The following is a 56,586-nucleotide window of genomic DNA, read 5'->3' on the forward strand; positions in this document are numbered from 1 at the left end:
ATCGAAGATTGATTTTTGGATAAAAATATCTATGAACAAAGTTGTGTTTTTTTATAGATTTCATTTTCGAAAAATATACCTTCTAAAATTTGAAGGTAATTAATTTTAATTTCATTGCTTTTTTCAGCTTCGCTCACTCCATTTCAATAAAAAAAGCGACCTTCGTTATCGAAGCATCACTTTTGTAATGTATATTCTCCAGCTCTTAAATTTATCTGGAGCTCAAATTTGTTTGCTGGTTAGATCCTTTCGGCGAAATACGCTTAAGACTATACCAATTAAAATAGCATTTAGCAGCGTGGGCATTAATCCATAGCTAATAAATGGCAAGGACATTGAAATTAATGGGAATATACCTAGTGTCATTCCAATATTAGTAGCTAGCTGTACGGTATATAGAGCAACAGCACCGATGAGAAGAAGTCTCCCATACGAATCTTTTATCCTACTTGTGATGGCAATAATTCTTGCCCCAAATAGGAAAAGAATCAAAACTAGTGCAATAGCAAAAAGCCAGCCGTAATAGTAGGTAAAGCTAACAAGGACCAAATTGGTATGGGCCTCGGGAATAAATTCATTGTTCATGGAGTTACCAAACCAACCTGCTTTAGACAGGAGTTCCTTCACACGCAAAATCATAAATCCTGGTCCATCCGAATATTTTTCCGGGTTTAGATAGGCCAACAATCGATCTTTTTGATAAAAACTTAAAAACATCCAAGAAATAAAGCTCACCAACAAGAAAAAACTAACGGATACTCCCCAGATCCAAAGAACCATTTTCCGACTAAACTTGCTCCACCAAAGCATCGTAAATACCATGATGGTATATATGTAAGTTGTTGACATACTTGGTACCGTGGAAAATAAAATGATTGGCAGGAGGAACAATACACTAAATTGCCAGACCTTCAATCTCTCATAACTGAATAAGGAAGCCCAGGCAAGGAAGAAGAATGGCAAAGACATTATCGTTTCAATTGTTAACGGTCCAATCCTAAGGAATGGAAGTCCATTTATCATGGTGTTCGAAAATAGTCTTAACACCAATAGAATGAATACTCCAATTAAATAAAATAACCATCCTTGTTTTTTTAACTTCCTATAATCAATGAGCATAATCCCTAAAGTGGCCGCACAGCCGATTAAGGTAATTACTACTTTAGAGGTTAATAAATATTCACCCATACCGCCGATTGAAAACATCGGTAAAAATCCGAGACCGAAGATAGTCAATAATAGAATCACAAGGATCCAATCTACCTTTGGCCGATGGAGCTTATTCAGCTGTTGACCTAATATAACCGGGCTTCCCATCTGCTTTATCGCTTTTTCCTCAGCCTCTGTTTCTAATAGTCCCTTCTCTATCCATTCGTTTTTAGCTTCCTTTAAGTGATAACTCAATTCATCCGCAACATATTTCTTTGCTTCCTTCGATTTGATTTGAGAGAGAACTTCATGTAAAAAGACGTGTTTTTTGTTCACTACTGCCTCACCTCTCAAATAATTCTTTCCATACAATTTGCCCTTTTGATTGTCTTTTTTCAGCCTTCCGCAACACCTTTCTTCCTTTATCGGTTAACTGATAATACTTCGCTTCAGCTTTCATCCAGCTTGATTGGATACATTCGGAATGTTCTAATCGATGTAAAAGGGTGTATACAGATCCTTCGTTGTCTTCAAATTTTTGAATACCTCTTCCCCGCAATAGCTTTGTTAATTCGAAGCCTGTTTTTTCCTGAACAAGTAGTTGCATAACGGCTAGCAGAATGTCCTCGTCCTTTTCGGCTTGTTGATTAATTTTTCCACGAATGTTTCTGCGATGCTTTTCTGTAAAATTCAATTCAGTAAATGCCCGTTGATCCATGGCCTTTTTTAGGTTCTTCAAACGGTTCTCCATCACATTTCCTCCAATCGTTCTTTCAAAAGTTCCTTTGCACGTCTAAGTCTGGTTTTCACTGTGTTCGTGCCCACTTCCGTTAATACGGCAATTTCTTTAATGGGCAATTCCTCATAATAAAAGAGATAAATAACTTCTCGATATTTAATTGGCAGCATCATAATCGCTGAAATCAATTGATCATCCTCTTGTCTTTGGATGACAGTCTGCTCGACCATTTCCTTTTTCGTCGTGTTGTGTAAAGGTTCGTCTTCTGTTATGACCACGTTCTTGTTGTACCAACTTTTCAGAAAATCCTTGCAATGATTGATGGCGATGCTCCACAACCAAGTTCGCAACTTCGATTTACCACGATATGTATGTAGACTCTTATAACACTTAACAAATATATCCTGAGTTAAGTCTTCTGCTATGGAACGATTATTTACATATGAAAAAACAAGCTGGAGAATTTCCTGGCCATACCTGTTCATTATTTCATCTATCATGACGTCCTTATCTTCTGAAATTAATACTTCCAAAGTTAATTCTTCCAAGTTCATCCCTCCTTCATAAAAAATAGACGATGTACTCCTGATAAAGTTTTCATGAAAAGAAAAAAACATGAGCCATTCCTTTAAAGATAACTCCGAAAAACATCCATATAAATAAAAAAATAAAAACAGTTGAGATTAGACCAGAGATCGCACTGCTTTTAGTATTTTATTAGGAAAAATATGTTAATATTATTTTATTAAACTTCATTAAAGTAAGCAGGTTCTTAAATCTGAGATCATTATTATTTAGGGGGACTATAAATGAAAAAAACTATCATAAGTGTGCTATCAATCTTAGTTTTAAGTCTTTTAGTTTGTAATGTCTTTGCTGAAGCAAAAACACGAACAGGTGGGACTAGAGGAACGAGTCCTAGCTTTACCAAGCCGTCTACGACTTCACCGACGCCAAAACCGAGATCAAGCAGTACAACAAACAATACATCAAAACCGGCATCTTATTCCTCCCTTACGGCAAAATATCCAAAATCTACACGTTATTTTTCTGGCGATATATTATCAAATACACTTATTTTTGGAACGATTTTATTAATGTTAAACGATACAAACGATGGTGAACCTACATATGTGGATGAGGAAGGGAACGTTTATACGCTTGCTGATTTAGAAGAGATGGAGGTGCAGATACCTGAAGATGAACCAGTAGAAGATGATTTATACTCTGAAACTGTTAGTTTTGATGAAAATGAAACCACAACGGTAGTGCCAGAAGAAATAGAAACAGCATCTTCTTATGAAAATTTTGAAGACGAAACATATTACGAAGAAGAAAATCACTCATTTAATTGGCTCTGGCTTATCCTCCCTTTGACTATCGTAGTGATTGCACGATCTTTTTTTCGGAGAACTAAGAAATAAAAACCGCCATTTCGGCATTTTTTATACTCCTAACAAGGGAGTTCTTCTTGTAAAGTATGGAGGAAAATAAGGCTTTATTTTCAAGTTATGAGGAAAATAAAGCCTTATGTAATCTTGATAGAATGGTGATTCATTTATTACGTTTTGTTGTTAGGTTCCACATTTATGACGACATTTCCCTTCTTGTGTCCTTTCTCGACATATCTATGAGCTTCGACAATCTCTTCAAACTCATAGGATCTGTCAATGACCACCTTTAACTTCTCTGTTTCTACAAGTTCTTTAAGGAAGTTTAGTGCCTCGGAAGTTTCAGGTGAATTTCGACTCAATATTAATTTCTTGCTGCTTGTCAATTTAGTCCATAGCATTGGAACACTTGGCAGCGGTTCAGTGATATTTATATAGGTACCGTCCTTCTTTAACAAATTCATACAATCTGCAAAGGAACTCTTGTTTACCGCTTCAAAAATCACATCATATCTCTCTTCTGTCCTAGAAAAATCTTCTGATGTATAATCAATGACCTTGTCGGCACCAAGAGATTTTACCAATTCCACATTCGTGGTACTGCAGACCCCTGTAACGTTCGCTCCGAAATACTTGGCAATCTGAATGGCATAACTTCCTACACTTCCTGAAGCACCATAAACTAGAACCCTTTGACCACTCTGAATATTAGCTTTTCTAAGAAAATATAATGCTGTGCGTGCTCCAATTGGAATGGCAGCGGCTTCCGCATAAGTTATATTCGATGGTTTAATCGATACTGGCCCTTCTTCCGGCAGACACTTATACTCGGCATAAGCACCAAAGCCCGCAAGAGATGCTGCAAAAACCTTGTCACCTTCTTTAAACCTTTTGATATCTTTCCCAACTGACTCCACTTCTCCAGCTAACTCCATCCCTAGGATCTCTTTTTTAGGTTGTCTGAAACCAAGTGTTATTCGGGCAGGCAGCCAAAAAGCGGGAGGAACGGTAAAACTCCGTGACCGAATATCTGCTACTGTAACGGTTGTCGCTTTTATTTTTACCAATATTTCATTTTCTTTCGGAATAGGTTTTTCTACCTCTTTCAGTTGAAGAACGTCGGGGGGACCGTACTTTGTGTACACAATTGCTTTCATTTATCCTCCTCCAATTCGTTATATTCATTTATATCTACGAATGTCTAGGAATAAATAGAACGATGGCTCATTCTTCAATAGCTGTTTTTAACCTATCCTGTATTGGTTAAAGAATGGTTCCTGGTGTATTTGGTATTTTAATAATGTTTTGTTTTTTTCATAAAGGCTGTGTTATACAAGTATGTTGATTTGCGCTCCAGGCGCTTCGCTTTCCGCGGGCGTTGCGGGGAGCCTCCTCGGCGCTTAGCGCCTGCGGGGTCTCCCCAGCCCCGTACTCCCACAGGAGTCTCGCGCCTTCCGCTCCAATCAACATTGCTAACATATCAACAATAACCTTTAACACCAACTTTCATAAAAAAAAGGCTTTATATACAAGTAATTCCTAACATCTTGTATATGAAGCCTTCATTACTTTTTACTTATTGTGATCGCCAGCATCCAATAGTAGAAGAAAATTACATACTTGTTTCTTTTTCTACTATTCTTTGTTTATGCTCAAGATACCCGCTAATTTTTACTGGTTTATTTTTATAAATAGAACGCAAATTCATATCAATCAGTGACCCGGCAATTAACCCTAAAAAAACAATGGAAATCGAAAAGACATCCGATCTTAATGCAAAAAACAGAGCCACCACACATAAGGTTATACTAAAGAAAAATTCACTTACTAAAAAATGTATTTTTTCCAAATTAGCACACTCCTTAATATTTTAATAAATTATAAGTTCTTTGATAAAAGTCCGTTTCCTGCTTTTTTTTAATTTATCCTACTCCTTTTTAATAAAATAAGTCTTTTCTCCTTGTTGGAGAAAAGCACCCGTTCAAAAAACTGATCTTCTTATACTAACTCGTTTATTCTAAGGGGGAAAAATGGTTTTTTATGGGACGGAGTGAATGTCCCGATAACTATAACTGGAATTTTTTGAAATACTTTTTGATATTAATTTAGAGTAAATGTAGTTAAAATTGGTTTTATAAGATTCTGCGTAAAGAAGGAGAATAAATTGACTGTAGAGAACAATAAGTACCAAGATCAATCATTGTTTAGCATCACGTGGCCTCTATTTATCGAAATATCGCTTCATATGGGTATGGGGATCGTTGCTACGTTAATATTAAGCGGATATTCAGACAACGCTGTTGCAGGAGTTGGAGTAGCCAATCAAATTATTAATATTTTTATTTTAGTATTTAACGTCACTGCCATCGGAGCGACCATCCTTATCGGTCAAAATTTAGGAGCAAACCAATTGAATCGGGCACGTCGCCTTGCAAGATCTGCCTTTGGAGTGAACTTCTGGATTGGAGTTATCATGACCGTCGTTGTGGTTGCTTTTGGCGGCTTGTTTTTAAAATTTTACGGACTTAGCGGTGAAGTTTACGATTTTGCCTACACCTTCCTTACCATCACAGGTCTATCTCTTTTCCTTGAAGCCATCTCTTTAGCTTTAAGTGCTGTTTTACGCAGTTACGGACTTACCAAAGAAACCATGGTCGTGACTGTTATCATGAATGTAATCAATATTATTGGTTCCTTTATTGCCATTAAAGGATGGTTCGGCCTTCCTGTAACAGGTGTTGCTGGGGTAGCCTATTCCATGTTTGTTGCCCGGATATTTATCATTGCAGCTCTTTTTTACTTTGTATATAAACAGCTAGCTTTAAAGTTTCATATAAAAGATATCTTCAAAATCAATAAAACGGATGTTAAGGAGCTTCTTTCCATCGGGGTTCCATCTGCTGGAGAAAATCTTTCTTACCAATTTTCACAAGTTGTTATTACCAGCTTTGTAGCACTTACTGGAGCTGCGGCATTAGCAGCTCGGGTGTATATTTTAAATATATCGATGCTTTGCTTCCTGTTTACAGTCGCCATTGCCCAAGGGACACAACTTTTGATTGCCCGTTATATCGGGGCTAAGCAATATGACAAGGCCCTGAAGCGGGGGCTAAAGACATTAAAAATTGCCGTAATGGTTTCAGCTGCTGTTTCTCTTGCTGTTGCCTTAATTGGCGAACCAATCTTAACTATGTTTACCACCGATACTAACATTATTGCTATTGCTCTACCAGTATTATGGGCGATTGTATTTATTGAGCCTGGCCGTGCTATGAATATCGTTCTAATGGGTTCTTTAAAATCAGCAGGTGATGTCCGATTTCCTGTTATCATTGGTGTCATCAGCATGTGGGGAATTGCCGTAGTATTTAGTTACTTTTTCGGAATTACACTTGGTTTAGGACTATTAGGAGTTTGGCTGGCCCAAGGACTTGATGAGTGTGTCCGAGGATTTTTCGCCTTGAAACGCTGGGTCTCCAAACCTTGGTTAAAGACAAAAGCTGCCAAACAAAAGCTATCGACAAACGTGTCTTAGTTAAGATTATTGAACCAATAATAATAGAACAACTAACAGGTAAGCTTGTTGAATAGGAAATATCTATAGGTACTCATATTTTAATCTGAAATGAAAATGAACACTGTAGCCTAAGCCCGTGTTCATTTTTGTTTCTCATCTAATATCCATAAATAGAATCAATGAATTATTTTATATTTGCAAAATCGTTTAGATCATCTCGATGACCAATCACTACTAACTTATCACCTTTTTGAATTATCTGGTCAGGAGAAGGAGATATGATTAAATGTTCATTACTCAAGATTGCAATGGCAGTTACATTATATTTCGCTCGTAAATCAAGCTCCCGTAAGCTTTTTCTTGTCATACTTGGTGGAATCATCACTTCTTCTATATTGTATTCATTTGACAACTCTATATAATTCAACACGTTGGGCGAGAGAAGCTGATGTGCAACACGCTCTCCCATATCTCTTTCAGGATGGATTACCCAATCAGCTCCAACTTTTGTTAATACTTGTCCATGGCGTTTATTAAGAGCTTTTGCAATTACCTGTTTTACTCCCATTTCTTTTAAAAGCAAGACGGTTAAGATACTAGCTTGCATATCATTACCGATTGCGACAATTACATAATCAAAATTACGAATCCCCACTGATTTAAGTGATTCTTCTTCTGTAGAATCAAGTGCGACAGCATGAGTAACCAATAATTTCCCATCATCTACGCGTTCATTGTCTAAATCAATTCCCATTACTTCTTGTCCAGCTTCATATAATTTAGCCGCTATACTCGACCCAAAACGACCTAACCCAATAACTGCATAACTTTGCTTAATCATCGTTCATCATTCACCCCAAAAATCCTAATTATTTCAATCAATAATCCTTAGCCGATTAATATTTTTTCTTCTGCATATCTTACCTTTGCTTCTTTTCGAGTATTCAAAAGTGCAAAAGCCATGGTTAAAGGTCCAAGCCTTCCAATAAACATCATAATGGTAATCAATATTCTTCCAAAAGGCGAAAGTTCGGGTGAAAAATTTGCAGACAAACCAACTGTTCCAAAGGCGGAAATGGTTTCAAAAAGAAGTTTACTCATATCCGCTTTTTCGGTAAACGTTAATAAAAAAAAGATGAGGAAGATAAAAAAGATGCCTGCCACAACAATAGATAATGATTTATTTACCAGTTCCCACGAAATTCTTCGTTTAAAAATATTCAAATCATCCCGATTTGTAACCACAGCCCAGAAGGCTAAAATAATAATAGCAAAGGTGGTTACTTTAATCCCCCCTCCAGTAGATCCTGGAGAAGCACCAATAAACATCAATGCCATCATAATAACAAGGGAAGATAGGTTCATGGAACCAATATCAATTGTATTAAAACCAGCCGTCCTTGTTACAACCCCTTGAAAGTAGGAAGCCCAAAGCTTATCTTCTAACGGCAGATTACCCATAGTAGCCGGATTACTATATTCTGAAATCAAAATAATTATTGGTCCTACAATGTTAAGTATTAGTGTCATAAGCAGCGCGACTTTAGAATGAAGGGATAATTTACGAAGGGATCTTTTATGAAATAGATCAAGAATAACAGTGAAACCGATACCTCCAGTGATGAAAAGAAGGGTAACCATTATATTAACAGTTGGATCACCTACCCATTTGCTCAGATTATCAGGTTCAAGACCAAACCCAGCATTATTAAAAGCTGAAATCGAGTGGAATATCCCATAATAAATGGCTTTTTCCAACGGCATTTCAAATGACCAACGAATGGCTAAGATTGTAGCACCAATTAGTTCAACAATAAAAGTAATGAGGATAATCTTTTTTACTAGGTTAACAACACCTGAAAGAGAAAATACATTTAACGAATCTTGTAATAATAAGCGTTCCTTTAGACCAATTTTTTTTCCTAAGATAATAAACATAAATATTCCTGTGGTCATAAATCCCCAACCGCCAATTTGAATCAAACAGAGAAGTACAATTTCACCAAATAAAGTAAAGGTAGTTCCCGTGTCAACAACTGCCAAGCCTGTAACACAGACTGCAGAAGTTGCTTCAAATAAAGCATCAATGAAGCTAAGTCCACGTCCCTTTTCGTACGTAGCTATAGGCAGCATGAAAAGAAGGGTCCCCAATAGTATTAGACTACCGAAACCTAATACAAGGATCTGGGCAGGATGCAAACTAACTAAATTCCCTTTTCTTTTAAACAATTCCACAATATTGACTCCCCTACATTTTCATAATAAATGCATCCTTTGTACCAAAAGAGCTCTTGAGGAAGCAAAATCTCTAAATAGTGTTTTAGAAAAGATTCCGCTAAAAAATAATACATAGAAATTCTCTTTTATGGTTCGCCCTTTTGTCATTGATTATGAATTCATTTTTTTAAACTTATGTGGTTAACAAGATAGAAAAAGGTGATTCTACATTATTCTATTTTTACTTACCATTAATGTATAGAGTCTTTTTTCTTTATTTGAGATAATCTTCTAATTATGTGTCTATACTTCCATTCTCTACGTCCTCAGTTACTTCACTAGAGATAACATCTAAAAGTGGATGGTATATTTTTAGGTGAATTGGATGGTTATTAATTGTTCTAGTTGAGATATTATTAAAACTATTAGTAACAAATAAATGCCTTAACGGAGATGATGACAATGACATGGGCTGTGATTTCGATTATTCTCATAAGTATTGTGAAAATATTAATGACCTGTCTTCCAACAGGTCCAGTGGAATGGCTTATAAAGAAATTTGAAGTTCATTCCAAACTTACTGAAACGAATTGTACCGTAACAATGGACGGAAAACCTTTAGAAGATGAAGACAAATTTCAAGTGATTCATGACTTTAACGAAGCTACATTTTTAGAGCATCATTATATATATCCAGGGACCGAGGACTTATATTTACATCCAGAGAGCAGTAAGACTCCATTAGTTATTGAAACGAAAAAAGACAAAAATGATGTTCGGTTATTTGTTTTTAGTTACAACGATCGCATTGATGTAGTTAAACAGTACAAGAAGAAAGTATTTGCGTATAGTCTGCTTTCAGATCGTCTCCAAAAAAGTTCTTTGAAAATGGACACGGGGGCCTGATTAATACGAGATTTTAATAACACTCATAGAAATATTTTTTCCTTACTACAAGGTAAGGATTTTTTTATGGGATGGTCCCGATGCTGATCTGCGATAGTCGCTGACTATTCTTCACCATTAAATAGTGTTTAAGCATCTCAAAATTAGTGTGACGAATACGTTCAATTTCAATAGAATGACTTAATTCTTATATTAATCTAAGAAAAGATATAATTTCTATTTCATTTTTTCTTAAGCTTTTATAGCAGTTTTTTCTTAGAAACTAAATATCCAAAACCAATAACAAAAACTGTAATTGCTACAGGAACCAATGAATGTAAATCACGAGAGAGAAAAGGCTCAAATTTAGGTTCTCCAACGATCATTTCACCTGCCGTCCATGCTAAGATTCCAGCACCTGCATAGGAGATAATAGGGTACTTGTCCATTGCTTTTAATATTAACTGGCTTCCAAAAACAACGATAGGAATACTAACAATAATTCCGATCATTATACCAACTAAATTTCCTTCAACGGCACCAGCAATCGCTAGGACATTATCAAGGGACATTACTGCATCCGCAATAATGATTGTTTTCACAGCGGAAATGAAACTTGATTCACCTTCTCTGATATTTTCCTCATCATCACCAATGAGTAGTTTAATAGCTATATAGACTAGAAGAAGTCCACCTATAAAAGTTACGAAAGGGACGTCTAATAGGTAAACAATTGCGATTGCAAATAGTAACCGTAAAATAATGGCTCCAAATGTTCCCCAAAAGATCGCTTTTTTTTGTTGTTTCTTTGGAACATTACGTGATGCCATAGCGATAACAACTGCGTTATCACCACTTAATACAATATTGATTAAAATAATTTTCAAAAGAACCGCAAATGACAAACCAAAAATCTCCAAAATATTCACCTCTGGAAAAAGTTAACTTTGTCATTTATATTAATTTGATGTAAAAAAAAGAACTGATTTCATAGAGATTGGTTGCTATGATGGACATACTTTAAAATAGAATAATTGATGAATAATGGGAAATTCGTGGGTTGATATTTACCTTGACATACCAGACCTTTCACCAAAGGAACATAGGTTACCTGCTGCCATTAACCATAAAGAAATAGACTGCCTTTTTTCTTCCAGACCTTTAAAGAGAGCACCCTTTCGTTGAAAAGTTTATTACAACGCTTTCTTATGCAAGAAAAAAACCTATTCATACGTTGAATAGGTCATTTTTAGTCATTTACTTTTTACGGAATGCAAGTACAAGTGCGATTAATGAAAGTAAAGCGGCACCTGCCGATATGATTAGTGGAAGTGACGAATCCGATTTATCAGCGTCTGTTGTTTTAGAAACTTCTGTTTTTGTTGCTTCTTTTTTAGTTTCTTCCATTTTAGCTTTATCATCATGACCATCGGGTGATGTTCCAGCAACAATGTCGGTAATGGAATGAGGACTATCCGCACCTTCATCTCCTGTCCATTCTACGATACTTCCATCTTTATAGTATTGAAAAGCATCCCAAGCGGCTTTTGTTGCATCATCAGGGTTTTTTCCAACAAACGTAAATTGTTGAAATTGACCTGGTAATATCCCTTCTCCAGTTGCTTCGAATGTAAATGATTTAACTATTCCATTCGCATCTTTTTCATCAGAATATTTCCATCCAGGAACTGGCTGATAAGACATAATTTCAACACCAGCTGGTGCTTTTATCGTGACCTTCGTCGTTGCTACATCCTTTTCAACTGGAACCTTAACCGTATACGTTTCCCATGCACCTGTTGTAGAGGTTTTCGGAACTACTGTAACATGGGCACTTGCCACACTCGAAAATAAAAACAAACCTAAAAGCGTTGGTAAAAACAGTTTGGAAATCTTTTTGACTGTACGTTTCATCATTATTGCTCCTCTATTTGTATTATCGTTTCATCAAACTGTATCGAAACTCTCTGAGGCGGGTGAGTTAGTATCTCTTTTTCAGACGGAAACGATTTTATCATATAAGCATGAGCGGAAGGGAAAGAAGGATAACAAAAAAGAAACACAAATAACACTGCAATTAGTAGAAGCAGGTTTCTTCTTATTAGCATTCCACCAATACCTCTCATTTTTTACACCCACAGCCCATTTGACCGTTCATTCTTTTATGTATTTCTTCGATGGCCTCGTTGAATCGAAGGACAATTCCACCAAAGCCCTTTTGAAATTGCTCAGCATGTTTTAATGAATCAAAAGCTAATACTTGCGGCTGGCAGCAATTCAAATTAAAATCTGCGTCCATTAAAAAGTAAGCCATTTTAGCACTAATGGTCGTATTTTGTAGGAAATCCCGACAAATGATTTGAGATACATCTTTTTCAATGTCCCTGTATCGTAATAACCCACAGTGAGGGCAGCATAATTGTTCAACCCTTAAATCATGGGTAATAATTTGAACAGGGTGCCGATTATTTGATTCCTTGAAGCAATATGTACAAGCTGTTGAAGAAACATTCGTTACTTGTGCTAAACAGATTCCACCTGAAGTTTTAATGATCTTTTTTTCCTCTATTAATGGTTTTATATCTCGATAAACAGTCATTTCAGAAACATTTAAACGATTACTTATCTCTGTTATCGAGAGGGTCCCTTCCTTCTCTAACCATGTTAACATTTGCTCCCGACGTTCAATTGGTAACATTTTTGCACCTCCTTCATGTTTTGTTCAAAATACCTTGATATAAATAGATTAAGATACCTTTAAATCATAAACAAGATATAAATGTGAATATCCTGTGAAATTTTATCAACACAATCACATTTTCTAACATAACTTAACATGTACTAATAGTATGCAAGTTTGAATTATTTATATAAACTTGATAAAAAATACCAAGAACTTATTCCACACTCTATTATTTGTTTAATAAACAAATAAATAATTGATTTATGTGATATTATTAATTAATAATTGTTTAATAGAATTAATCGTTCTTTTGTTGAATTATTTTGGTTTTATTTAGATAACCATTTTATTTAAGGGGGAAAAAAATGGAGATAAGTTTCCTATCCATTCTAGCTCTAGGATTTGTTCTTGGTATCAAGCACGCAATTGAACCGGACCATGTGATCGCCGTGTCTACTATTGCCAGCCAAAGTAAAAAATTATTTCGCTCGTCTTTAGCAGGAGTATTCTGGGGAATAGGTCACACAGCTACATTATTTATTATGGGAATTATTCTTATTTTTATGAAAGGTGAAATACCGGAAGAATGGGCTATGTCATTAGAGTTTTTAGTGGGTATTATGCTAGTTTATCTTGGCGCTTCAACTCTCCTTTCATTTAAGAATATCCACGTACATCAGCATGAACACGATGGGGAAAATCATAAACATGTTCACTCTCATACAAATAGTGGACAACATGTGCATAAACACAAACATAAAAATGTTTCATATTTGAGATCCTTAGTGATTGGCTTAGTTCATGGTCTTGCTGGAAGTGGAGCAATGGTTCTATTAACAATGAGTACAGTTAAAAGTGTTTGGGAAGCGGCTGTTTATATCCTTATATTCGGTGTAGGGACAATTATTGGAATGCTTTTCTTTACTACAATTATTGGAATTCCATTCGTGTTTAGTGCCAAAAAATTAAGGCTGAATCAAACACTTACCCAAATAACAGGCGCGATTAGTATAGTGTTTGGGATATTATATATGTACAACTTAGGGGTCACTGAAGGATTATTTAAACTTTGGGTACAGTAACTATTTAAAAACTCACCTTAAAAAACCATGATCAAAATAGGAACCCTGTTTATCAGAGTTCGCATTTAATCACTAAAAATAAATTAATTAAACGTTTGGTTAGTTTTTTTTGCCCTTACATTTCTACGATTCAACGATCTAATCAAACGTTTAATTAGTCTTTTTACTATGAGGGAGATAGATTTAAAAGAAATCAAAAAAGGATGATTTCATTGCTGGGACCTTTTTTTCAAAAAGTTCAATCTCAGTCTTGGAACCTTTCAAGTAATCCATTTCATAAAGCTCCATCGGTCTTTTATAACCAAATAGAATCGCAGAAAGGGAATTGATATTTAAGCGAATTCCTTTTTTAGGAGGGTGAACACAGTGACCACCAGTTTTTTCTTTAAATACCTTGATTTCACCGTTTCCGAGTAAATAGCTCCCATTATTCCAAGGTGCATGTGAATCTTCAAGATGCAGGAATAGGGACTCATTTTCATGAATGAATGGAAATCTCCGCAAACATTCCTCTGCATCAACGACCCTCGCCATAAAATAAGGATATAATTCTGTTTCCACCTTGGGCTGCGGCAGAAAATAAGGAAAAGGATCCTGACTTGTAAGATTCATCGTCACTGTTTCAACCATCGAGTCGTGCTGGCAAATAAAATTCCATAGCCCTATTCTTGCTTCATGGTTAAGTGCAACCAGCTCCTTCACATCCATTTTCCTATCCTTCACTCGGTATAGAATATAGCCGCTAGCCTCGCTCTCGGAATGGTAATAGACAGCAATCTGCGAGTCTTCATGATATACGTGTGTTTTCCACCAATTTGTCTCGCGTTTCAGCATGCCTGTATATTGTGAGCAAAATTGTTGGTAAACTTTTTCTATCTCTTCATTATGGGTCTCTTTTGAAAATCTTCTTATTAAACCTTGCTGCGGATCGAGGAACTTTAGATCCATTTTTTCAATCGTGACTTTTTTCTTTTCACTTAATACTTCCCACCCATATTTTCGATAAAAAGAAATATCAAATGGATGTAAAAGCGATACAATTTGATCGCAATCCCGCATGTGTTTTAAGGAATCAACGATGAGTGTTTTTACATAACCGTTCCTCCGATATTCTGGGTAGGTTGCGACTCCTGCGATTCCACCCATTTTCCACTCAGACTCTTTCATAAAAATGTTTAGCGGGATAATATGCAATTTGGCAGCCAGAATGTCTTTATCCCATATTCCTAAAATTTTATGGTTTTTTACTCCTTCCTTTCTAGCTGGTATTTCAGATTCCGGAACTTTATATTGAAAGGCGTACATTGACAGTTTCATTGAATCTAAGTAGTCATTTTCTGTAAGTTCATTAACCAACATTTTAGTCCAATCCCCTTTTTACTAATTGCTTTTCTTAGCGATTATTTATTTGAGAAGAAAACTTCCTGATATTAAAATAGTTCACTATCAGTTTAGCTATTTCCTTATATGAATTTAAAATGACAAACATTCATGTTTCTTACATTTCTTATATTGTTTAAGCAGGGTTAAACTATCATCTTGTTTTGTTCCTCTCAAAAAAGGGGGGAATACTGAAAACAGATTCCCCCTTAGTATGAAAACTACTGATAAAAATAGTATAAAATTGTAATATTGTATTGCGTTTGCATCTATTGTCTTCTAGAAGTACGGAGTCCTTTGGTTTCTAAACAAGCTGGAAAAAAGTCACTGAAGACAACTTTTTAAAATGCCCAGTTCCCATTTCGGAAAATGGGTTCGACACTTCCGTCAGGCAGCATCCCGTCAATATCCATTTCACTCGATCCAACCATAAAATCTACATGTGTCAAGCTTTCATTCAAACCGATTTCCGCAAGTTCTTCTTTAGACAACGTTTTTCCTTCTTTTAAACAAAACGGAAATCCTTCGCCAATTGCTAAGTGATTGGACGCATTTTCGTCAAAAAGCGTATTATAAAAAATGGTGTTTGACTTTGAAATGGGCGACTGGTTCGGAACGAGGGCTATTTCCCCAAGATACCGACTGCCTTCATCTGTTTCAATTAATTGTTTAAGTGTGTCGTACCCGTTTTCACAGGTAAAATCTACGATTTTGCCTTTCTTAAATGTTAAGGTAAAGTTCTCGATAAGTTTTCCTGCGTAACTTAACGGTTTTGTACTAGAAACCTTGCCATTTACACCGTATTTATTAGGAACCGTGAACACTTCTTCTGTAGGCATATTCGCAATGAATAAGGTCCCTTTTTCATTATGATTTCCTGCACTAACCCATATATGTTTTTCTGGCAGTTCCACGGTTAAATCGGTACCTGAGGCGCGATAATGCAGTGATTTGTATTTACGTTTAGTTAAATAATTTGCTTTCCTATCAAGAGCAGCTATATGTTCTTTCCATGCACCAATTGTATCCTCTTGATCAATTCTTGTTGCAGAGAAAATTGCATCCCAAAGTGCATTGATTCGATCTGTTTTGTCAATATTCGGGAACACTTTATCTGCCCAAGTCTGACAAGGGTAGGCGACAATTGTCCAGGCAATTTTATCATTCAACATATAAGTTCGAAACTTAGTAAGTGCAGTACCTGATGCTTTATTAAAATTTGAGATTCGCTCTGGTTTAATTCCATTTAATAGATCTGGGTTTCTTGAATCGATCACTAAAAATGCAGCATTCTTTTCAGCTAGCTCTTCACGCTGCATTACCCGGTAGGTTGGGAAGACGTTAAAAACTTCATCGGATGCCGATTCATACTTCATTCGGGTTAAAGCGTCATCATTCCATTCATAAATTACTTCGCTTGCTCCGATTTCATATGCTCATTTTTTTATTAATTTAACAAACTCGTAACTTTCAATAGAAGCTGATATAAATAAAATTTGCCCCTTTTGAACGTTTACTCCGATTTCAACTGCAAGTGAAGCATATTTTTCTAATTTATCTTGGAAAGTTCTCATATCATTTCCCCTTTGATATAATATAGATAATTTTACCATTTTTCAACCTCACATAACATACATACAACTAGAATATTTTCAATGTAGGTTTTGAAATATAATTCCTTCTTAAATTAAACTCGAATTTATTCGACTTTTAAGTCATACTTGGAACGTTTTCTGAAAATTATTTAGTAAATTCAATCATCCTTAAATATTTGCTTAACTTGGGCAAACTAACAAAACATACTATTTGATAATTAAACTATTAAACATGATTAAAACCCCTATTAAGGAGAGCATTTATTATTAAAACAGGCATAACGATGTTATGCCTGTTTTCTGTGTATTTAGCCATCATTTTGCTTGAATTTTGAAAAATAAAAAACGACGGAAGAATTTCCGTCGCTATAAGTGATAATTATATATCTTACTCTTTTGGAGCCGAGTAGCTCTTTGGCAGTTCAAAACCGTGCTGCTCCATAACTAAACGCAAACGATCAGGGTAGTCGGTGATGATTCCATCTACACCGTCGTCGATCAGCTTGTTCATAGTTGGCTCGTCATCTACTGTCCATGGGATAACCTTCATGCCGTACTTACGGGCTTCCTGGACCATTGCCTTGGTCACATATGGCTGGTAGTTCTCATCAGTAATTTTGCCGTTTTGAGGGAAACCGTGTACAGGGGAGATGGCGTCCGCTCCAAAAGAATGGGCTGCCGCTACCATGTCACCCCCAAAATCATCGATATCGATTCCACCTAACCAAGGTGAAGCTCCTGGCTGACCAGGCTGGAGGAATTGCGGACCGTTAGTCAGCGCCACGAGTGGCAGGCGTGGTTCAACCTCGTGCATTCGCATGAGCGAACCCCAGTCAAAGCTTTGGATTGATACCCGGTGCAGCATTCCTGCCTCCCGAACCTGGCGTGCAACAATCTGTACAAACTCTTCACGGGGAGCCGTTTCTTCTGGTGCTCCGGCCTCTACCTTTGTCTCAATGTTCATCCACACCTTATTAGCGTGATACCTTTTAACAAGGTCAAACACTTCAGTCAAAAGCGGCATACGTGCACCAGGACTTAGCTTTTGCTCTGGAAATTGCGATAACTTTAGCGAACCGCAGTCCAGAGTGCGCACCTGGGCAAGGGTAAGATCTTTAATATACTTGCCGACGTAGGGATACTCAGGGTCACCCGCGAAAGCAGGTGCAGTGTCTTGGCACTTCGCACCCGAGATCTTACGGTCGTGTGTGATAACAGCCTGGTGGTCCTCAGTAATCTGCACGTCCAACTCAAGTGTGCTCACACCGAGTTCGAGAGCGTGAGAAAATGACGCGATCGTAGATTCAGAGGTAAGCCCGAGTCCCCCCCTGTGTGCCTGAAGGTCGAAACCTTTGGGTCCGTAGACCTTAAGGCCGTTTGACCAGGAAAGGTTCTCAGCAGCGGAAGCGGTTTTTGCCGGCATTTGAATGGCGGCAGTAGAAACCATAAGTGCAGTAATCGTTGCTAATAAAAACTTTTTCTTATTCATTTTCTTAACCCCCAAAAACTTATAAATATATTACTTTATAAGTTTAGTTGAACAGAGTAAATTCTCTATTAAAAATCTAATAAGAAATGGTAAAGAAAATTAGGTAGTTTATCATGATTCTATCAGCTTACTCAATCACTAACCCTTCCTTAACTAAACATAATAGAAATTTGGTAGATATCCCTCTGATATGATGAAAGGCTGACCTATATAAAGAGAGAAATTGATGAAGAGTTGGGTTGTACAATCGAGACATTTAAAGAGGTATTTAACGACAATACCCATGAATATGAAACATTTATTATTAATTTAATTTCGATTAAGTGTGGAGTAGTTGAAGGGACACCAACCCCAAGTGAGCATTCAAAATTAATATGGTTTAAAAGAGAGAATTTGGATTCCCTTAAATGGGCACCAGCGGATATTCCAGCCGTAAAACAATTAATCGAAGAAAAATAAGGATGCCTTCATTGTAAAAAAGAACCTTGCTGCATTCAACAAGGTTCTTCGGTTTATAAAATATTCTTATTTGCACCTGATACCAAGAAAGAAGGCATTTCCTCCTTCAAGCCCCAAATAAAGAGAACCCTCTCCAAACTTCTTAATATTTATAAGATTGTCCACCATCAATTGGAATAACAGCTGCGTTGATGAAGTTGGCTTGATCAGATAGCAGGAATGCTACCAAATAGCCCACTTCTTCTGGTTTACCAAAACGTTTCATTGGGTTTGGCTGAACAAATTGTTTTCCTACTTCTTCCCAGTTGTCTGGATCCATTTGTTTTAATGACCCTTCGACCATTGGTGTCATGATTGCTCCAGGTGCAATGGCTTTGATACTGATTCCGTATTGACCATATTCAATTCCAGAGTTTCTTGTTAAGCCTACCACGCCGTGCTTACTAGCCGCATAACCAGATTGGTTTCCTACCCCGCGAATACCACCAACAGAAGCAGTATTAACAATAGAGCCAAAGCCTTGTTCTCTCATAACTTTCAAAACGTGTTTCATTCCAAAAAACACACCATTTAAATTGACACTGACTACTTTTTGAAATTCATCAATGCTAAAATCCTCTGTTAGGTTTTGTTTTCCTTCGATCCCTGCGTTGTTGAAGAAACCATCGATTTTCCCAAATTTCTCAACCGTTTCATTTACATAGTTTTCAACTGCTTGTTCATCTGCCACATTCGCAGTGATCAGCAGCATTTCTGTGTTTGGCGCAACTTCTAACACTTTGCTTTTCGTTTCTTCTAATAAAGCAGCGTTTAAATCAACAAGTGAAAGTTTCGCTCCTTCTTTTGCAACTTGTAAGGCAGAGGCTTGACCTAAACCAGAACCTGCACCTGTAATTAATACCACTTTTCCATCAAAACGATTACTCATTGGAAATTTCCTCCCTTTGTTTTAGTTTCAAGGTCTAAAGTGTATTTTTTGAAATTATTTTTAATTAAAATATCTCACATTAAAGATATATACCGTTGAAATGTCATCTTTCCTACTTAGTTCCCATGATTTATTATTGTGCTGTATACCCGCCATCCACAATCAAACTATTACCAGTCATGAATGAAGAATCATCAGAAGCCATGAATAACACTGCTTTTGCCATTTCTTCAGCTTTACCAAGACGTTTCATCGGGGTGACTGCAGCTAAAGCTTGCTTGCTTTCTTCCGGAATAATTGGTGTGTCAATAAAACCAGGGCATAATGAGTTAATACGAATATTTTGTTCTGCATATTCAAGTGCAAGGGAACGAGTTAAGTTAATCACGCCGCCTTTTGCCGCATTATAGGCTGCTGAACCTGGTGATCCAACCCAACCGTACATAGATGCCGTATTAATTATCGTGCCGCCGCCTGTTTTTAACATTTCTCGGATGGATTCACGTGCTACTAAGAAAACGCCATCTAAGTCAACATTTACGGTGTTGCGCCATTCTGAATACTCTAATTCATGTGAAGGATGAACACGGCCAATACCCGCATTGTTGAAGACTACATCCACTTTGCCGAACGTTTCAACGGTTTGTTTAAAGATATTTACGACTTCTTCTTCACTTGTAATATTTGCTTTTATAAAAAGAGCTTCGGCATTAAGCGCTTTCAACTCTGCCTCAAATGCTTTCCCTTTTTCCTCATTTAAATCAACAAGAACCACTTTGGCTCCTTCTGAAACGAATAAACGTGCTGTTGCTGCCCCAATACCAGATGCTCCACCGGTAATCACAGCTACTTTGTTTTGTAATTTCCCCATACCAGTTCCTCCTTTATCACATTTAAGAGAAAAATAATAGTCAGATTATTAATCTGTACTATTTTGTTCACAATTCAATTTTACTATTTTGTTCACATATAACAATCATTAAGATATCATTAAGTGTCTACTAGTTAGACACTTATGATAAATCTGTCTATATTGAGGGAGGTTTTTTCATGAATCATGAACAAAATACGAAAACTCAACGACAAAATAGGACAAAAGAGCATTTAAAGCAAGCATTGATTGAACTCATAAAAGAGAAGGGGTACCATTCCGTTACTGTAAAAGACATCGTCGATAATGCTTCTTATAATCGCAGTACTTTTTATATCCATTACACAGATAAAATTGAATTAGCTGAGGAATTACTTGTTTCCATGCTTCAAGGGTTAGAAGCTTCAGTAGGCAAACCATATGTACCTGGTCAAAAAGTTTATTCAGCCAAGCTAAATGCACCATCTTTAAATATCGTTTCTTATATCTATAAAAACCGGAATTTTTTTAATCTGATTAACTACGATGACACGTTACCAGGATTACACACACGGTTCCCTCAAACAATCTTAAAAATCTATAATGAACAATTTATTTTCGAAACAATCAACAATATCCCCGTTAATATGGATTATTTTAAACGTTACACAGCCTATGGCTTTTACGGACTCCTTCACACTTGGATCCAAAATGGCTTCGTGGAAACCCAAGAGAACTTTATCCAAGAAGTCATTGATCTAACGAAAACACATATTTACTCATTTCAATATATTGGACATAACAAATAACTATCTGCACCAGCGTGGAGAAAATATAAATTATTTTTTTGATCCTTCTCTAATGATTGGCAGGAATCAGTTTGTATTCAAACATTTTAGGAATTAAGGTCTACAGGGATGGTTCCTTATCACAAGGTTTACACGTAAAAAGGCTAGCTTCAATAATAGAAGAGAAAAAAGCTTCCAATTATAATGATGTTTAGGATGCAAATTATTCTGCAAGAAAGAAGGACTATTATATGCTATTTTATGTCATTGCAATCCTCGTTATTGTGATGGACCAGCTTTCTAAATATCTTATACGGACCTACATTGATATCAATGAAACATTTACATTGTGGGGAATACAACTCACACATATCGAAAATAGCGGGATGGCAGGAGGTTTATTTCAAGGCTACGCATGGCTTTTCGGAGTTTTGGCTGTGTTTTTCGTGATAGTTGTTTTATATTTTCGCAGAACAGGAGAAATGAAGGGCGCTCTCATCGATTGTAGTTTTGGATTCCTAGTCGGAGGAGCAATTGGAAATGGTATCGATAGACTTTTGTTTGGGCAGGTGACAGATTTTATCATTCGCTCTGGCGGAATTCTTAACTTGGCCGACCATGCTATCGAGATTGGGGGGTTACTGCTTATTATTTATGTGGTCGTTAGATGGTTGAAAAATAAACACTAGATTCTCCTACAAATGCTTTGGCGATTAAACAATACCATAAAAGGCATATTTTTAGCGTTCACTATTCAATCGTAATAAAAAATAACCCGAGTTTTCTCCGAGCATTCAATGCTTGTTAGTGGATTACACATCCAAGCCCAATATCATCTTGAAAATAACCGAAAGGTCCCTGACAAAACCCTTTCCAGAACACGGTATACATAAAAGTATCGTATATGTACTAATTTTAATGCAGACTAGGAAAGCGTTACTTATTGCATTAAAGGGCCATCTAATGAAGAAACAGTAAATAAAATAGACAAGTAAAAGAAATACTCCCTGAATCGTAATAAATTGACTATACGATTCAGGGTTTTTTCTTTTTAGAAGACCTCTAGTTTATTTATCTAGTGTTTATTCTATTTAACGGATCAAGTGGAATACTAAAGTTGCTTTAATTCTTAAAGCAAAGTCCCCTTTTTAAGTTGCTGAACATTAAAAGTTAATGATGCTTCCCCTCTAAGATGTATTCGTCTCGATTTGCTTTCTCAATATTGCACCTAACATAACAATAGTATATTGTTGTATTCGGTAATATGGTTCATCAACTTAAACCATTAAACTGATTGGTGGAGGTATTTTACTGAATGAATAAACAGGACCAACTAAATATGATCAAAGAGGATTTTATTAATTGTCAAAAAGTACTATTGGCAATTGGTGATGAAACACGTCAATCGATCTTGTTAGTTCTAATGGGGACGGATTGTCAAACAGGATTACGTGTGGGTGAAATCACTGAACAAACACATCTTTCTCGACCTGCTGTGTCCCATCATCTTAAGGTTTTACGAGATGCAGGTGTTATTTTAATGCGTAAAGAAGGGACAAAAAACTTTTATTATATTAATGTACGTACAGAATTAGGTTTATTAAGAACGCTTGTGTTGGATATTGATAAGTTCATGCAGAACTTTTATTGAAAGGATGGAATTTAAACACACATTATTTGGAGGTATAGTCTATGAGAGCAATGGTTATTGATAAGTATGGGAAAGTTCCAATGCGTTTGACAGAAATGCCCACACCTGAAATTGATGAATATGAGGTACTCGCAGAAATTCATGCAGCTAGTATTAATCCTGTTGATTTTAAAATACGCGATGGGAAAGTGAAATTGTTAGTTAAATATAAAATGCCTCTTATCTTAGGGAATGACTTTTCTGGTGTCGTTGCAAAGGTTGGCGCAAAAGTGACTCGTTTTAAAGTTGGTGACGAAATATATGCACGTCCACGTAAGAGTAAAATCGGTACTTTTGCTGAATATATCGCTATTCATGAAGATGACATCGCACTAAAACCTAAAAATTTGAGCTTTGAGGAAGCAGCATCGATCCCGCTGGTTGGGTTAACCTCCTATCAAGCCCTAACAGACATTTTGCAATTACAAAAGGAACAAAAAATTTTAATTCAAGCTGGGGCTGGTGGTGTCGGTACCTTTGCTATTCAACTGGCCAAATTAATGGGTGCCACTGTTGCAACGACTGCCAGTGAAGCTGGTGCGAATTTAGTAAAATCTCTTGGTGCAGATGAAATTATAAATTACAAGACAGAAAAATTTGAAGAGATACTGAAAAACTATGATGCCGTATTTGATACCCTTGGGGGAGAGATACTCGAAAAATCATTCGAAGTGATAAAAAGAGGAGGAAAAATTGTTTCAGTTTCGGGATTACCGAATGCTCGTTTTGGTAAAGAATATGGTTCCGGATTTTTTAAAACCTTGTTGTTTTCAGCAGCAAGTCATAAACTTACTGAACTTGAAAAAAAGCATAATGTTCAATATACGTTTTTGTTTATGAAGCCAAGTGGAGAGCAATTACGTATAATCGCAAACTTTATTGAGACTGGTAAAATCAAACCTATAATTGATAGAGTTTTTCCATTTGAAGATGCTCAAAAAGCGATGGAATATGCGGAGTCAGGAAGGGCGAAAGGGAAAATAATATTAAAAATCAGATAGTTGTTAAACGAAGCAAAAAATATATTCTAACTTTTCATTTTTTTCTTTTTAATGATTCTATAAAAATCACTCCCTTTTAATCAATCTTTTTTCAAAATGGAGTCTTTTGTATTTATGTTAAATATGGGGTAAAGGTAACTTTTCGATCAATCTTTATTCTAAAGCTACAAATGATCTTCAACGAACGGGCCCTTTAATTAAATAAGTATTTATTTTTAAATAAGGCTTTATATACAAGATTTTATGCATAACTTGTATATAAAGCCTTGATTTCTATTCAAAAAACATACTGCCGTAAACAACATTTTTTAATGGCCAAATACCCCCTTATAAAATGGTATCCCTTTCGATAATTTTATAAAGTTTCAGGGTAGTGTTATGACCATTACATAAATAGATTTTGCATAATTGTTTATAACCATTTTGCTGAAACATTCAATAATAAATGGTCATAGACAACTGTATTGTAGCAAAAACCTTGCTGGGTCCTAATTTATAGTTATCTAGTAAATAACGCAGCGATTAAGCTTATATCCTAAATGACTTCTTCAATATCTCGTTTCTCATTAACAAACAAAACCGATATGCCTGTTCGTTCTTTTGCTAAGCGCGGTAATCTATTCCAAAGATTTCGATATTGCTGCATGTCTGGGAAGGCTATACTATATTTCGCATTTGGATCACTCATTCTTTGTAATGTTTCACCCAATATAGCAACAAAGTAATTTGCTCTCATGGCATCTCTTGAGCCGCAGCCTTTGACTTCGATAATCCACCGTTCGTTGCCTCTAAAAGCATCAATGTCGATCCCCAGTGTTTTTGCCCAGGCTACTTGTGTTTTCCAACCTTTTGAGAGCAGACTGTTATTAATAATCTCCTTAATTTCATCCTCTGACATGCCATCCTGTTGCCTTTCTACAATCGGGGCCACTTCTATATAATTGGAGTCACTTAAATAGTTGCCGATTTTCCCGTCATGTCGCTTTTTCCGATGAATTAAACCTCGGGATTCTAAATCCCGACAAGCTATATTTACACTTTGCTGGGGTTTGCCGTGACCGATAATTTTGTCTGTTATTTCCCTATCCGTAAATCCTTGATCCATGGTTAATAACTCTATAATTCTCTCTTTTAAAGTGGACAAGATGAATACCTCCAAAAAATCTAATCATACCTTTTTGATTTACTGCTGCAATTCCTTAACCCATTTAATACTCTTTAGCTTGTTTCTTTCATACCAATCATTACAAATAAAGTATCTTTCACGGTTAATAATAATCTCATCCGCCCAATACCGATCATAGCCATTAATTTTTCTTTGTTCTGACGGGAGTCTACCCCACTCAACTTTTTTCAAAAATGGATAGTTAATATCAAAAGTGGCTTTACAGTATCTCGCATCTTGCAGCAAAGTAATTTTTTCAGCAGATAATAGATTGGACCTAACAATTTTTTTAATCGTTGTTCGAACGAGTACCCCGACTTTTACAGGAACTTCAGCCGTAACACCTTCTGAAAATCTACTATGTGTTAGTTCATATTCTCTTATGCACTTTTTCATATACTTAAGTTTATTTTCGGAGGATAATCCAATTACCTCTTGCTCTAATAAATTAATAACCTTATCTTTAAATAACTTTTTATCCATCTATTGTGCTCATCCCAATTCAATCATTATTATTTAGAAAGACCAATTTTCCTCTTTCATTAACACATATTCCTGCCCATACTAATATGCAGACAATGGGAGTAATTCTTCGAAAAACATTCTGCCCTAATTGCTTACCATAAACTTTAAAGGCAATTCTCCCTTCGATGGAATCGATTGGCAGCCCTGACTCACCTAATTTATATTTCATAGCATCCCCTTTTAAGGCAGAACCATTTTTTTCTTTTAACAATCCAATAGTCTCCTCGAACACCGCCCAGGATAATAAAGGTTGGCTAGATTGATTACTAACACGGATGCCATGGTCATTTAATGTTGCCTGAAATGTCTTTTGTCCTTTAAATAAAGGTATTTCTACTGAATTACTACTTTGTTTAAATTTCTCTTTAATATTTTCTAAAATGTTAATTTCAGTCAAGCTGTCCTTCATCCAATTGGATTATTCTATAATTTTAATGATAGAACAGTATACTTATTTTTCCAACAGAAATTGACACTATAATATAATTGATTTTCAATGAAAAATTAGATCTAAGTGAAATTAAGACAAACAGAATATAAAAACTCACTTTTAGAATCTTTTCGTCAAAAGTGATATATTATTACTAATTAACATCATGTAGGAGGGCCCCATTGAAAAAACTCGTAAAAGTAGTCGCAGCAATAATTGAAAACGAACAGCAAGAAATTTTATGTGCACTTAGGTCCCCCAAAATGTCGATTCCGAATATGTGGGAGTTTCCTGGTGGAAAAGTGGAAGCAAATGAGGACATTTATTCAGCCCTAAAAAGAGAAATTGATGAAGAGTTGGGATGTAAGATTGAGACATTTAATGAAGTTTTTAATGACAACACCCATGAATACGACACATTTATTATTAATTTGATTTCCATTAAATGTAGAGTAGTTGAGGGAACTCCGACGCCAAGTGAGCATTCAAAGTTAATCTGGTTAAAACGAGAAAACTTAGATTCGCTCAAATGGGCACCGGCGGATGTTCCAGCAGTTGAGCAATTAATCCAAGAAAAATAGTCTTCTCGATATGAGAAGACTATACTTTTTTTGTAAACTCAGTATATAAAGGTGCTGGAACTTCATTCTCTAGTTCCATTATGACAGTAATTGGCTTATCTCCTTCGAAGGAAATAGAATTTCCTTTCCCAATATAAATATACGGTTCAGTTTTTTCATCGATCTTTCTATATTTACGAATAAATAAGTGGAGATTTACGCCGCGCTGCTTATTAAAAATAATATTCTTACCTCTTTCGGACTGCTGGGTAGTATTATTCACCGACTGCCATTGGAACTCATAGGGGCTAATAAATTTATCCTTGTAGTTAATACTTTCCTTTACATCCTCTTCTTTATGTAAGTCAATGAAAAGGAAATACTCGTTCCCATTTGCCAGTAAACCGGAGCCCCTGAAAGAACTATGGATTTTCCGATAATTCGATAGAAAAGCAGCGTCTACCATTTGATATTGTTCATAAAGTTTAAAGTGAGGAACTCCGTAATATTCACCTTTGAATTCCTTTTCGTAGCGGAAAATTCCATAGGTGATGATATCTTCAATATACTTCCGGTAATCTTCATTTTCTAATACCTTTTTAAAAAGAGGTGTTTTAACTAGTTTACCATTGCTATAATGCACTAACTTAGGCTTATTCTTAATCTGAACACTATCATAGTAGTTTTGATTTAAGCACTCAAAAGCATGCAAAATGCTATCATCATCCACACTATTGATCATCTTTAGAATTTGATACTTAGCTGTTTCCAGGTCAATTTCCTCGTGTTGTTCTAACAAATACCGAAGAATGACAAACTCATATATCCTCTTTAGCGGAAGCTTACTTGATAATTCCTTCAGGATCCCCTCAAACGAATCGTTCAGTAACAGACTTTTTAAGTGCTCGTCCTTCTCTACTTTGGCTACAAATTGTAGATAAGTATAAATATTATTTTTTCCAGTAATAAATCTAAGTGGATCGGGTGCACCGTCGTATTTCAGATAATCCAGCAGTAAATAAGGAATTCGCCCCTGATTTAGCTTCTTAAATTCGAAATACTCTTCTTTCAAATACTTCATTGAATTAAAGTTTTCTTTATCAATCTGAGCCAAAATCCTTTCCTCAGAGATTTTGTCCATTTGAATATGAGTACACCCAGGAATATTGGCAAATCCAGTTGCAACCGCCACTTTTATACTTTCTTTATCATAGTAACGGCTCCCATTTAACGCCAAGGCAATCAGAAATGTTCTATTATGGTTTCCGATAAAGTCAAGAACTGTCAGAAATTCCTTATTTCTATGCTTTCGTAATCCCCTACCAAGCTGTTGAATAAAAACTATGGGAGAGTTTGTTGGTCGTAACATTAAGACTGTATTAACAGAAGGGATATCCACACCTTCATTAAAAATATCCACGGTAAAAATAAATTCTAACTCATCATTGTCATTCTCTAATCGGTTAATATATCGTTCACGGGTTTCAGGTGAATCCGCACCATACAGACACATACTTTTATAGCCCCGTTTATTAAATTCACTAGCCATATACTGTGCATGTTCAATGCTGACACAGAAGCCTAGGCCTTTTCTTTTGTCACCATCATGACCATAGAAATCCATCTTTTCAATGATAAAATCAACCCGTTCATTGACCTTCAACCTCTTGGTAATTTCGGTGATATCATCAATATCCACATCACTTAAATCGATGCCTTCGATATCGGTGATGCCAAAATAGTGAAAAGGAATCACCAACTCGTCCTCTAATGCTTCGTGCAGCCGTACCTCTAAAGCCACATTATTATCAAACAAATCAAAAACATTGTAACCATCACTACGTTCAGGAGTTGCTGTCATTCCCAAAGTAAACTTTGGCTCAAAATAGTTTAAGACAGTTTGATAAGTCGGACTAGTGGCATGATGGGCCTCATCAATGATTACATAATCGAATTCATCTTCTTCAAATTCCTCATAGCATTTAGATATTGTTTGGATCGTTGCAAACACATAATCTACATGTTTCTGTTTGTGATTACCTGTAAGTAATCCAAAGGTGATGCCATCATTAGGAAGAAGCATTTCAAAGGTATCTTTTGCTTTTTTTAAAATCTCTTCTCTATGTACGATGAACAGGAGTTTCCTTGGTTTAAAACTCTTCACATCAAATGCCGACATATAGGTTTTGCCTGTTCCGGTTGCGGCAATGACCAGGGCCTTTTTCTCGCCAAAACTTCTTAGTCGTTCTAAATTCTCTGTGGCCCGTTTTTGCATTCTGTTAGGGACAATATATTGTTTATTTTCATAAATCATTTGATGGGTTATTTGTGTACTTTTGAAACTCTTTAGAAAATCTTCATACCTACTAATAAAATCCTGATCGGCAACCTCACTCATATTCCATAGGTAATCGTATTCCTTTAGTACATCTTGAATAAAACGGCCATTCTCTTTAATAATGATCTCAACATTCCACTCAATATTACTCTTCAATGCACTTTGCGTAATATTGGATGAACCGATTATTACTTTGTAGCTATCTTTGTATTCAAATATGTAAGCTTTTGTATGGAATCCAATCTCTTTATCCGTAACAAAAACCTTTAAATCAACATTACTAAATTCTCTGATTTTTTCTAATGCCTTTGCATCTGTAAAATTAAGATAAGTGGATGTAATAATTTTACCCTTAATCCCCTCATTCTCTGCTTTCTTTAAGGGGTCGAGAAGAAGCTGGAGCCCACTAAAATTTATAAAAGCAACACTAAAATAGAACCGCTCACACTCGTTCATTGACTTTACTAATTCTCTTAATAAATTTCCTTTATCAGAATTGACAATAAGTTTCTTTTCGACCGCTTCCATTTGATTTCCCCTGACTATTTATTTCTCTCGGCATTATTAATGTTATTTTTTGGATACATTAAAAATTTTACAATATTTTAGAGTATTAAAAAAGATCCTATATTATTGAAAAGATATAGGACCTTAAATATTAAAACTTTTATTATGATTAATTTTCTATGGACTTATGCTACACTCTTAATAATCTCTCTTTAGGTGAAAAAATATAGGAATTTTATTGAAATATTTGCATTGGTTTCTTAAAAAGGGAATATGAGTGGATATTCAAATGGGAATCCTTTTAGTACGCCATATGATTTTTCCGGGGTATGTGGAATGTTTTAGTTGAATATACTTAACTAAATATCCGAAACCTTTTGAGATTAGGGTCTAATAAGAACCTTAACCTTCATTGGAGTGTCTTGTCGGTCTAGGTCATTTTCTAATCCCCGAGGATTTCCGATCAATCCATCAGGATCATATGTGAAACAAATTAAGGTTTTACAATCAGGGTGGGCTTTATATCGTTCAATATCCTCAATAAGTTGACTCCCCAAAGTCTTTGCATCTAACCCTCTTCTAGTTTTCTTTACCTCAACAACAGCTTGTTCTCTTTTAAGCAAAAAGTCCATTCTTGAACTTTTCCCCGCATAACTTGGAGTCCATTCCTCAGGCCTAACATCATCGAAATGTTGAAGTAACAAAGCATGGAGAAGATCTTGAACATCATATTCATCATTAATATCTAATGTCGGGCGGCTATTGTATCTAGATCTTAATTGCCTAGCTACAATGTGAAATTTATCGCAGATATTTTGAATGATATTAAGATAATCAACTTGAAGAACTTGACCTTCTTTTATGAAACCAGATTCCATATCAAGTTTCACTGACTCAAGAATTCCCAAACCAGCTCGAACAGAACTTTGATAACCGCGTTTTACTTCCTCCCTAAAAGAAACAATATATACATTACCATCTGGTAGTATACTTTCTAAGAAACTAAGTGTTCGTGTATGCCATCCTTTCTTCTATGGTAAGTAAGGAATCATTTAACCAGTTTTTCAGAATCCCAACCACATAGCTCAGCCTTCGCTTGTTATTGGCACAGGCAATATTCATCGCTTTTAAAATCACAGCTTTCGGCTGTAAAAAGCTAGAATCCTCTAACCAAGATAACAGCAGCTGTTTGGCATTCACGTTCGAAAAACCAAATCCAATGTTGTCCCAAAACTCTACAATTTCTTTTACATCTTTTTGATTATTCTGTAATGGGTTCTCGATGTCTGGATTTTCCTCTAGATTTGGATTTAGGGCTTCTTGTTGTTGTTTTTTATTTATTTTTTTATATTTATATCCTTGTTCTTTTTGTCCCCCTATCGTATAACGAAGCGTCAACGTATCGTCATGCTCTCCACATTCAGTATCTTGATATGTATTATTTTCAGTGACAGGCACTGTTCAATATAAAAAGTTCATTCACAAAATATTACCAAATAATTTTTAAAAATTGTGTGAACAAATACGAATGGAATTGATTAAAATCCGTATAAACCACGTGTATTTGTTTATTCAAACCTGACTAACTTTGCTTGGCACTCTGACCCAATCTATTGGACAATCCGACCAACTGTACTGGTCAATCTGGCCAGCTAACATGTGGTCAGATTGACAAAAGCAATACCAGAGATTACTACAAAGATTACTACAAAGAATATATAGTCGTATTCTCCAAAATTTGACCAAAGCGTTTTGATCTTTTTAATGGAAAAGGAGGTTTTCCCCCTATCCTTTTTGCTTCAAGATCTATATATAAATAGTGCAAGGATCAAATTCAGCTAAAGATGCAAATCATATTCAAGATTTCTTAATTGAAATATTTTACATAGGGGCGTATTCTATTAAAGTTAGTTTTTATAAGAATTAGGAGAGAGGCTCTATATATCTAAGATCTATGAGCCAGTCAGTTAGTTCAATTAAACTGAGGGAGAAGAGATCTGATGAAATTAAAATGGTTTTTAATGATGGCAGGCTTAATTATGATTTGGGGTGTTTCTTGGCCAATTTATAAACTTGCATTAGTATATACACCTCCTTTGCTTTTTGCCGGGATGAGGTGTTTGTTTGGCGGCGTGCTCTTAGGTGCGGTCATTTGGAAAACACGTGCTCGTATCCAATGGCGAAAGAATTGGAAAATATACGTCGTAACCGGCACTTTAAATATTGCTTTGTTCTATGGGCTGCAAACCGAGGGGCTTAAATTAGTACCATCTGGTTTATTCTCAGTCATTGTCTATTTTCAACCTATTTTAGTAGGTCTTCTTGCATGGCTATGGTTAGGCGAATCGATGACCTTACCTAAAGTATTGGGACTTATTCTAGGGTTTCTTGGAGTTATTTCTGTAAGCGCAGAAGGATTTTCCGGCCATGTTTCAATTTTAGGCATTATTTTCGGCATTTTATCCGCGCTTTCCTGGGCAGTAGGTACAGTTTACACCAAAAAAAATTCACACTCGGTTGACTCTCTTTGGATGGTTGCATTCCAGTGTGTAATTGGTGGATTAGTTCTGATGATAGCCGGACTTTCGTCTGAAAAGTGGACTAGTATTGTTTGGAATGATACGTTTTTATTGGGCCTTTCATTTGGTTCGATTCTGGGGATTGCGCTATCGTGGATTCTCTACGTCATACTTGTGAAAACAGGGGATGCAAGTGTTGTGGCAACATTTACATTCTTAGTTCCAATGCTCGCAGTTATCATCGGGACCGTATTATTAAATGAGCCCTTTACGAAACTCTTATTCTTAGGAATTGTACTGATCGTGGTCAGTATCTATCTTGTAAATAAGAAGCAAAAGCATGCGTCGGACCAGGTTGTCATTCAAGGGAAAATGGGAGTTTAATACCTCTGAAAGAAAAAATAAGGAAGTGCCCCTCGTTTTAATGGGTCACATTTTCATGTCAGTATTTAGGCATTGCACCAAAAAAGCCAGCAGAACTGTCACCTTGAATTAGCAATTTTGTATTGTCTGCTTCATAAAGTAGAAGTTATACATTTGAACGAAAATGATAGCTAAAAACATCGGCATCGAGCTATCATTTTCGGTAAAGAAAGAGTTCAAAATTGCTTAAATGTTACACGTGTATCGATTTACAATTTGAACAAATTAATATAGTGCCTTTTTAATAAATTTGTTTCATATACACAATCAATAAATTCTCATAACTTTTCATCATAATCTGGATAGCCAGATTCCATTTGCAAAATTCTACTTCTTCATTTTCAAAATAAGGTATGTACTCTACTAGCTTTTGATAATCTCCCATTCGTTTTCCCCCTTTGCTGATTATTGCATCGGATTTGCAAATTCATTCTCCCTTCTGTCTAAAACTTTCTATCCAGAAGCTTTAGCCTGATTAAATTTTCCGATTATATATACCCCTCCTTAAGGATTATTAATATGATAGATAGGTAAGATTCTTTCCTATACAAGTTTCATCCATTTCCGGTGATTATTAATATCTTAAATCCAAACTTTTTATAAAATTTGATCAAATTATTTATGTACTCTTTTCGTTAATTTCCATCAATTTCACTTTCTAGTGGAGCAGGTTTTAGAGCAAAGTATTCCGCTCCATAATAAAGCGCTGGTAAAAAGTATAGACTTTCCTAGTAAAAATGTTTTATGGTATGATGATTAAATTGTTTACTACCTTGTTTCACATTTACATTCATCTAAGAAAGAGGTATTTATGTACTCTACTGAATTGTCCAAGCAACATTGGTTGCTCATCTTTACACTTTCTTTATTAACATTTGTTCTCGGGACAAGCGAATTTGTTATTGTCGGGATCTTAACCGATATTTCCTCGGGTCTTCATATAACAAATGCAAAAGCGGGTACACTCGTTTCTGCGTTTGCCATTACGTTTGCCATTGCCACACCACTCGTGATGAGCGCAACAAGTCATTTCCCTAAGCGTAAATGGATGTTGTATTTGATAGGATCGTTCATCATTCTGAATGCTTTGTGTGTGATTTCGACGAGCTACATCATGCTCCTTGTACTTCGGATGATGACGGCGATAGTAACCGGAGTATTAATCTCTCTTGCCATGATTGTTGCAAGTGAAACCATTCCAAATGCAAAACGAGGACTTGCTATATCATTTGTTTTCGGTGGTTTTACTCTTGCAAACGTGGTTGGAGTACCAATTGGCACTGTCATCGCTGAATGGTACAACTGGAATGCAACCTTCCTGTTAACGACTTTTCTGGGTGGAATTGCGTTTTTAGCATCTTTCTTCATTTTGCCTAATAAGCTCAGTCAATTTCGGAGTTCGATGCGTGATCAATTTTCTTTGTTGACACACCCACGAATTTTAATGGCGTTTTTCATTCCATCTCTAGGATTTGGAGCGACCTATGCCGTTTATACGTATCTTGTTCCGATCCTGAAAGGAATGGCAGCACCAAGTAATTCAATCAGTTTGATCTTGTTTGGCTACGGATTTATTTCAATTTTCAGCAACATACTCGCTGGTAAAATTGCCAGCTACAATGCGATTGGGCGCCTTCGAATGGTTTTCCTTGTGCAAGCAATTGTTCTGGTCAGTTTATATTGGACGACAAATAATTTAATCTTTGGATTGATTAACATTGGCTTGATGTCATTAATGGCTATCCTTTTAACAACATCTACCCAGCTTTATTTGATTGACCTTGCCGGTATTTATCAACCAAAAGCGACAGGACTCGCTGCTTCACTGATGCCAGTCGCAAGCAATATCGGTATCGCCTTGGGTTCCGCAGTAGGCGGAATGGTTTACCATCAAGGAAATTTGATAAGTGTGACATTGGTCGGCGGGTTGATTGCTATCTTTGCCAGTCTTCTAACTTTTCTAAGTCATCACTTAGACCAAAAACAAACAAAACCCGCATAAGAGAGAATCTACGTACGCTTTGGCATCTTCGTTTTGATACCTTCAGATGGACAAAATCTTTCCATGGCATAATAAAAGAAAAAAGAAGTATCAAGAACGTTGAAGTGTTCTTTGATACTTCTTTAAAATGCCTCTCCCTCTTCAATCCCATTTGGTAAAACAACAAAAACTCTTTCACAGGATGCTGAACATGAGATTCCTTCTGATAGAAGGTTAAGAAATCCTTTTATTTATCTTTTCCGTAATACTTCTGAACAGGCTTGAGACACTGCCTCAAAGCCTGGAAAACCATCACTCATTATTCATAAAATTGTTCTGCTCCAAGTAATTCAGGACTGTCTGTGAAAACTCGTGGTGAGATTCTTTCGTATACTTGGCAATGGTATAGACTTGAGCAAGATTCTTTAATCCTAATCGTTCTGTCATTTCTTTAAGCTTAGGGATTTCCATATAGCGTTTCCATCCCTTTTCATTTCTCTCTTTGTAGATTTCTAGAATATCTTCATCAGAATAATCACGATACTGGTCGTAGTGAACAAGTCCATGCATTGGCAGTCGATCACGTGGGGCAGGTTTTTCTGCAGGATAGCCCAATGAATAACCCACAATTGGTACGACATTTGGAGGTAAGTTTAGTAGTTCACCAATTTGATTGCAATTTGCAAGCGTTGAGCCCATATAGCAAATACCTAGCCCAGCGTTCTCTGCTGCTAATGCACAATTTTGTGCTGCCAGAGTCGCATCAATGGCACCTATCATAAAACTCATGAAATTATCAAAATGTACAGGTGCATCATTAAGCGAAAGCCATTTTCTCATTCTATTAAAGTCAGCACAAAAGGTTAAGAGTATAGGTGCATCAACAACCATCGATTGTTCCATATGTGCGGTGTATAATTTTTTCTTAAGATCTTTGTCTTTTGTGACGACAATCGAATAAGATTGCATATTGCCACTTGAAGAGGCACGAATGCCCGCATCTAGTATTTGATCTAGCAGCTCTTGACTTATTTCTCTATCTTCATATTCTCGTATGGATCTGTGCCCATTTATCACATCGTTTAATTCCAAAGCAATCACTCCTTTAAAAAACTATAACATTTAAAATGAATGTTTTGAAAATAAATATTACAGGGACTTTTTAAAAAGTTCAGTTTCCCATTAAGAACGAATTCGAAAGAGACAAATTCACCGCACCTACTATACCGGTGTTTATGATCAGTTTCTTCGTAACATCAGTTCTTATTTGGCTGCTGAGTTTCGGAACAGATCCGTAATCCGCCATCTTTCGAAATAGTCGCCAACAACACGGAAGTCATCGAGATCGGAATGACGCTTATCGGATCGCCACTGAGGAGAGCGGCAACATGAACAGTACATAGATCAACCAACATACAGGAGTATACAAAAGCCATACACCTGCGCCGACCACGGCCGAGGCAATCCATATCGCTAACCGGTACCGATCCAACAGTCCCATAACTTATATAATCAACTGAAACATTTATCATGTTGCTGAAGTACCTCTCTACCTTTACATGTTAATCCAACGAAATCTTCACAACATCATCCAAATATTTTGTTGTATTATATCCAAAAATCTCCAGCCTTTTAGGAATCACCTTCTCTCCAGCGTTGTTACCGTCTAACTTCACGCTTTGAACGGTTTCGAAATAACGAGGCTGCTCGAGTTCTTCATATGCGACAGGGATTTCATCCGTATCATATTCGATTCCGTTTTTATCAACAAGCACTCCTTCAGAATTCATCTCCATTGAACTAGGTTCATTTTCATCTTCACCCACAATCTGGAATTGAAGCGACTCATATGCTCGATTCTCAATTTCATGATTGCTTATGGCAACATTGGTAGGCTGTCCAACTTCCACTTTGTCGATGGAGATTGTACTGCCTGCATATTCAAAGGTTTGAGGATATTCCTTAGAAGCATCCAGTTCGATGGTTTTTGGGTCTTCAAACGATAAATGAACAGATTCGAATTGAACGTTGACCTCTTTTGGTTTTTCTCCAAAAAGTGGGTCAAAGTGTGTTTGAAAAGTACTCCAATTTATGTCTTGTTGTGAAGAAGAGCTGCCATACATATCAGCTTTCACTTTTTTATTGTTCACTTCTAGATTGTCAATATTAAGAAAGTCGATCCGCTTCTCTGTCTGTTCATTTTTAATAGCATATTGCAGAATCGTCGCTGTGGGAGCAATGGTTAGTTTATCAAATCGAACCGGGATTCCCTCGACTTTTGTTTCTTCATCCAATGCATATTCGATAGAGGGCTGTTTTGTTACAGGGATCTCGAAGTTCCACTCCCCTGTTTCATAATCCTTGTTCTCGTAAGCCATAAGACTATTCCGGTCAGAGGAATCACGAATTAATTTCTGAAGCCTTGTAATCTTTAGTTTGATTGTCCCGTTATCCTTGGAGAGTGGCAGCAGACTAATCTTCCCTTGATACACGTTCTTCTCTTCGTTATTTACATCCGATTGAAGGTCAGGAGGATAGTACTTTTGATTTGCTTCATGGCTCATGATTTCATATTCGTTCTCCACCAAAACCCCATCATCATAGTTCATCACATATTGATTGTCTTCATCTGTATCTTCTATTTCATAAAAAACAAGCGTCTGAACATCATCAGCAATCGCACTATTGATTTTAATTTTCACCCCATTACTTTCCGCTTCCAGGTTCAGCCTTTCACCCAGGTCCTGTTGCAGAAAGGCACGCAATTGCTGATCTTCTTCTGTCCATGTATAGTAGAGGTTGGTAAACGACCCTGTAAAAACTTCTATACCCATTAATAATGCGAAAACACTTGCAAAAACAATCCCCATTCTTTTACGTTTATTGTTCTTCAGTTGCCTGTGCATTTCCTTTTCTGCCAGCCTAGCTTTGACATTTTCCATGAAATCAGATGGCACATGGGAATCCTCAATCCTTTCCGTAAGATTTAACATAGTTAACATGACATCCTGAAAGGAAGCCAAATCCTCCTGACATTCTTGACAATGATAAATATGTACCTCGAAACCAACCTTTTTCGACCGATCCATAGCTCTTTCTAAGTAATCGATGTATTCCTTATGATACTCCTTACAGCCATTCAAGGCTGATCCGTACCCCATTTCTTTTTTAAGTGACTGGATACCGGAAAACAAATGCTCTTTCATCTTTTCCACTGATACTTGTAGAAGATGTGCTGCTTCCTCCTTAGAGAGTCCTTTTACATATGTAAGAACAATCGCTTCTTTCTCGTACTCTTTCAATTGATCAAGTGCTTTAAATAAATCTTGACGTGGTTCACTTTCCTCTGAAGCTTGTAAACTTCTATTATCAGAAAGCTCCCGGCAGGTATGTATGAAAATGGAGGTAACCCTTGTTTCGAATGCTGTTTCTCTTTTAAATCGAGGCAACTCCTTGTGGACTTTTATAATGGACCGGTAAAAAAGCTCTTCCATTTGCTGCTGAGTCCTAAGATAGGACCAACCCAGAGGATAGAATGATTGTTTATGCTGATCGAACCAATCGACGATGGATTCCTCGCCTTTTTCTTCTAACGTAGTGATTGAAATGGAATCTATCTTTGCTGGGCTCATAAATGTGTTCCCCCCTCTTAAAAATTCTCTTTAAACCAATTGGTATTTGCATATTGAATTCTCTATTCATATTTTCAAAAATACGGGCTCATCACAACAACGGCAAGTAAATACTTTTTTCTTGGAGAGTGCCCGGTATCGTTTATTAAACTGATTAATAAATATCGTCTCTCTACTACTTTCCGATTCAAGCTCTAGCTTTTCGATTCTATGATTATGACATCCCCATGTAATAGTGCCTCTTCCAAAGCCCTCACACCTTTTCAAGAAAATCCCAAATAATACTTTTATTATAATATAACAAACTAATAATTGGGCTATATTTCCTTTTCTTGAAATTTGCTATTTATCACATACCCTACTACCTTGTGGACATTGCTCCTTCTGTCATAAAAAATAGATTGGACATTTAAGCTAACGGTGTAGATATTACTGACTTTGAAGGAAGCCCATTTAAAACAATTGATATGTTGCACCGCCTCGGCAAGCTTAGCAAAGAATCCTCAAACATGACACTGCATTTCTTATAGAATTCAAGTCACGTTACATTCGAAACCATTAAGATATCCTTCACCCGGAACATGGGGGACAAATCTCCCTTTAATGGAGGAAACATATAAATAAATGAAGGTCTTATTATTGAACTGGAAAGAGGGTAAATGAATGCCAACTGGAATGCATCAAGTGGAGGTAGATTTACCGCTTAGTAAGGTTTGGAATTTTGTTAAGGATATGGATAATTGGGCTCCTCTTATTCCTGGATATATTCAACATCGAAAATTTACGAATCGACAGTCTACTTGGGAGTTTTATAGTAACATTGGATTCATAAAGAAAAAGATTAGTCTGATGGTCACCATAAAAGAATGGATTGAACCGACAAAGGTTACTTTTCATTTAAAGGGGGAAAATGAGGGACTTTCAGGCGAAGGATATTTCCTGGCAGAATCGATAGATAAAAACAAAACAAAGATAACAGGCGCTCTTGAGATCATTGCCGGTGGAGCAATGGGGCCTGTGGTCAATGCGGTCTTAAAGACTCATCTTCCTAAAGTAACGAAGGATATGGTTATAGCGCTCTCCACTAAATTGGAAGAACTTAATAACATTGTATCTAGAGTTTAGAACCAAAAAAGGGACAGTCCCCCCTTCCGTTAAAAAATAAAGGATTAGGTGGGCTATCTCAAATGGTATGCAATGAAGGATATATCTATTCACTGTATCCAGCGAAACGTTCTTCATTCATGAATCTTTATAGGGATATATAATGTTATTCAAAGAACTAACGCCTATGAATCGGTTTTAATTGTATCCCTCAACCTATAAAGAATCCTCAAGAACACTTTATCTTTCGCAGCCGAAGCCCACAATCCATCACAATGACCAGATAAATAACCCAATACCATAAACCTTACGTGCACCGAACCGGTCAAGCAGCCAGCCGTCAGGTATTTGAAAGATTGTATAGGCCCAGTTAAAAGCTGAAAAGGCTAGTCCAAATCGGCATCCCGGAACTGCTGAACGGCACTAAATCTTAGATTTTAGAAATCTAATGTTTAGTGCCGTTCAACAACTTTCAGCATTATCAATCTTATGAAATAATACATTCCATTAATTTATTATATTTCTTTAAACCTCATCTTAATTTTTATTACTTGATAACTCTGTGGTTTTTAAACTAGCTGCTTTCTTAATTGATTGTTCCACAACGTACTGAAAGCCATAGATAATAATCGCCAAAAATACACATATAAAATACCAAGCAGTGTTTTTCATCTTTATAAATTTGACAACTCCAACCTTATTCCCAATGTAAGGCAAAGGAAAAGCGTTAATAAGATCCAATACCATATTTGTCATTAAGTACTTTGGGAAATTCCCAAATGTTAATTTAAAAATCCAAAGCGTTGCTACAAAATAAGGCCCTAATATATATGTAAAATCTATTGGCCCAGGTGATAGAGGATTTTTAGTTATCCACCATTTTTTCCTATAACAGATAAGACTAAATACACATAAAAACAAATTGGTAAAACTTGCAACAGGCAAAAACCTAAAAAAATTTCGTTTCCCCATAAAAGGGACGGTTAGCCAAGGAAGAATTAATGTTGCTAAAGAGAATGCAATTTTTATATTATTCTTACCCATTACGCTCCTCCTTTAATTGATATTATCTATTTCATTATTCTTTAAAGTATCAAATATTATGTTTTTTATTTATACAAAAATTCCGATTGATTAATTTTTACTTGATCCGTCTTTTCTTAATATTCCAGATTAGCGAATCCACACCTGTGGAAAAATGAGCAATCGGTTTTACTTCAGAAAGGTCAAAATGAAAAGGTGTAAAAAGGGTATTCCTGACTATTTCTAATTCTGCTTTTTGTAATGGCCAAGGCTGATGGTGTATCTCACCGCAATAGATGTTGCCCCCGTTATTTGAACTATAGAGACAATATCGCTCAGTAAGCCAATGGTCCAGCGTTCCTTCTTTTGGAAAATAAACTTCCGATACGGGAACGTATTTGCCCTTAAATGAAATAGGAGTATTCGAATTTCCTTTACGAATACTCTGGAAATGAAAGGATTGTCCTTCTTTTCGAAAAGAAATCTGCGCCGAATGATAGGGTAAACGATACCATCTCTTTGCAATAATTAAGGAAGCCCAGTTCTGAACATCAATAGACATAAAATAAATACCGGGTTTGCCATCGCATTTAACATATGTTCTTACATTGATTTCAGGAAATTTAGGGGTAACGGAAACAGCTGATATTCCGCGGGGATAGATTCCCTCTAACACGAATAAAATGACACCTAACCATGCGGAGCCATTAAAGGTGTCAATTTGTAATGAAGAAGGAATATGCGGCCGTAGTTTTTCAAGTGGAATAGGCCAATGCAAGAACAATAGATTTCTCCATGTTTGTCGCATAATCCAATATTTCGAAGGTAATGGCCAAGGACGATGTACAATATCATTCATTATATTCATGAAATGATCCCCCTGTTTTTATATGTCCATAGTTTGGTGGAAAATAAAAATTTAATACGATAGGGATACAAAAAGCTCTACTATTTTTAAAGCATTAACTTGATATTTATATGATTTTCCTGTTTTTGGATATAATAAGAATAGAGGAAATCCTTATTGAAAATATGCAAAGTATGGAGCAATAAACATGTCGAACATTTTTTATTATTTTACTTTTGCAATGGTGACATTTATTTTTATAGTTTTTGTATTCATGCTTTTCGGGTGGCGATGGTTAATGAAACGAATGGTAAAGCAAATGGGAAAAATTATTTTATCCGACAGTTATCAAGAAAATGTAATGGAGTTGATGCCGGGACTCCGGCATATGGGCATTCAAAATATGCTTGAAAATAGCTTGCGTGCTGAAACAGGCGACGTTCTCCACCGCCCGATGGGCTCTTCAAAAAAATGGCCGCATTTAGATCCCATTACTTTTATCCCTGCCCAAACAACACCCTTTCCTATAGACGGAGAAGAAGATGTCGATGTGCAGGTTAGCATTGGGCCAAATGCAAAAAAACCAATGCAAATAAAAATCCCGTTAATGATCAGCGGGATGGCCTATGGGATTGCCCTCAGTGAAGAAGTGAGACTCTCTTTAGCAGAAGCAGCTAATAATGCAGGAACCGCAATTAATTCTGGTGAAGGGGGAGTCTTACCTGAGGAACTAAATAAGGCCGGAAAGTATATTTTACAGTTCTCCAAAACAGAATGGGCAAAGGAAGAAGAATTAATTAAGCGGGCAGATATGATAGAAATTAAGTTAGGACAAGGCGCATTATTTGGGACGGGCGGGAAAATTTCTCCTAAAAATTTAACAGGTCGTGCCCGTGAAGTGATGGGGTTAAAGGAAAATGAGGATGCCGTGATTTATGATAATTTTTTTGAAGATCAAACGCTGGATGATTTGAAAGAACTAGTTGATGATCTTCGAAGCCTGACAGGTGGTGTTCCCATTGGGGCAAAAATGGGGGCTGGCGGGAAAATTGAAGAAGATATTGATCATTTAATTTATATGGGTGTTGATTATATTGCCATTGATGGCGGACAAGCAGCCACACTCGGTGCCCCGCCTATTTTATCTGACGACGTTGGAATCCCAACTCTGCATGCGATTGTCAGAGCTGCCAATTATCTAGAAAAGAAAAACATGAAGGGAAAAATTAGTTTAATTGCCTCTGGAGGACTCCTAGTACCTGGACATTTTTTAAAAGTGCTCGCCCTCGGAGCCGATGCAGTATATGTAGGCTCCGCTATGTTATTTGCCGTCTCACATCCTCAATCATTGAATGCCATGCCGTTTGAACCGCCTACACAAGTTGTTTGGAATCAAGGGAAATTCAAGGATCAATTTAAGATTGAAGAAGGGGTAAAATCAGCAGAGAAATTCTTAACAGCAAGTACTGAAGAAATAAAAATGGCATTAAGAGCAATGGGAAAAAGCTCTTTAAAAGAGTTATCAAAAAAGGATCTGGTTTCTTATGATGAATTGACCGCCAAAATGGCCGGAATTCCGTATTCGTTTAAACCTTGGGAAAACAAAGAAATAGAAACATAATTGTTCATCACTTCGATCCAATTTTTCTCATTTTCTGTAATAATGGAGAAAACTGACTATGGCAAACATATTATTTTATTTGACTTTTGCAATGATGTCCCTATTATTTGTCGTGTTTATATTCATGCTCGTTGGTTGGCGTTGGATTATGAAACTAATAGTGAAAAAGGCTGGAAAAATCATTCTAACTGACAGTTATCAAGAAAATATTATCGAACTGATGCCAGGACTTCGGCATATGGGCATTCAAAATATGCTGGAAAATAGCTTGCGTGCTGAAACAGGAGCTGTCCTTTTTCGCCCGCTTGGCGGCTCTTCAAAAAAATGGCCGCATTTGGATCCAATTACTTTTATCCCCGCACAAACGTCACCGTTTCCCATTGATGGTGAGGAAGACGTAGATGTTGCCGTTACCATTGGACCAAAGGCAAAAAAACCAATGGAAATAAAAATTCCACTTATGATTAGTGCAATGGCATTTGGGATTGCACTTAGTGAACAAGCAAGGCTTTCATTGGCAGAAGCAGCAAAAAAGACAGGAACAGCACTAAACTCTGGGGAAGGTGGAATTTTACCTGAAGAATTAAACTCTGCCGGAAAGTATATTTTACAGTTTTCAAAAACAGAATGGGCAAAGGACGAAGATGTGATTAAGCGTGCCGACATGATTGAAATTAAATTAGGTCAGGGTGCCTTAGCGGGAATGGGCAAAAAAATCCCCCCGCAAAGTTTAACAGGTCGTGCCCGTGAAGTGATGGGACTTAAGGAAAATCAGGAAGCTATTATATATGAACATTTTTGTGAAAATCAAACACTAATTGATTTAAAGCTGCTTCTGGAGGAACTTCGCGTCGTATCAGGTGGAGTTCCAATCGGCGTTAAAATTGGCGCTGGTGGAAAAATTGAGGAAGATATTGATCATTTAATCTTTATGGGGGTTGATTTTATTGCCATTGATGGCGGGCAAGCAGCCATGCACGGTGCACCGCCTATATTATTTGATGACTTTGGAATCCCAACATTGCATGCGGTAGTTAGAGCTGTTAATCATCTAGAAAAAAGAAAGATGAAGGGAAAGATTAGTTTAATCGTTTCAGGAGGGCTTTTAGTCCCCGGTCATTTTTTAAAAGTGCTTGCACTCGGAGCCGACGCTGTCTATTTAGGCTCTTCAATGTTGTTTGCTCTTGCACATGATCAAGTGTTGAATGCACTTCCATTTGAACCGCCTACACAGGCTATTTGGTATGACGGGAAGTTCAAGGATCAATTTAAGGTTGAAGAAGGGGTAAAATCAGCGGAGAAATTCTTAACAGCAAGTACAGAAGAAATAAAAATGGCATTAAGAGCAATGGGAAAACGCTCTTTAAAAGAGTTGTCAAAAAAGGATTTAGTGTCCTATGATGAATTGACCGCTAAAATGATTGGAATTCCGTTTTCCTTTGAACCATGGGAAGAAAAAGATTCATAATCGGTTTCCTGCTCCGAAATTTGAATGGAAGCAGGAAATCCTTCATTTTTCCTGCTTCTTCTTTTAAATTTACTATCGATTCGTTACTCAAGAGAGTATATTATTATACCTCCAACGCACCCTAAAGCATTACGGGACGGGTCTGGCACAAAAGGAATCGTTTCTTCCTTCCATTAGTAGAGTTCGGTCAAATAATCTTCTTGGAGTGCTTTGTCCAAATCTTTTTCGGTCATGTCGTGAATTTTTGTATGGTCTAATAGGATTTTTGCTGCATTTGGCAGTGAATCCTTTTCACTCCATGTTTCTGGTTCCCAAAGGCCTGATCGTTTCATCGCTTTTGCACAATGAATAAAGCATTCTTCCACTTCAATGCAGATCCCAACCAAGGGTTTCTTTCCATGATGGGCCATTCGTTCAAGGAGGATGTCATCTTTCACCAAGCATGCTTTTCCATTCACTCTTAATGTTTCCCCCAGTCCAGGAATCAGAAAAAGAAGACCTGCCTTTGGATTGGATAAAATATTTCGCATTGTATCTATTCTTTTATTCCCTGGCCGGTCTGGAATAATGATATGCTTTTCATCAAGTACAAGAGCAAACCCAGGCATGTCTCCACGAGGTGAAACATCGCAATATCCAGAAGCATCAGAAGTAGAGATTACTAGAAAAGGAGAGCGGGAAATAAAATCCTTACAATGATCGTCTACATAGGAAATCACCTTTTTTCTAACTAGTTCACTAGGTTCCCCTATAATAGAACGTAATTCATCCTCTGTTTCAATTATATCTTTACATGTAAGCTTAGGTATCGGCATTACTACACTCCCCTTCCTTATCCTAGCATTATAACAAGGTTCATCAGTGGTTATTTTTATCGATTTTCACGAATATAATTAGCCACTACCAGTCCACTCTCTACTTGAATACGCACAAGCTTTTGTATCGGAATCGCCGTATAATCAAGCTCACAGTCAAGGTTTTCACAATATTCTTTTAAGAACTGTTCACCTTTTTCGCAGGTTTCCAAGAGTTTGCACATTGCGATCTCTTCTTTATTTTTTTGCTGCCTAAGCCGTTCGATTTCATATTCACAAGTACGAACGGTCAAACCTAAGTACAAGCCATTGTAAAACTTTGCAGCTTGTAAATTATCAAAAATTTCTGCAATGGAAGCATTTTTTTCAAATTCTGGATTACTTTCAGCCCAATTGATTTTGGCTTCACTGCCTTCTCTAATATACTGAATCACTTCTTCTACCAGTTTTACAAATGGGTTCTCTTCACTGATATATGGGCGGACTTCGGTTAGCATCTTATCTAGGCGATCAAAATGGGCTTGTGATTGTTTTACATTTTGTAAAATGGCTTCTTTCCGCGTGATTTCCCCCTCACACAAATCCTCAATCCGAGAATCAAAAAAATAAGGCAGCTCAGTAAGAAGAGTTACACAGTCTGCTACGCCCGATACATAGTCCGAACTCGAAGTGCCATTTTTTATATTTGGCTTCTCACCGCTAAATTTTTCTATGAAATCATAAGCTTCAGCAATGGTCATATTTTTAAAGATAGCTGGAGAAAATTTTGTTATGAAAGGTTCTTCAGGCTCTCCTAAATTTAAGGGGATACCTTGTTTAATAGCTGAATCCCTCAAACTTTCATACAGCTCTGGCAGATCATGTGTTATGTACCAATAAGCTCCCCCAAACCCTGCATTATGGAGGGAATACATAAACTCTGGTTTGATCTCTTGTATTAAGGTCATTAAAGCTTGGGTTTCAGGTAGCGGGTTGTGAAAATGCAGCTCTTTGTAATCAATCGGAAAAGTCCATTCCACCTGTTCATAGCCAATTGGCCGATAATAATTTTTCGTGTAGGTATAAACATTAAACGGTCCTTTGAACCAGTTTTCATTTAGACGAACACCATCAGGATCAATACATTTAATCATGTACCATGTAAAGCCTAATCCCTCCCGTAAATCGTCATTCTCAGCCAAAGCACGAGAAAAGTACTCGAGTGTCATGGCACCAATAGGTTCATTAGGGTGAGGGCAGGCAAAGCATAAAGCATTCTTTGGACCATCTCCAACTTTCAAACATAAAATCGAATGCCCCTTTCGAGATTTTCCTGCCTCAAATACGGTAACGATATCGGGAAACTCATTAGCAAGCTTCCTGCAGCTCTCATCCATTTCATCTACAGTCAGAAAAGCTTTATAATCAGGAACATTAGCAACAACAGATTGAAAATTCATGTAATTGTTTCCTTTCATTTCATTTAAGTATTTCATGGCTTCATAATGTGTCCATGCTTTACGGTAGAGCAACACAGATATATGGTAGCATAGTTTCAAAACAACTTGCATGTATCAATTATAAATTTAACTTGTCCCTTGTTATTGATAATAATAAAAAGGAAAAGGACCAAACCTGGTCCTTTTTGATACACTTCATTTATTAGACATAATCCCATTTGAGGACAATGGCAGGTTTGCGTCAGGAGTCTTTTGCCATTCGATATAATCCCGATAATCCACTAGTCATTCAATAATATCAGTCATATAACAATTTTATTTTCTGGCAGCTTCCTTCACTGCAGCATTAACCTTAAAACATACTCAGTCGATAATTTCTTGATAAAAGTTCCAAAAGTTTAAGACCAGCAACACTGTTCCCTTTTTCATCCAATGAAGGGCCAAAAATTCCAATTCCAAATTTACCAGGAACAGCCCCCAGGATTCCGCCTGATACACCACTTTTAGCCGGAATACCTATTTTGATGGCGAATTCTCCTGATGCATTATACATTCCGCACGTAACCATAAACGTTTTGCAAATTCTTGCTACATCGTCTGGCATAATCCGTTTCCCGTTAAGAGGATCAATACCATCCATCGCAAAAATCATACCGATCCTCGCTAAATCCAAACAATTCATTTCGACGGCACACTGTTTTGTGTACAAATCCAATAATGTTTCAACATCCTCAGTGATGATGTTATGCTGCTTGAGAAAATAGCATAATGCCCGGTTCAAATTAGCCGATTCAAATTCGGAACGAGCTACCTTCTCACAGTAGCCAATGGATGAATCGCCGGCCAATTCCCGGATAAAGCCTAATAACCGATTGAACCGATCCTCCACTGAATCCCCTTTTATCATATGTGTAACGACGAGTGCCCCGGCATTAATCATCGGGTTTAATGGTTTGGCCGGGGCCATTGTTTCCAACTTGGCAATCGAATTAAACGGGTCTCCAGTTGGCTCCATCCCAACTCGTTCAAATACATAGCAATAGCCTCTTTCCATTAAAACAAGAGCTAAGCTAATAACCTTTGAGATACTTTGCAGGGTAATCTTTTTATCAATATCTCCCGCTGAGATACATCTTCCGTCAGGATAATGAATCGCAACGGATAGATCACTAGGATTTGCTTTACCCAGCTCGGGAATATAGTCTGCAACCCTGCCATCTTTTGTATATCTTTTTGCTTCTTCCACAAATCGCTGTAATTCGCCACTTTTTTGACACGGCATAATGTATCACCCGTAGTAGTATGGGCGAATGATAAGGTGCCCATTCACCAGGTATTATGGTTAGAAATAATAATTTTTAAGGTATCGGTTTTCCCAAAAATTTGACCGAAGCATTTTGAAACCAATTAGCTATCAGAAACCCTTCATTTTAAGAAATAATTCCATAATAAAAAACTGTAGATATTTTCTTCTACAGTTTTAATCTTAATATAATAAAGTTGACTCACTCCACATGTCCAGAGTGTATGTGGCAACACATGGGGTGTTGGTGAGGTTTTTATAAAAGCAATCATTTTAAGAGAATCCATCTGTACGTAATATGGTCAGGAAAAGGACATTCCTGGTTGACCTTTTATTATGATGGGCAGTTTTATTTGTACATCGGAAAGATCTGTTGTGCAAAGTAACTTGGACTATAAGGTGTCCCTTCTTGTAACCACCATGATACGATGCCAAGTGTTGAGGAAGCAATTATCTCATTAGGCACCCGAAACGACCGCCCTTTCGCTTTTATATCTTCTGCCCAAAAAGTGATGATATCTAACAATAAATCGAACACTCTTTAGCGAAAATCCTTGTTCTGCAGCATAACATTGTAAAGCCCGCTATTCGATAAAAATGATCAAGAAAAGAGATAAATCTGGCCAGGGGTGAGGGAGATCCTTTCCCAACTATTTTCACAAAAAATTTACAGAAGCCATGGGAGTTACTCCAAATGAATTTGTTACAAAAACTAGGCTTGATAAAGCAAAGGATTTGCTGGTAAGAACTGATACATCAGTTGCAGAAATAGCAGTTCAATGCGGCATTGAAAACACACCTTATTTTAGCTATGTATTTAAGAAACAAATACATTTGACAACTGGAGAATTTAGAAATAAGTATAAATATTTATAAATTCTTCGAAGCTTAAGAATCTAGTAGGTAGTAACCAAAGGTAACTTAATTCTGAATAGTATAAACTCGGGTAGCTAACCCGAGTTTTTTAAAATTAATACATCCTTTGGTTCAATTTCTATTTCATTTTCTAAAATCTCTCCATTGAATAAATCAGTGTATGAGTTTTTTCCAAGTGATACTTTTTGTAAAATATTGCTGTGGTTTAATATAAATATATATTCATTATTTTCCTTCACTCTTCTAGTTATCTCTACCTCTGCATCAGTTTTAAATATAGGTTTAATATTCTTTTCTCCGCAATATTTTTCAATTAATACTTTTATTAAATTGTCCTCTGGTTCCGATGCCACATATATGGCTTTTCCACTTCCATAAGAATTCTCTGTTATTGCAGGTAAGCCTTTATAGTAATCTTCTGTGAAGGTTCCTAGTACAATTGCATTTTCATTGTGAACTACTTCACATATTAATTTACATTCAAACGTTTCCTCATTTTCCTCCAGCTGCTTTTCTACCCTTATTCCATTCTTCATATCAGGATATAGTGCATCAACCTCTTCTACCCATATACCAAGCAGTTCCTTAAAGGCACCTGGATATCCACCAAGTCTTACAATATCATTTTCATCAACAATGCCACTAAAGAATGTTGTTATGAATGTACCGCCCCTACTTACAAATTTATTAATATTTTCTATAGAGGCATCACTAACCATATATAAAAGAGGAGCTATTACTATTTCATATTTTGATAAATCTGAGGTAGGTTCAACTATGTCTAACGGTATATTTAAATCATATAAGGCTTTATAATATTTCATTATTCTATCAATATATGTTAAATCTACACTAGGTCCACTTGAATATTCAACTCCCCACCAATTAGCCCAATCCATAATTATTGCTACCTTTGATTCAGTTCTAGAATCAATTATTTTATCCTGAAGGTATTGTAATTCCTTGCCTAATTTGCTTAGTTCTTTTCCAATCCGCGTATTTTCATGTCCAACATGAGGCACCATAGCAGCATGAAATTTTTCACAGGCTCCTAGAGATTGCCTCCATTGAAAAAACATTATTCCATCTGCACCGTGGGCTATACATTGATAGCTTAACAGCCTCATTACCCCTGGTCTTTTTTGAGCATTATAGGCTTGCCAATTTTGCTGACTAGGTGTTTGCTCCATTAATAAAAAGGGTTTTCCTTTTTTTAATCCTCTTATCACATCATGTCTAAAAGCAATTACACTTGGATGATCTTTATTTGACGGATAACTATCCCAAGAAGCAACATCACATTGTTCTCCCCACCTAAATAAGTCTAACTCATGGCTTATACTCCATATATTAGTAGTAATAGATGTTTCTTTATGATATTTTCTTATTTCCTGCACTTCTCCATTAAAGCATTCTAACAAACTATTTGACATGAACCTATTGTAATCTATAGCCATCGGCTGAAAATAAGTTCCATCTCTTCCTGCTAAAGCTCCTGGTAAAATCTCTGTTAAAGCAGATGGTACCTCAATTTCATCAAAGTCATATATTGTATGACCCCAAAAGCTTGTATACCAACATTTATTTAAATTTTCTAAAGTTATATATTTATTTTTTAACCATTGTATAAAAGCTTGTCTACAATTTTCACAGTAACAATAGGCACCATATTCATTGTTAACATGCCATAACACAATTGCTGGGTTATTTTTAAAATGTTCAGCCATTTTTCCAGCTATAGTACTTGACAATCTCTTATAGTTGGAACTATTTGGACAAAAATTCACCCTTCCACCATGTTTACGTTTGCGACCATAAATATCCGTTCTTGTAATATCCGGATATTTTTTACTCATCCAAGCTGGCTGCGCTGCAGTTGGTGTAGCCATGTTTATGAAAATACCATTTTCATATAGAAGATTTACTATTTTATCTAACCATGAAAAATCAAATTCCTCTTCACTTGGCTGCAATTTAGCCCATGAAAATACAGGGAGAGTTACAACATTTACTCCATGAACCTTCATCTGTCTTATGTCTTCTCTCCAAACTTCTTCATCCCATTGATCCGGATTATAATCCGCACCATAAAAAAAGCCTTTAATTTTATCATTAATCATTGAAATATCGCTCCTTATAGCTCCATACAAATCCATTTTATTTCATAAGGTTTTAGTGAAAGCTTAACAGCACTATTTTTATCTCTGTAAACTTCTGTTTCCTGTACTTTTTCTGAATTATTTATAATTGCCACATTGCCTGTTTGCAGGTATGCTGCACACTCAGTATTGCTGTTTGAAGTATACCAAGTGAACATTTCCTCCTCTTTAGCTGCTGCCCAATATAAAGCTCTTAATAAAATTCTTACGTTTTCTGGTGTATAAGGAAGTCCTGATATATACACTGCTCTACCCTTGCCAAATTCGTTCACAGCTAGATTTATATCTCCATTATCCATTGAAAGAATCTTTGTGCTATCGCTAACCCTATATACATACTTCATTCCTTCGCCAAAATCTATCTTTGACTTTTGATCTTGTAATATAAAGTGGGTCTCCTCTTGAGCCTTATCATGTCTAGTATAACTTAATGTATAGCCCATTTCTCTATCCACACCTAGTATATCTGAGAGCTGGAAGTACTTACCTTGATGCTGATATGCAGTTGGTTCACCTATTCCAATGAATCCGCCTCCATTATGTACCCATTCTCTTAACTTACCTGTTACTTCATCATCTACCCAATACTTATCTCCTGACCATGCTGTGCCAGCATCACCAGCATTTATAATTACACCTATATCTTCCGGTATGCCCTTTTTCTTTATATCTTCAAAGCTCATAAATACCACATCAACTGGCATACCGCTTAAACATTCTATTACCCCTACATAAGAATATATTTTCTTATACCATAAAGCATGTGCCACCATATTAGTCTGCCAGCTTCTAAGCTTTCCCCAAGCATTTAACACAGCTACTTTAAATTTGGCAGTATAAGCTTTGGTTCCTTCCATCTTGTAATGGATTTCTCTAAACTCATTAGTGATTTCTTCTATCTTCTTTACAAACTCTGGAAACTTTAGCGCAAGACTCAAGTATCCACCATAACCCATTCTTTCCACTGGCTTTCTAAGTATTGCACGCCTTGCTTGTACCCAATTTTCTACTGCTTCCTTTGTTGGGTTTCCACCTTCATAAAAGGTATCTGGAAAGAAATATGGTAGAAATCTTCCTTCTGTATATTTTACGTGAGGAATATCGGAAATCAATCTTAAAGTAGCTCCGCTTCCCACAGAGCCTACCACTGAATCTAGTCCAATGTTTCCAAAATAATCTCCATAAGGTTCTGTTCCAATCCAGTTATCACCTAAAAACATCATTGCTTCTTTTCCATAGCTATGACATAAATCAACACATTTTTTAGCATTTTCAGCTACAAAGCCTTGAACAAAATCAATCCAATCTAAAAATTCCTTAGAAGGTACTCTAAAGGGGGAATTATAATATCCTTCATCAACGAAAGCTTCTGCTCTTAGCCTGTAGCCTTTTACCTTTTCAAATTCATCCATGGCCTTTGGACTTACACTAGCACTGTATCCAAACCAATCAACAAACTTTTCCTTTGCTTTGTCATTATAAGCTATTGTGAAGTGGTAAAAAAATGTAGTAAATCTAACAACATCTACACTGGGATTCTCTTTAAGCCAATTATCTAAATAGCTAAAGATATGCTCCCTGGTTTCTTCATGGATTGCATCATAAGGCATCTCCGGTGCTGTAGTCCAATTATTTGTTAGATGATTATACATTTGAGTTGTATCCCAAACTTGATATGCTAAAAAACTCACAGTATATCTATGCCACTTTTTAGCATTGTTGATTACAACCTTTTGAGTGTTGCAATCAAACTCCCAGTGGTTCACATCTAACAACTCGCCACTAGTTCTATCTATAACCTCCCAATATCTTTTAATATCATGGTCCTTATCTATTTCAAATTGTTTATTAAAGTATCCATCTAAAAGGTCTATTTCGAACACCTCGTTTGCAGCGGTATTATGATTAGACATTAAATACTGCATTTGAAGTTGATCTCTATGGGAATAGGCCCACTGTTGATCATTTCTAACAGTTAAATAGGTTGTGTATACCTTTACTGCCATATCCATTAATTCCTTTGATAGTATAGTACCATCACTATTTCTAATGGCATCTGCTCCCCATTTTTCTATAATTCGCTTAACCTCATTATCAATTCCTGTTTCCGCCGGTAAAGTAAATCTACCTTTTCTTAAATCTTCTATCACTGCCTTTTCCTCCTTTTACTCGGAACACTGGATTTTCACTACAACACACTATTCCTTCACAGCACCTGCTGCTATTCCACTAAAAATATATTTCTGGAATATAAAGTAGATTAATAGAGTTGGAATCATAACTATAACCGCTGCTGCACTTAGCATTGGAATAGAAGAAGTTCTAGGATCTTGTATACAATTTAAAAGTAAAGTACTTAAAGTTCTATGCTCCACTCCTGGCATATATAAAAATGGTATATACATGTCATTTAAAACATCAACAGCTTTAAGTATGCCTAAAGTAGCTGTTGCAGGAATCACCATAGGAAAAATTATTCGCCAGTAAATTGTAAAATATGATGCTCCATCCATCATGGCACTTTCATCTACTGAAACCGGTATCTGCTGTAAAAACTGATTATAAATGTATATTTGCATTAAATCTGCACCGGCATATATGAGTATAGGTGCTAAAAGAGTGTCATATACATGAATATTAGTCATTAATCCAAATCTTGATATTTCAGTAACAATACCTGGTATTATTAATCCAACTAGGAATATAGCAAAATATGCTTTTTTTAACTTGAAATCAAATCTAGTTAAACAATATGCAACCATAGTGCTAAGTATAGAATTTATAACAACTGCAGCTACAACCAATATCATGGAATTTTTAAATCCAATAAACACATTTGCACTTTTAAGAACCTCTTTATAATTTTCAAAATTAAGACTAGTAGGTGGTTTAAGTGCTGATTCTGAACCAATCTGAGGTAAGCTTTTAAATGATGCAAAAACTGTAATTAGTATTGGCAAAATTACTATAGCTGATATAAATATAAATAGTAGTATTTTTAGTACTCCTCCTCCACTGACAGATCTCCTTGTAATATTAATAGTGGTTTCCTTTTCTATTTCTAAGTTAGCTTCCATTTTCTCATCCCTTTAAGTTAAATAATTTTTTTTGAATAATGGAGAAAATTATTATTATTATCATCAATACAATTGCCATTGCACAGGCTAATCCAAAATTTTGATATTGAAAGGCTGTATTTATTGTTTGTAATGTAAAAGTTTCGCTAGCATGATTGGGACCACCGCTAGTCATAACATAAGGAATATCAAATATCTGCAAGGCTCCTCTCACGTTCAAAAATAATACTATTTCAACAACAGGCTTTATATTTGGTAATACAATGTGATAAAACTGTTTAAAGGTGCTTGCTCCATCAATAATAGATGCTTCAATCATGTCCGTTGGAAGGGATTGAAATGCCGCTAAAAAAAGTATTATATGGATACCAGAAAATTTCCATATAGAAACTCCAGTAAGAGAATAATTAACAATTTCCGGGTCGCTAAGCCATCCTATTTTATTCATATGAAAAAACTGCAGCATACTATTTAACACTCCATCTTGTGAGCTAAAAAGAAAGATAAACATACATGCAACTGCAACTGTGTTAATTATATAAGGTAAAAATGTAATAGTTTTGAACATCTTACTGCATCTCACTCTATTGTCTAATAAAAATGCTAAAAATAATTCAATAGGTATAAAAAGCAAATGCCCCGCAAAATATACAGCGTTATTTTTTAGCGATACCCATACCTCCGGTGAATCAAATATTATTTTCTTGAAATTTTTTAATCCTACAAAGGTTTTTGTAGGATTCAGTCCATCCCAGCTTGTAAAGCTTAATGCTACTAGATTTATTATTGGGTATATCATAAATAAACTTATTAAAATAGTGGGAATAAATAAAAATGTAACTAGCACTATGTTCTTCTGCATCTTTAAATCATTATTTTTAAACATAACCCGCCTCCTAGCCTGCTAATTAAAAGAAGAATAAAGCAGCTAAAGGCACCTTATTCTTCTTTTAATTAATTATTTTACTTTTTAGTTACCTCTTGCTTTTTTCCATTGTGCATTTAAATCATTCATTATAGAATCTAAACTAGTTTTGCCTGCCACCATCTGTTGACCTATGCCATTAACGTCAAATTTCATGGCATTCTTTACCTTGTTATACTTATCATCATAGAAAACAGTTACTGACTTAGCATCAACACCATCAAAGGCTTGAGCAAAGAATTGATCATTATAACTTACACCCTTCATTGTAGGCTTTATACTAAGAGTAGAAACAAGCTGAGTATAATAATCACCAAAGAACCATTCAAGGAATTCTTTTGCTTCCTTTTGATTTTTACTAGTTTTAGGAACTCCCCAGAAGAATTCAGTCATTGCAGTATTGTAGAATGGATCGCTAGTAGTATTCCTTGTTGGTAATAAGAAAACTCCTAAATTCTCATCCTTACCTCCATTTTGGTTATAATCACTCTTATACCAGGAGCCAGCTGCTAACATACCAGCTTTTCCCGCTACAAACATTGCTCTTTGCTGATCCCAACCATATCCTAATGGATCATCTCCAAAAACCTTAGCATCATATAATTTTTGAATCTTTGTATATGCATTGTAGAATGGCTGTCCTTTTGTAAAAGGATCATCCTTAGTAGCCATCTTGTTGTAGTATTGTCCATCTCCTGCTTCAAGCATTGGCATATATTCATTAAGTGGATAATTTACCCAAGAATCCTTTAAGCCCAATGCAAGTGGTGTATATTTCTTACCATCTTTTATTGTTTGACAAACCTTTATAAACTCATCCCAAGTCTTAGGTATTTCTAAATTGTATTCTTTGAAAATGTTCTTGTTGTAAAAAACAAATTCATTAAATACTGCTTCTGGTAACCCTATTACATTTCCTTTAATCATAGTTTCCTTAGCATATAAATTGTTTTCAGTTGCCTTTAAATCATTTAGAGGTACCATAATATCCCCATAAAGTGAAAGATTTGCTTGTCTAATTGGGAATACATCTGGCAGCTGATTTGCTGTGCTTCTTATCTTCATTGTATTATCATATTCAGTTTTTCCAACTTTTTCCACTTCTATAGTTACATTTGGATGCACCTTTTTATAAGCATCTGCTATCTTTTTAGTTTCTGTCATATACTTATACTCGTCGTCTCCCCAAAGAGCCATTTTTAGTGTTACCTTTTTATCGCTAGCTGTTGATGCGCTCTTTGTATTTGAGCACCCTACAGCAAAGGTGCTTAGTAGTGTTGCTGCTACTAAAGCTAAGCTTAAATTTTTTAATAATTTCTTTTTAATCACTTTTTTTCCCCCTTCACACTTTATAGTTATATTTTAATTATTTTTACAATATCATTGAATGATATATATTAATGTTTTTTTGATTTATATTATCCTCTTGATTTAAACTAGCATAATTGATTAAAGGTAAGCCCGAATTATAAAAATAAGCGCACCTTTCCGGTACGCATCACAAATAGCAGTATATTCTGATTTTTTTCAATCGAATACGGCTTACTTCATTTACTTGCTACATTCTGTCTGAATCTTTTTTGACCAGGGCATGTATTGATCTAAAATTTCAGGGTTTTTCAATGCACCCATCATTCAAGAATGCTTTGAGTCCATTTGCCCTGTTCAATGTGTAGTCAGCTGCTTTCGAGAGTGCGTTTTTTCCGTAGAATGGTGACGTTTCAACCCGTCAAAGGAATTTATTCACAATTGACTTAGAGTATTTTTGCGTTTTTTCTTCGCTTACTCGGAGACAAATGTTTAAATTTCCTTTCAAGTCGATATAAATCGTCACAATAGATCACACCATTTCGTCCATTTTTGCTGTCCGCTTTCAGCCTGTCAACAACGGTTTAAAATTCCCTTTTTTCAACGGAACCAAATTCCCTATTATCAACGTTCTAAGACAGCTGGCTGAATGCCAGCTTTTTGCTTCTCACGAAGCCTATATGAATCTCCTTTAATGT

The 56,586-nt window shown here is 36.2% G+C and carries 49 protein-coding genes and 4 pseudogenes; 16 read left to right on the forward strand and 37 right to left on the reverse strand.

All coding sequences use genetic code 11. The features are described from left to right. Positions 1 to 222 precede the first annotated feature (222 nt). From KW850_RS15875 to KW850_RS15885, 3 genes are read right to left on the reverse strand one after another with little or no spacing between them, the layout of a single operon-like run. Positions 223 to 1,485, reverse strand: a complete 1,263-nt coding sequence (locus KW850_RS15875; RefSeq protein WP_218348562.1) for an FtsW/RodA/SpoVE family cell cycle protein — start codon at positions 1,483 to 1,485, stop codon at positions 223 to 225. 7 nt (positions 1,486 to 1,492) lie between these two features. After that, positions 1,493 to 1,900 (reverse strand): PadR family transcriptional regulator, encoded by a 408-nt coding sequence (locus KW850_RS15880; protein ID WP_218348563.1) that lies wholly within the window; start codon positions 1,898 to 1,900, stop codon positions 1,493 to 1,495. Further along, a complete protein-coding gene (locus KW850_RS15885) occupies positions 1,900 to 2,436 on the reverse strand; it encodes a sigma-70 family RNA polymerase sigma factor (RefSeq protein ID WP_218348564.1) in 537 nt (178 codons plus the stop codon). Before KW850_RS15885 ends, KW850_RS15880 begins: the two co-directional genes overlap by 1 nt. A 261-nt stretch (positions 2,437 to 2,697) precedes the next feature. On the opposite strand from KW850_RS15885, the gene KW850_RS15890 reads away from it, so the two are divergent. Further along, the gene (locus KW850_RS15890; protein ID WP_218348565.1) at positions 2,698 to 3,312 is read left to right on the forward strand and encodes a hypothetical protein; all 615 of its coding nucleotides are present in this window, start codon (positions 2,698 to 2,700) and stop codon (positions 3,310 to 3,312) included. Between the two features lie 137 nt (positions 3,313 to 3,449). Here KW850_RS15890 and KW850_RS15895 read toward each other — a convergent pair whose 3' ends face one another. Both KW850_RS15895 and KW850_RS15900 read right to left on the reverse strand, forming a co-directional pair. Further along, the gene (locus tag KW850_RS15895) at positions 3,450 to 4,436 is read right to left on the reverse strand and encodes an NAD(P)-dependent alcohol dehydrogenase (RefSeq protein ID WP_218348566.1); all 987 of its coding nucleotides are present in this window, start codon (positions 4,434 to 4,436) and stop codon (positions 3,450 to 3,452) included. Between the two features lie 455 nt (positions 4,437 to 4,891). Continuing rightward, positions 4,892 to 5,128 carry a hypothetical protein gene (locus tag KW850_RS15900; protein ID WP_218348567.1) on the reverse strand — a complete coding sequence of 79 codons (237 nt, stop codon included), beginning with the start codon at positions 5,126 to 5,128 and terminating at the stop codon, positions 4,892 to 4,894. Between the two features lie 315 nt (positions 5,129 to 5,443). On the opposite strand from KW850_RS15900, the gene KW850_RS15905 reads away from it, so the two are divergent. Beyond that, positions 5,444 to 6,814 (forward strand): MATE family efflux transporter, encoded by a 1,371-nt coding sequence (locus KW850_RS15905; protein WP_218348568.1) that lies wholly within the window; start codon positions 5,444 to 5,446, stop codon positions 6,812 to 6,814. A 166-nt stretch (positions 6,815 to 6,980) separates the two neighbouring features. Here KW850_RS15905 and KW850_RS15910 read toward each other — a convergent pair whose 3' ends face one another. Both KW850_RS15910 and KW850_RS15915 read right to left on the reverse strand, forming a co-directional pair. Further along, positions 6,981 to 7,637: a potassium channel family protein gene (locus tag KW850_RS15910; protein ID WP_218348569.1), complete on the reverse strand. Its 657-nt coding sequence runs from the start codon at positions 7,635 to 7,637 to the stop codon at positions 6,981 to 6,983. Positions 7,638 to 7,684: 47 nt separating this feature from the next. Then, positions 7,685 to 9,034, reverse strand: coding sequence for a TrkH family potassium uptake protein (locus tag KW850_RS15915; RefSeq protein ID WP_374226337.1), 1,350 nt, complete (start codon positions 9,032 to 9,034; stop codon positions 7,685 to 7,687). A gap of 441 nt (positions 9,035 to 9,475) precedes the next feature. On the opposite strand from KW850_RS15915, the gene KW850_RS15920 reads away from it, so the two are divergent. Beyond that, positions 9,476 to 9,919: a YfmQ family protein gene (locus KW850_RS15920; RefSeq protein WP_218348570.1), complete on the forward strand. Its 444-nt coding sequence runs from the start codon at positions 9,476 to 9,478 to the stop codon at positions 9,917 to 9,919. A gap of 239 nt (positions 9,920 to 10,158) precedes the next feature. On the opposite strand, the gene KW850_RS15925 is transcribed toward KW850_RS15920, so the two are convergent. The 3 genes from KW850_RS15925 to KW850_RS15935 all read right to left on the reverse strand — a co-directional run bounded on the left by KW850_RS15925 (position 10,159) and on the right by KW850_RS15935 (position 12,596). Beyond that, a complete protein-coding gene (locus tag KW850_RS15925; RefSeq protein WP_308128813.1) occupies positions 10,159 to 10,827 on the reverse strand; it encodes a TerC family protein in 669 nt (222 codons plus the stop codon). A 328-nt stretch (positions 10,828 to 11,155) separates the two neighbouring features. Next, the gene (locus KW850_RS15930) at positions 11,156 to 11,812 is read right to left on the reverse strand and encodes a YcnI family copper-binding membrane protein (RefSeq protein ID WP_218348612.1); all 657 of its coding nucleotides are present in this window, start codon (positions 11,810 to 11,812) and stop codon (positions 11,156 to 11,158) included. Positions 11,813 to 12,020: 208 nt separating this feature from the next. Next, a complete protein-coding gene (locus KW850_RS15935) occupies positions 12,021 to 12,596 on the reverse strand; it encodes a DeoR family transcriptional regulator (protein WP_218348572.1) in 576 nt (191 codons plus the stop codon). Between the two features lie 350 nt (positions 12,597 to 12,946). Between KW850_RS15935 and KW850_RS15940 the strand changes: the two genes are divergently transcribed. After that, the gene (locus KW850_RS15940) at positions 12,947 to 13,663 is read left to right on the forward strand and encodes a HoxN/HupN/NixA family nickel/cobalt transporter (RefSeq protein ID WP_218348573.1); all 717 of its coding nucleotides are present in this window, start codon (positions 12,947 to 12,949) and stop codon (positions 13,661 to 13,663) included. A 183-nt stretch (positions 13,664 to 13,846) separates the two neighbouring features. Here KW850_RS15940 and KW850_RS15945 read toward each other — a convergent pair whose 3' ends face one another. The 3 genes and pseudogenes from KW850_RS15945 to KW850_RS15955 form a co-directional block, all read right to left on the reverse strand. Continuing rightward, positions 13,847 to 15,022 carry a GNAT family N-acetyltransferase gene (locus KW850_RS15945; protein ID WP_218348574.1) on the reverse strand — a complete coding sequence of 392 codons (1,176 nt, stop codon included), beginning with the start codon at positions 15,020 to 15,022 and terminating at the stop codon, positions 13,847 to 13,849. A 362-nt stretch (positions 15,023 to 15,384) separates the two neighbouring features. Then, positions 15,385 to 16,617 (reverse strand): annotated as a pseudogene (locus KW850_RS15950) (aminopeptidase). Between the two features lie 409 nt (positions 16,618 to 17,026). Beyond that, positions 17,027 to 18,127 (reverse strand): glycerophosphodiester phosphodiesterase, encoded by a 1,101-nt coding sequence (locus KW850_RS15955; protein WP_218348575.1) that lies wholly within the window; start codon positions 18,125 to 18,127, stop codon positions 17,027 to 17,029. Positions 18,128 to 18,361: 234 nt separating this feature from the next. On the opposite strand from KW850_RS15955, the gene KW850_RS15960 reads away from it, so the two are divergent. Then, a complete protein-coding gene (locus KW850_RS15960) occupies positions 18,362 to 18,586 on the forward strand; it encodes an NUDIX hydrolase (RefSeq protein ID WP_218348576.1) in 225 nt (74 codons plus the stop codon). Positions 18,587 to 18,728: 142 nt separating this feature from the next. Here KW850_RS15960 and KW850_RS15965 read toward each other — a convergent pair whose 3' ends face one another. Together KW850_RS15965 and KW850_RS15970 are read right to left on the reverse strand one after the other, a co-directional pair. Next, a complete protein-coding gene (locus KW850_RS15965) occupies positions 18,729 to 19,514 on the reverse strand; it encodes an SDR family oxidoreductase (protein ID WP_218348577.1) in 786 nt (261 codons plus the stop codon). 133 nt (positions 19,515 to 19,647) lie between these two features. Then, on the reverse strand, positions 19,648 to 20,385 hold the full coding sequence (locus tag KW850_RS15970) for an SDR family NAD(P)-dependent oxidoreductase (RefSeq protein WP_218348578.1): 738 nt from the start codon (positions 20,383 to 20,385) through the stop codon (positions 19,648 to 19,650). Positions 20,386 to 20,564: 179 nt separating this feature from the next. Between KW850_RS15970 and KW850_RS15975 the strand changes: the two genes are divergently transcribed. From KW850_RS15975 to KW850_RS15990, 4 genes are all read left to right on the forward strand, one after another. Continuing rightward, positions 20,565 to 21,173, forward strand: coding sequence for a TetR/AcrR family transcriptional regulator (locus KW850_RS15975; protein ID WP_218348579.1), 609 nt, complete (start codon positions 20,565 to 20,567; stop codon positions 21,171 to 21,173). Between the two features lie 230 nt (positions 21,174 to 21,403). Continuing rightward, positions 21,404 to 21,841, forward strand: coding sequence for a signal peptidase II (gene lspA, locus KW850_RS15980; RefSeq protein WP_218348580.1), 438 nt, complete (start codon positions 21,404 to 21,406; stop codon positions 21,839 to 21,841). Between the two features lie 626 nt (positions 21,842 to 22,467). Further along, the gene (locus KW850_RS15985; RefSeq protein WP_026568583.1) at positions 22,468 to 22,803 is read left to right on the forward strand and encodes an ArsR/SmtB family transcription factor; all 336 of its coding nucleotides are present in this window, start codon (positions 22,468 to 22,470) and stop codon (positions 22,801 to 22,803) included. Between the two features lie 41 nt (positions 22,804 to 22,844). Further along, positions 22,845 to 23,843 (forward strand): NADP-dependent oxidoreductase, encoded by a 999-nt coding sequence (locus KW850_RS15990; protein ID WP_218348581.1) that lies wholly within the window; start codon positions 22,845 to 22,847, stop codon positions 23,841 to 23,843. Positions 23,844 to 24,378: 535 nt separating this feature from the next. Here KW850_RS15990 and KW850_RS15995 read toward each other — a convergent pair. The 3 genes from KW850_RS15995 to KW850_RS16005 are packed head-to-tail and all read right to left on the reverse strand — an operon-like array spanning position 24,379 to position 25,930. Continuing rightward, on the reverse strand, positions 24,379 to 24,987 hold the full coding sequence (locus KW850_RS15995) for a MarR family transcriptional regulator (RefSeq protein ID WP_256358277.1): 609 nt from the start codon (positions 24,985 to 24,987) through the stop codon (positions 24,379 to 24,381). A 39-nt stretch (positions 24,988 to 25,026) separates the two neighbouring features. Beyond that, positions 25,027 to 25,491: a hypothetical protein gene (locus KW850_RS16000; protein ID WP_218348582.1), complete on the reverse strand. Its 465-nt coding sequence runs from the start codon at positions 25,489 to 25,491 to the stop codon at positions 25,027 to 25,029. A gap of 19 nt (positions 25,492 to 25,510) precedes the next feature. Then, positions 25,511 to 25,930 carry a hypothetical protein gene (locus tag KW850_RS16005; protein ID WP_218348583.1) on the reverse strand — a complete coding sequence of 140 codons (420 nt, stop codon included), beginning with the start codon at positions 25,928 to 25,930 and terminating at the stop codon, positions 25,511 to 25,513. 215 nt (positions 25,931 to 26,145) lie between these two features. Between KW850_RS16005 and KW850_RS16010 the strand changes: the two genes are divergently transcribed. Beyond that, positions 26,146 to 26,544, forward strand: a complete 399-nt coding sequence (locus tag KW850_RS16010; RefSeq protein WP_218348584.1) for a (deoxy)nucleoside triphosphate pyrophosphohydrolase — start codon at positions 26,146 to 26,148, stop codon at positions 26,542 to 26,544. A gap of 19 nt (positions 26,545 to 26,563) precedes the next feature. Here KW850_RS16010 and KW850_RS16015 read toward each other — a convergent pair whose 3' ends face one another. From KW850_RS16015 to KW850_RS16025, 3 genes are all read right to left on the reverse strand, one after another. Further along, positions 26,564 to 29,389 (reverse strand): DEAD/DEAH box helicase, encoded by a 2,826-nt coding sequence (locus tag KW850_RS16015; RefSeq protein WP_218348585.1) that lies wholly within the window; start codon positions 29,387 to 29,389, stop codon positions 26,564 to 26,566. A gap of 362 nt (positions 29,390 to 29,751) precedes the next feature. Beyond that, entirely contained in the window at positions 29,752 to 30,258 is a 507-nt protein-coding gene (locus KW850_RS16020; protein WP_218348586.1) for a PD-(D/E)XK nuclease domain-containing protein, read from the reverse strand. A 112-nt stretch (positions 30,259 to 30,370) separates the two neighbouring features. Continuing rightward, positions 30,371 to 30,766, reverse strand: a complete 396-nt coding sequence (locus KW850_RS16025) for a DnaD domain protein (protein ID WP_256358278.1) — start codon at positions 30,764 to 30,766, stop codon at positions 30,371 to 30,373. A gap of 602 nt (positions 30,767 to 31,368) precedes the next feature. Between KW850_RS16025 and KW850_RS16030 the strand changes: the two genes are divergently transcribed. Then, positions 31,369 to 32,271, forward strand: coding sequence for a DMT family transporter (locus KW850_RS16030; RefSeq protein WP_218348588.1), 903 nt, complete (start codon positions 31,369 to 31,371; stop codon positions 32,269 to 32,271). A gap of 280 nt (positions 32,272 to 32,551) precedes the next feature. Here the strand turns inward: KW850_RS16030 and KW850_RS16035 are convergent, their stop codons facing one another. Continuing rightward, positions 32,552 to 32,695, reverse strand: a complete 144-nt coding sequence (locus KW850_RS16035; protein WP_218348589.1) for a hypothetical protein — start codon at positions 32,693 to 32,695, stop codon at positions 32,552 to 32,554. Between the two features lie 426 nt (positions 32,696 to 33,121). Between KW850_RS16035 and KW850_RS16040 the strand changes: the two genes are divergently transcribed. Continuing rightward, positions 33,122 to 34,312 (forward strand): MFS transporter, encoded by a 1,191-nt coding sequence (locus KW850_RS16040; protein WP_218348590.1) that lies wholly within the window; start codon positions 33,122 to 33,124, stop codon positions 34,310 to 34,312. Positions 34,313 to 34,603: 291 nt separating this feature from the next. On the opposite strand, the gene KW850_RS16045 is transcribed toward KW850_RS16040, so the two are convergent. Further along, positions 34,604 to 35,383, reverse strand: a complete 780-nt coding sequence (locus tag KW850_RS16045; RefSeq protein WP_218348591.1) for a nitroreductase family protein — start codon at positions 35,381 to 35,383, stop codon at positions 34,604 to 34,606. Between the two features lie 470 nt (positions 35,384 to 35,853). Beyond that, a complete protein-coding gene (locus KW850_RS16050; protein ID WP_218348592.1) occupies positions 35,854 to 37,923 on the reverse strand; it encodes a DUF4179 domain-containing protein in 2,070 nt (689 codons plus the stop codon). A 663-nt stretch (positions 37,924 to 38,586) separates the two neighbouring features. On the opposite strand from KW850_RS16050, the gene KW850_RS16055 reads away from it, so the two are divergent. After that, positions 38,587 to 39,048: an SRPBCC family protein gene (locus KW850_RS16055; RefSeq protein ID WP_218348593.1), complete on the forward strand. Its 462-nt coding sequence runs from the start codon at positions 38,587 to 38,589 to the stop codon at positions 39,046 to 39,048. Between the two features lie 249 nt (positions 39,049 to 39,297). Here the strand turns inward: KW850_RS16055 and KW850_RS16060 are convergent. The 3 genes and pseudogenes from KW850_RS16060 to KW850_RS16070 form a co-directional block, all read right to left on the reverse strand. Then, a pseudogene (locus KW850_RS16060) lies at positions 39,298 to 39,411 on the reverse strand (MFS transporter); the annotation flags it as partial. Between the two features lie 153 nt (positions 39,412 to 39,564). Continuing rightward, positions 39,565 to 40,071 (reverse strand): hypothetical protein, encoded by a 507-nt coding sequence (locus KW850_RS16065; protein ID WP_218348594.1) that lies wholly within the window; start codon positions 40,069 to 40,071, stop codon positions 39,565 to 39,567. Positions 40,072 to 40,168: 97 nt separating this feature from the next. After that, a complete protein-coding gene (locus KW850_RS16070; protein WP_218348595.1) occupies positions 40,169 to 40,918 on the reverse strand; it encodes a YqjF family protein in 750 nt (249 codons plus the stop codon). 187 nt (positions 40,919 to 41,105) lie between these two features. Between KW850_RS16070 and KW850_RS16075 the strand changes: the two genes are divergently transcribed. Further along, the gene (locus KW850_RS16075; protein WP_218348596.1) at positions 41,106 to 42,518 is read left to right on the forward strand and encodes an FMN-binding glutamate synthase family protein; all 1,413 of its coding nucleotides are present in this window, start codon (positions 41,106 to 41,108) and stop codon (positions 42,516 to 42,518) included. A gap of 58 nt (positions 42,519 to 42,576) precedes the next feature. Further along, complete coding sequence (locus KW850_RS16080; RefSeq protein ID WP_218348597.1) at positions 42,577 to 43,986, forward strand: FMN-binding glutamate synthase family protein; 1,410 nt, start codon at positions 42,577 to 42,579, stop codon at positions 43,984 to 43,986. Between the two features lie 173 nt (positions 43,987 to 44,159). Here KW850_RS16080 and KW850_RS16085 read toward each other — a convergent pair whose 3' ends face one another. The 4 genes from KW850_RS16085 to KW850_RS16100 form a co-directional block, all read right to left on the reverse strand. Then, on the reverse strand, positions 44,160 to 44,801 hold the full coding sequence (locus KW850_RS16085; protein WP_218348598.1) for a pyridoxamine 5'-phosphate oxidase family protein: 642 nt from the start codon (positions 44,799 to 44,801) through the stop codon (positions 44,160 to 44,162). Between the two features lie 56 nt (positions 44,802 to 44,857). Then, positions 44,858 to 46,240 carry a M14 family zinc carboxypeptidase gene (locus KW850_RS16090; RefSeq protein WP_218348599.1) on the reverse strand — a complete coding sequence of 461 codons (1,383 nt, stop codon included), beginning with the start codon at positions 46,238 to 46,240 and terminating at the stop codon, positions 44,858 to 44,860. Between the two features lie 352 nt (positions 46,241 to 46,592). After that, positions 46,593 to 47,522: a glutaminase A gene (glsA, locus tag KW850_RS16095; protein ID WP_218348600.1), complete on the reverse strand. Its 930-nt coding sequence runs from the start codon at positions 47,520 to 47,522 to the stop codon at positions 46,593 to 46,595. 370 nt (positions 47,523 to 47,892) lie between these two features. Further along, positions 47,893 to 48,069 carry a TetR-like C-terminal domain-containing protein gene (locus tag KW850_RS16100; RefSeq protein ID WP_218348601.1) on the reverse strand — a complete coding sequence of 59 codons (177 nt, stop codon included), beginning with the start codon at positions 48,067 to 48,069 and terminating at the stop codon, positions 47,893 to 47,895. A 131-nt stretch (positions 48,070 to 48,200) separates the two neighbouring features. Between KW850_RS16100 and KW850_RS34285 the strand changes: the two are divergent. Continuing rightward, positions 48,201 to 48,419: pseudogene (locus KW850_RS34285) on the forward strand (helix-turn-helix transcriptional regulator); the annotation flags it as partial. Between the two features lie 74 nt (positions 48,420 to 48,493). On the opposite strand, the gene KW850_RS16110 reads toward KW850_RS34285, so the two are convergent. The 6 genes and pseudogenes from KW850_RS16110 to KW850_RS34585 all read right to left on the reverse strand — a co-directional run. Then, entirely contained in the window at positions 48,494 to 50,539 is a 2,046-nt protein-coding gene (locus KW850_RS16110) for a beta-galactosidase (protein WP_218348603.1), read from the reverse strand. 14 nt (positions 50,540 to 50,553) lie between these two features. Beyond that, complete coding sequence (gnpA, locus tag KW850_RS16115; RefSeq protein ID WP_308128814.1) at positions 50,554 to 52,728, reverse strand: 1,3-beta-galactosyl-N-acetylhexosamine phosphorylase; 2,175 nt, start codon at positions 52,726 to 52,728, stop codon at positions 50,554 to 50,556. Positions 52,729 to 52,776: 48 nt separating this feature from the next. Next, positions 52,777 to 53,655 (reverse strand): carbohydrate ABC transporter permease, encoded by an 879-nt coding sequence (locus KW850_RS16120; protein ID WP_218348604.1) that lies wholly within the window; start codon positions 53,653 to 53,655, stop codon positions 52,777 to 52,779. A 4-nt stretch (positions 53,656 to 53,659) separates the two neighbouring features. After that, positions 53,660 to 54,541, reverse strand: a complete 882-nt coding sequence (locus KW850_RS16125) for a carbohydrate ABC transporter permease (protein WP_218348605.1) — start codon at positions 54,539 to 54,541, stop codon at positions 53,660 to 53,662. A gap of 84 nt (positions 54,542 to 54,625) precedes the next feature. Next, entirely contained in the window at positions 54,626 to 55,909 is a 1,284-nt protein-coding gene (locus KW850_RS16130; RefSeq protein ID WP_218348606.1) for an ABC transporter substrate-binding protein, read from the reverse strand. Positions 55,910 to 56,198: 289 nt separating this feature from the next. After that, a pseudogene (locus tag KW850_RS34585) lies at positions 56,199 to 56,457 on the reverse strand (IS66 family transposase); the annotation flags it as partial. Between the last annotated feature and the right edge of the window lie 129 nt (positions 56,458 to 56,586).

Source organism: Bacillus sp. sid0103 (assembly GCF_019219025.1).

What these genes read in the sequence shown, in the direction of transcription:
- KW850_RS16035 (WP_218348589.1), bottom strand. Translation starts at nt 32,695, where the DNA reads ATGGGAGATTATCAAAAGCTAGTAGAGTACATACCTTATTTTGAAAAT.
- KW850_RS16040 (WP_218348590.1), top strand. Translation starts at nt 33,122, where the DNA reads ATGTACTCTACTGAATTGTCCAAGCAACATTGGTTGCTCATCTTTACA.
- KW850_RS15985 (WP_026568583.1), top strand. Translation starts at nt 22,468, where the DNA reads ATGAATAAACAGGACCAACTAAATATGATCAAAGAGGATTTTATTAAT.
- KW850_RS15965 (WP_218348577.1), bottom strand. Translation starts at nt 19,514, where the DNA reads ATGAGTAATCGTTTTGATGGAAAAGTGGTATTAATTACAGGTGCAGGT.
- KW850_RS16125 (WP_218348605.1), bottom strand. Translation starts at nt 54,541, where the DNA reads ATGTTTAAAAATAATGATTTAAAGATGCAGAAGAACATAGTGCTAGTT.
- KW850_RS15920 (WP_218348570.1), top strand. Translation starts at nt 9,476, where the DNA reads ATGACATGGGCTGTGATTTCGATTATTCTCATAAGTATTGTGAAAATA.
- KW850_RS15945 (WP_218348574.1), bottom strand. Translation starts at nt 15,022, where the DNA reads ATGTTGGTTAATGAACTTACAGAAAATGACTACTTAGATTCAATGAAA.
- KW850_RS16080 (WP_218348597.1), top strand. Translation starts at nt 42,577, where the DNA reads ATGGCAAACATATTATTTTATTTGACTTTTGCAATGATGTCCCTATTA.
- KW850_RS15955 (WP_218348575.1), bottom strand. Translation starts at nt 18,127, where the DNA reads ATGAATAAGAAAAAGTTTTTATTAGCAACGATTACTGCACTTATGGTT.
- KW850_RS15895 (WP_218348566.1), bottom strand. Translation starts at nt 4,436, where the DNA reads ATGAAAGCAATTGTGTACACAAAGTACGGTCCCCCCGACGTTCTTCAA.
- KW850_RS16065 (WP_218348594.1), bottom strand. Translation starts at nt 40,071, where the DNA reads ATGGGTAAGAATAATATAAAAATTGCATTCTCTTTAGCAACATTAATT.
- KW850_RS15880 (WP_218348563.1), bottom strand. Translation starts at nt 1,900, where the DNA reads ATGGAGAACCGTTTGAAGAACCTAAAAAAGGCCATGGATCAACGGGCA.
- KW850_RS15970 (WP_218348578.1), bottom strand. Translation starts at nt 20,385, where the DNA reads ATGGGGAAATTACAAAACAAAGTAGCTGTGATTACCGGTGGAGCATCT.
- KW850_RS15975 (WP_218348579.1), top strand. Translation starts at nt 20,565, where the DNA reads ATGAATCATGAACAAAATACGAAAACTCAACGACAAAATAGGACAAAA.
- KW850_RS16120 (WP_218348604.1), bottom strand. Translation starts at nt 53,655, where the DNA reads ATGGAAGCTAACTTAGAAATAGAAAAGGAAACCACTATTAATATTACA.
- KW850_RS15910 (WP_218348569.1), bottom strand. Translation starts at nt 7,637, where the DNA reads ATGATTAAGCAAAGTTATGCAGTTATTGGGTTAGGTCGTTTTGGGTCG.
- glsA (WP_218348600.1), bottom strand. Translation starts at nt 47,522, where the DNA reads ATGCCGTGTCAAAAAAGTGGCGAATTACAGCGATTTGTGGAAGAAGCA.
- KW850_RS15990 (WP_218348581.1), top strand. Translation starts at nt 22,845, where the DNA reads ATGAGAGCAATGGTTATTGATAAGTATGGGAAAGTTCCAATGCGTTTG.
- KW850_RS16110 (WP_218348603.1), bottom strand. Translation starts at nt 50,539, where the DNA reads ATGATTAATGATAAAATTAAAGGCTTTTTTTATGGTGCGGATTATAAT.
- KW850_RS16050 (WP_218348592.1), bottom strand. Translation starts at nt 37,923, where the DNA reads ATGAGCCCAGCAAAGATAGATTCCATTTCAATCACTACGTTAGAAGAA.
- KW850_RS16015 (WP_218348585.1), bottom strand. Translation starts at nt 29,389, where the DNA reads ATGGAAGCGGTCGAAAAGAAACTTATTGTCAATTCTGATAAAGGAAAT.
- KW850_RS16070 (WP_218348595.1), bottom strand. Translation starts at nt 40,918, where the DNA reads ATGAATATAATGAATGATATTGTACATCGTCCTTGGCCATTACCTTCG.
- KW850_RS16090 (WP_218348599.1), bottom strand. Translation starts at nt 46,240, where the DNA reads ATGAATTTTCAATCTGTTGTTGCTAATGTTCCTGATTATAAAGCTTTT.
- KW850_RS15940 (WP_218348573.1), top strand. Translation starts at nt 12,947, where the DNA reads ATGGAGATAAGTTTCCTATCCATTCTAGCTCTAGGATTTGTTCTTGGT.
- KW850_RS15935 (WP_218348572.1), bottom strand. Translation starts at nt 12,596, where the DNA reads ATGTTACCAATTGAACGTCGGGAGCAAATGTTAACATGGTTAGAGAAG.
- KW850_RS16000 (WP_218348582.1), bottom strand. Translation starts at nt 25,491, where the DNA reads ATGGATAAAAAGTTATTTAAAGATAAGGTTATTAATTTATTAGAGCAA.
- KW850_RS15890 (WP_218348565.1), top strand. Translation starts at nt 2,698, where the DNA reads ATGAAAAAAACTATCATAAGTGTGCTATCAATCTTAGTTTTAAGTCTT.
- KW850_RS15930 (WP_218348612.1), bottom strand. Translation starts at nt 11,812, where the DNA reads ATGAAACGTACAGTCAAAAAGATTTCCAAACTGTTTTTACCAACGCTT.
- KW850_RS16055 (WP_218348593.1), top strand. Translation starts at nt 38,587, where the DNA reads ATGCCAACTGGAATGCATCAAGTGGAGGTAGATTTACCGCTTAGTAAG.
- KW850_RS16075 (WP_218348596.1), top strand. Translation starts at nt 41,106, where the DNA reads ATGTCGAACATTTTTTATTATTTTACTTTTGCAATGGTGACATTTATT.
- lspA (WP_218348580.1), top strand. Translation starts at nt 21,404, where the DNA reads ATGCTATTTTATGTCATTGCAATCCTCGTTATTGTGATGGACCAGCTT.
- KW850_RS16085 (WP_218348598.1), bottom strand. Translation starts at nt 44,801, where the DNA reads ATGCCGATACCTAAGCTTACATGTAAAGATATAATTGAAACAGAGGAT.
- KW850_RS16030 (WP_218348588.1), top strand. Translation starts at nt 31,369, where the DNA reads ATGAAATTAAAATGGTTTTTAATGATGGCAGGCTTAATTATGATTTGG.